This window comes from Nocardia sp. NPDC004568 (assembly GCF_040609955.1).
Taxonomy (GTDB): domain Bacteria; phylum Actinomycetota; class Actinomycetes; order Mycobacteriales; family Mycobacteriaceae; genus Nocardia.
Window position 1 is genome coordinate 1 of record NZ_JBEXLL010000019.1, and the last position, 57,671, is coordinate 57,671.

50 protein-coding genes and 5 pseudogenes (1 of these 55 running past the window's edge) are annotated in these 57,671 nt (G+C 68.6%); 32 read left to right on the forward strand and 23 right to left on the reverse strand.

Going from position 1 to position 57,671, the window contains the following annotated elements:
* Positions 1-112: 112 nt before the first annotated feature.
* The 6 genes from ABZV91_RS11670 to ABZV91_RS11695 all read right to left on the reverse strand — a co-directional run bounded on the left by ABZV91_RS11670 (position 113) and on the right by ABZV91_RS11695 (position 5,586).
* Positions 113-847, reverse strand: coding sequence for a hypothetical protein (locus ABZV91_RS11670; protein WP_355239143.1), 735 nt, complete (start codon positions 845-847; stop codon positions 113-115).
* A gap of 76 nt (positions 848-923) precedes the next feature.
* On the reverse strand, positions 924-2,177 hold the full coding sequence (locus tag ABZV91_RS11675; protein WP_355239146.1) for an ABC transporter substrate-binding protein: 1,254 nt from the start codon (positions 2,175-2,177) through the stop codon (positions 924-926).
* The gene (locus ABZV91_RS11680) at positions 2,167-3,225 is read right to left on the reverse strand and encodes a branched-chain amino acid ABC transporter permease (protein ID WP_355239149.1); all 1,059 of its coding nucleotides are present in this window, start codon (positions 3,223-3,225) and stop codon (positions 2,167-2,169) included. The genes ABZV91_RS11675 and ABZV91_RS11680 overlap by 11 nt, the downstream gene beginning before the upstream one ends.
* Complete coding sequence (locus tag ABZV91_RS11685; RefSeq protein ID WP_355239152.1) at positions 3,222-4,103, reverse strand: branched-chain amino acid ABC transporter permease; 882 nt, start codon at positions 4,101-4,103, stop codon at positions 3,222-3,224. Before ABZV91_RS11685 ends, ABZV91_RS11680 begins: the two co-directional genes overlap by 4 nt.
* Positions 4,100-4,831 carry an ABC transporter ATP-binding protein gene (locus tag ABZV91_RS11690; protein ID WP_355239155.1) on the reverse strand — a complete coding sequence of 244 codons (732 nt, stop codon included), beginning with the start codon at positions 4,829-4,831 and terminating at the stop codon, positions 4,100-4,102. The genes ABZV91_RS11685 and ABZV91_RS11690 overlap by 4 nt, the downstream gene beginning before the upstream one ends.
* On the reverse strand, positions 4,828-5,586 hold the full coding sequence (locus tag ABZV91_RS11695) for an ABC transporter ATP-binding protein (RefSeq protein WP_355239158.1): 759 nt from the start codon (positions 5,584-5,586) through the stop codon (positions 4,828-4,830). The genes ABZV91_RS11690 and ABZV91_RS11695 overlap by 4 nt, the downstream gene beginning before the upstream one ends.
* A 228-nt stretch (positions 5,587-5,814) precedes the next feature.
* On the opposite strand from ABZV91_RS11695, the gene ABZV91_RS11700 reads away from it, so the two are divergent.
* On the forward strand, positions 5,815-7,131 hold the full coding sequence (locus ABZV91_RS11700; RefSeq protein ID WP_355239161.1) for a helix-turn-helix domain-containing protein: 1,317 nt from the start codon (positions 5,815-5,817) through the stop codon (positions 7,129-7,131).
* 261 nt (positions 7,132-7,392) lie between these two features.
* Complete coding sequence (locus ABZV91_RS11705) at positions 7,393-8,649, forward strand: cytochrome P450 (protein ID WP_355239164.1); 1,257 nt, start codon at positions 7,393-7,395, stop codon at positions 8,647-8,649.
* Here ABZV91_RS11705 and ABZV91_RS11710 read toward each other — a convergent pair.
* Positions 8,597-9,838 (reverse strand): annotated as a pseudogene (locus tag ABZV91_RS11710) (alkaline phosphatase D family protein). The gene ABZV91_RS11705 and the pseudogene ABZV91_RS11710 sit on opposite strands and share 53 nt — an antisense overlap.
* A gap of 547 nt (positions 9,839-10,385) precedes the next feature.
* On the opposite strand from ABZV91_RS11710, the gene ABZV91_RS11715 reads away from it, so the two are divergent.
* The 3 genes from ABZV91_RS11715 to erm all read left to right on the forward strand — a co-directional run bounded on the left by ABZV91_RS11715 (position 10,386) and on the right by erm (position 14,765).
* Positions 10,386-11,978 carry a hypothetical protein gene (locus ABZV91_RS11715; protein ID WP_355239167.1) on the forward strand — a complete coding sequence of 531 codons (1,593 nt, stop codon included), beginning with the start codon at positions 10,386-10,388 and terminating at the stop codon, positions 11,976-11,978.
* 122 nt (positions 11,979-12,100) lie between these two features.
* Complete coding sequence (locus tag ABZV91_RS11720) at positions 12,101-13,573, forward strand: MFS transporter (RefSeq protein WP_355239170.1); 1,473 nt, start codon at positions 12,101-12,103, stop codon at positions 13,571-13,573.
* A 361-nt stretch (positions 13,574-13,934) separates the two neighbouring features.
* Entirely contained in the window at positions 13,935-14,765 is an 831-nt protein-coding gene (gene erm / locus ABZV91_RS11725; protein ID WP_355239173.1) for a 23S ribosomal RNA methyltransferase Erm, read from the forward strand.
* Positions 14,766-14,833: 68 nt separating this feature from the next.
* Here erm and thpD read toward each other — a convergent pair whose 3' ends face one another.
* The 11 genes from thpD to ABZV91_RS11780 form a co-directional block, all read right to left on the reverse strand.
* The gene (thpD, locus tag ABZV91_RS11730; RefSeq protein WP_355239325.1) at positions 14,834-15,655 is read right to left on the reverse strand and encodes an ectoine hydroxylase; all 822 of its coding nucleotides are present in this window, start codon (positions 15,653-15,655) and stop codon (positions 14,834-14,836) included.
* A 66-nt stretch (positions 15,656-15,721) separates the two neighbouring features.
* On the reverse strand, positions 15,722-16,117 hold the full coding sequence (locus ABZV91_RS11735; RefSeq protein ID WP_355239176.1) for an ectoine synthase: 396 nt from the start codon (positions 16,115-16,117) through the stop codon (positions 15,722-15,724).
* A gap of 15 nt (positions 16,118-16,132) precedes the next feature.
* A complete protein-coding gene (ectB, locus tag ABZV91_RS11740; RefSeq protein ID WP_355239179.1) occupies positions 16,133-17,392 on the reverse strand; it encodes a diaminobutyrate--2-oxoglutarate transaminase in 1,260 nt (419 codons plus the stop codon).
* The gene (gene ectA / locus ABZV91_RS11745; RefSeq protein WP_355239182.1) at positions 17,389-18,003 is read right to left on the reverse strand and encodes a diaminobutyrate acetyltransferase; all 615 of its coding nucleotides are present in this window, start codon (positions 18,001-18,003) and stop codon (positions 17,389-17,391) included. Before ectA ends, ectB begins: the two co-directional genes overlap by 4 nt.
* 582 nt (positions 18,004-18,585) lie before the next feature.
* Positions 18,586-18,843 (reverse strand): hypothetical protein, encoded by a 258-nt coding sequence (locus tag ABZV91_RS11750; RefSeq protein WP_355239184.1) that lies wholly within the window; start codon positions 18,841-18,843, stop codon positions 18,586-18,588.
* A gap of 161 nt (positions 18,844-19,004) precedes the next feature.
* Positions 19,005-19,310, reverse strand: coding sequence for a hypothetical protein (locus tag ABZV91_RS11755; protein ID WP_355239187.1), 306 nt, complete (start codon positions 19,308-19,310; stop codon positions 19,005-19,007).
* A gap of 215 nt (positions 19,311-19,525) precedes the next feature.
* Positions 19,526-20,635: a protein phosphatase 2C domain-containing protein gene (locus ABZV91_RS11760; protein WP_355239190.1), complete on the reverse strand. Its 1,110-nt coding sequence runs from the start codon at positions 20,633-20,635 to the stop codon at positions 19,526-19,528.
* Between the two features lie 142 nt (positions 20,636-20,777).
* Positions 20,778-22,151: an FAD-dependent oxidoreductase gene (locus ABZV91_RS11765; RefSeq protein ID WP_355239193.1), complete on the reverse strand. Its 1,374-nt coding sequence runs from the start codon at positions 22,149-22,151 to the stop codon at positions 20,778-20,780.
* A gap of 127 nt (positions 22,152-22,278) precedes the next feature.
* Complete coding sequence (locus ABZV91_RS11770) at positions 22,279-23,820, reverse strand: NAD(P)/FAD-dependent oxidoreductase (RefSeq protein ID WP_355239196.1); 1,542 nt, start codon at positions 23,818-23,820, stop codon at positions 22,279-22,281.
* A gap of 343 nt (positions 23,821-24,163) precedes the next feature.
* Complete coding sequence (locus tag ABZV91_RS11775; RefSeq protein ID WP_355239199.1) at positions 24,164-24,355, reverse strand: hypothetical protein; 192 nt, start codon at positions 24,353-24,355, stop codon at positions 24,164-24,166.
* 10 nt (positions 24,356-24,365) lie between these two features.
* Complete coding sequence (locus tag ABZV91_RS11780) at positions 24,366-25,439, reverse strand: NAD-dependent epimerase/dehydratase family protein (RefSeq protein WP_355239202.1); 1,074 nt, start codon at positions 25,437-25,439, stop codon at positions 24,366-24,368.
* Between the two features lie 115 nt (positions 25,440-25,554).
* Between ABZV91_RS11780 and ABZV91_RS11785 the strand changes: the two genes are divergently transcribed.
* The 3 genes from ABZV91_RS11785 (at position 25,555) to ABZV91_RS11795 (ending at position 27,383) form a co-directional block, all read left to right on the forward strand.
* Positions 25,555-26,190 (forward strand): TetR/AcrR family transcriptional regulator, encoded by a 636-nt coding sequence (locus ABZV91_RS11785; RefSeq protein ID WP_355239205.1) that lies wholly within the window; start codon positions 25,555-25,557, stop codon positions 26,188-26,190.
* 139 nt (positions 26,191-26,329) lie between these two features.
* Positions 26,330-26,638 (forward strand): hypothetical protein, encoded by a 309-nt coding sequence (locus ABZV91_RS11790; RefSeq protein ID WP_039824629.1) that lies wholly within the window; start codon positions 26,330-26,332, stop codon positions 26,636-26,638.
* 328 nt (positions 26,639-26,966) lie between these two features.
* Positions 26,967-27,383, forward strand: a complete 417-nt coding sequence (locus tag ABZV91_RS11795; RefSeq protein WP_355239209.1) for a DUF779 domain-containing protein — start codon at positions 26,967-26,969, stop codon at positions 27,381-27,383.
* Positions 27,384-27,394: 11 nt separating this feature from the next.
* Here the strand turns inward: ABZV91_RS11795 and ABZV91_RS11800 are convergent, their stop codons facing one another.
* The gene (locus ABZV91_RS11800) at positions 27,395-28,948 is read right to left on the reverse strand and encodes a succinic semialdehyde dehydrogenase (RefSeq protein ID WP_355239212.1); all 1,554 of its coding nucleotides are present in this window, start codon (positions 28,946-28,948) and stop codon (positions 27,395-27,397) included.
* A gap of 165 nt (positions 28,949-29,113) precedes the next feature.
* Here ABZV91_RS11800 and ABZV91_RS11805 point away from each other — a divergent pair, with 165 nt between their 5' ends.
* From ABZV91_RS11805 to ABZV91_RS11820, 4 genes are read left to right on the forward strand one after another with little or no spacing between them, the layout of a single operon-like run.
* Entirely contained in the window at positions 29,114-31,516 is a 2,403-nt protein-coding gene (locus ABZV91_RS11805; protein ID WP_355239215.1) for a nitrate- and nitrite sensing domain-containing protein, read from the forward strand.
* A complete protein-coding gene (locus ABZV91_RS11810; RefSeq protein ID WP_355239218.1) occupies positions 31,517-31,930 on the forward strand; it encodes a roadblock/LC7 domain-containing protein in 414 nt (137 codons plus the stop codon). It begins immediately after the preceding gene.
* 39 nt (positions 31,931-31,969) lie between these two features.
* Positions 31,970-32,344 (forward strand): DUF742 domain-containing protein, encoded by a 375-nt coding sequence (locus ABZV91_RS11815; RefSeq protein WP_355239221.1) that lies wholly within the window; start codon positions 31,970-31,972, stop codon positions 32,342-32,344.
* Positions 32,345-32,354: 10 nt separating this feature from the next.
* Positions 32,355-32,939, forward strand: coding sequence for an ATP/GTP-binding protein (locus ABZV91_RS11820; protein ID WP_036512093.1), 585 nt, complete (start codon positions 32,355-32,357; stop codon positions 32,937-32,939).
* Between the two features lie 40 nt (positions 32,940-32,979).
* Here ABZV91_RS11820 and ABZV91_RS11825 read toward each other — a convergent pair whose 3' ends face one another.
* A complete protein-coding gene (locus ABZV91_RS11825) occupies positions 32,980-33,387 on the reverse strand; it encodes an NUDIX domain-containing protein (RefSeq protein ID WP_355239225.1) in 408 nt (135 codons plus the stop codon).
* A gap of 168 nt (positions 33,388-33,555) precedes the next feature.
* Between ABZV91_RS11825 and ABZV91_RS11830 the strand changes: the two genes are divergently transcribed.
* From ABZV91_RS11830 to ABZV91_RS11920, 19 genes and pseudogenes are all read left to right on the forward strand, one after another.
* Positions 33,556-33,966: a hypothetical protein gene (locus ABZV91_RS11830; protein WP_355239228.1), complete on the forward strand. Its 411-nt coding sequence runs from the start codon at positions 33,556-33,558 to the stop codon at positions 33,964-33,966.
* A 283-nt stretch (positions 33,967-34,249) separates the two neighbouring features.
* Positions 34,250-34,630 (forward strand): NADH-quinone oxidoreductase subunit A, encoded by a 381-nt coding sequence (locus tag ABZV91_RS11835; protein ID WP_355239231.1) that lies wholly within the window; start codon positions 34,250-34,252, stop codon positions 34,628-34,630.
* 64 nt (positions 34,631-34,694) lie between these two features.
* Positions 34,695-35,249, forward strand: a complete 555-nt coding sequence (locus ABZV91_RS11840) for an NADH-quinone oxidoreductase subunit B (RefSeq protein WP_039824617.1) — start codon at positions 34,695-34,697, stop codon at positions 35,247-35,249.
* Positions 35,246-35,971, forward strand: coding sequence for an NADH-quinone oxidoreductase subunit C (locus tag ABZV91_RS11845; protein ID WP_355239234.1), 726 nt, complete (start codon positions 35,246-35,248; stop codon positions 35,969-35,971). Before ABZV91_RS11840 ends, ABZV91_RS11845 begins: the two co-directional genes overlap by 4 nt.
* Positions 35,971-37,356 carry an NADH-quinone oxidoreductase subunit D gene (locus tag ABZV91_RS11850; RefSeq protein ID WP_355239237.1) on the forward strand — a complete coding sequence of 462 codons (1,386 nt, stop codon included), beginning with the start codon at positions 35,971-35,973 and terminating at the stop codon, positions 37,354-37,356. Before ABZV91_RS11845 ends, ABZV91_RS11850 begins: the two co-directional genes overlap by 1 nt.
* 120 nt (positions 37,357-37,476) lie before the next feature.
* On the forward strand, positions 37,477-38,190 hold the full coding sequence (nuoE, locus tag ABZV91_RS11855) for an NADH-quinone oxidoreductase subunit NuoE (protein WP_355239240.1): 714 nt from the start codon (positions 37,477-37,479) through the stop codon (positions 38,188-38,190).
* A complete protein-coding gene (gene nuoF, locus ABZV91_RS11860; protein WP_355239243.1) occupies positions 38,187-39,515 on the forward strand; it encodes an NADH-quinone oxidoreductase subunit NuoF in 1,329 nt (442 codons plus the stop codon). Before nuoE ends, nuoF begins: the two co-directional genes overlap by 4 nt.
* The gene (locus ABZV91_RS11865; protein WP_355239246.1) at positions 39,512-41,968 is read left to right on the forward strand and encodes an NADH-quinone oxidoreductase subunit G; all 2,457 of its coding nucleotides are present in this window, start codon (positions 39,512-39,514) and stop codon (positions 41,966-41,968) included. Before nuoF ends, ABZV91_RS11865 begins: the two co-directional genes overlap by 4 nt.
* Positions 41,961-43,160 (forward strand): annotated as a pseudogene (gene nuoH / locus ABZV91_RS11870) (NADH-quinone oxidoreductase subunit NuoH); the annotation flags it as partial. The gene ABZV91_RS11865 and the pseudogene nuoH, both read left to right, overlap by 8 nt.
* A gap of 9 nt (positions 43,161-43,169) precedes the next feature.
* Entirely contained in the window at positions 43,170-43,778 is a 609-nt protein-coding gene (nuoI, locus tag ABZV91_RS11875) for an NADH-quinone oxidoreductase subunit NuoI (RefSeq protein WP_355239328.1), read from the forward strand.
* Positions 43,775-44,626, forward strand: a complete 852-nt coding sequence (locus ABZV91_RS11880) for an NADH-quinone oxidoreductase subunit J (protein ID WP_355239249.1) — start codon at positions 43,775-43,777, stop codon at positions 44,624-44,626. The genes nuoI and ABZV91_RS11880 overlap by 4 nt, the downstream gene beginning before the upstream one ends.
* Positions 44,623-44,922 (forward strand): NADH-quinone oxidoreductase subunit NuoK, encoded by a 300-nt coding sequence (gene nuoK / locus ABZV91_RS11885; RefSeq protein ID WP_030519458.1) that lies wholly within the window; start codon positions 44,623-44,625, stop codon positions 44,920-44,922. Before ABZV91_RS11880 ends, nuoK begins: the two co-directional genes overlap by 4 nt.
* A 77-nt stretch (positions 44,923-44,999) precedes the next feature.
* The gene (gene nuoL, locus ABZV91_RS11890) at positions 45,000-46,886 is read left to right on the forward strand and encodes an NADH-quinone oxidoreductase subunit L (protein ID WP_355239253.1); all 1,887 of its coding nucleotides are present in this window, start codon (positions 45,000-45,002) and stop codon (positions 46,884-46,886) included.
* Positions 46,883-48,505: an NADH-quinone oxidoreductase subunit M gene (locus tag ABZV91_RS11895; protein WP_355239256.1), complete on the forward strand. Its 1,623-nt coding sequence runs from the start codon at positions 46,883-46,885 to the stop codon at positions 48,503-48,505. The genes nuoL and ABZV91_RS11895 overlap by 4 nt, the downstream gene beginning before the upstream one ends.
* Positions 48,495-50,117 carry an NADH-quinone oxidoreductase subunit NuoN gene (gene nuoN, locus ABZV91_RS11900; RefSeq protein WP_355239259.1) on the forward strand — a complete coding sequence of 541 codons (1,623 nt, stop codon included), beginning with the start codon at positions 48,495-48,497 and terminating at the stop codon, positions 50,115-50,117. The genes ABZV91_RS11895 and nuoN overlap by 11 nt, the downstream gene beginning before the upstream one ends.
* Before the next feature lie 336 nt (positions 50,118-50,453).
* Entirely contained in the window at positions 50,454-51,011 is a 558-nt protein-coding gene (locus ABZV91_RS11905; protein ID WP_355239262.1) for a MarR family transcriptional regulator, read from the forward strand.
* A gap of 37 nt (positions 51,012-51,048) precedes the next feature.
* Positions 51,049-52,643, forward strand: a pseudogene (locus ABZV91_RS11910) (MDR family MFS transporter).
* A 240-nt stretch (positions 52,644-52,883) separates the two neighbouring features.
* Positions 52,884-53,174: pseudogene (locus ABZV91_RS11915) on the forward strand (copper chaperone PCu(A)C); the annotation flags it as partial.
* Positions 53,175-53,238: 64 nt separating this feature from the next.
* Positions 53,239-53,418 (forward strand): annotated as a pseudogene (locus ABZV91_RS11920) (peroxidase); the annotation flags it as partial.
* A 58-nt stretch (positions 53,419-53,476) separates the two neighbouring features.
* Here ABZV91_RS11920 and ABZV91_RS11925 read toward each other — a convergent pair.
* Complete coding sequence (locus tag ABZV91_RS11925; RefSeq protein ID WP_355239331.1) at positions 53,477-53,782, reverse strand: hypothetical protein; 306 nt, start codon at positions 53,780-53,782, stop codon at positions 53,477-53,479.
* A gap of 635 nt (positions 53,783-54,417) precedes the next feature.
* Here ABZV91_RS11925 and ABZV91_RS11930 point away from each other — a divergent pair.
* Entirely contained in the window at positions 54,418-55,134 is a 717-nt protein-coding gene (locus ABZV91_RS11930; protein ID WP_355239265.1) for a hypothetical protein, read from the forward strand.
* Positions 55,135-55,569: 435 nt separating this feature from the next.
* Here the strand turns inward: ABZV91_RS11930 and ABZV91_RS11935 are convergent, their stop codons facing one another.
* Together ABZV91_RS11935 and ABZV91_RS11940 are read right to left on the reverse strand one after the other, a co-directional pair.
* On the reverse strand, positions 55,570-55,986 hold the full coding sequence (locus ABZV91_RS11935) for a VOC family protein (protein ID WP_355239268.1): 417 nt from the start codon (positions 55,984-55,986) through the stop codon (positions 55,570-55,572).
* A 476-nt stretch (positions 55,987-56,462) separates the two neighbouring features.
* Positions 56,463-57,671, reverse strand: the 3' portion of a protein-coding gene (locus ABZV91_RS11940) for a hypothetical protein (protein WP_355239271.1). 135 nt of this gene lie beyond the right edge of the window; only the last 1,209 of its 1,344 coding nucleotides appear in the window; its start codon lies off the right edge, out of view — the gene reads right to left on this strand; the stop codon is at positions 56,463-56,465.

Below are 57,671 nucleotides of genomic sequence, written 5' to 3' on the forward strand. Positions count from 1 at the left end.
TCCGCCCTCCCTGTGCCCCTGGCGGGGGTGGGGGGGGTCCCCCACCCCCGCCCGGGCGGGGCGGCGCCCGCCCCCCGGCCCCGGCCGGCCGGCCGACGTGACGCCGGCGGACCTACGGCGTACTGGGTCTGCAGGCCGGATGCTCCGGCGGGCACGGCGACAGAATGGTCGAGAAGTACTGGAAGGCGGCGAACACGGCGACCGGGCCACCGATGAGGAAGGCACCGATGATGCCGCCCGCGGCGCCCAGCGTCGCCGCGCCCGCCACACAGCCGCCGATGGTGGCACCGACGAACGGAACCAGCAGCAGGGCTATCGGGCTGGAGACCAGCGCGCCGGTCGCGGCACCCAGGACACAGCCGAGACTGCCACCGAGCACCGCGCCGATCGCGCCGGCGATGGCGGCGCTCATGGTCGCGCGCTGGGTGAACACGCCCAGGGCCTGTAGATCGCGCGGGGTGAACTGCTCGGCGATCTCCTCCCCCGCCTGTTCGGGGGTGATCACCGGTGCGTGCACCGGCGCCACCGGGACGCCGCCGTCGCGTCGCGGGGTGAGAATCGCGGTGCCGCCGTCGATCCGGGCCTCGATCGGATAGGCGAGCTCGTCCTTGCGGTAGGTCAGCGGGACCGTGGTCAGCGGTGTGTCGTCCACGGCCTTCAGGATCAGCTGATCACCCGCCAGCTGCCATTTCCCGTTCGTGTCCACCACCGCGGAGGCACCCTCCTGGGTGATCTCGTAGGTGAGTTCCCGCGGTACGGGCGCGGGCTGCGCGTGGGCCGGGACGGCCGCCGCGCCGAGGGACGCCACCGCTATCGCGGCCGTCGCTACGCTGGTTCGGAGTTTCATGGTGTGTGTCCTCATCACTCGGGTCGAGGCGGACCGTCGGCGCGGGATCGCGCCGCGGACGTATCGGCGGGCGGGTTCACCGGCCCGCGGTGTCGACGAGATCGCCGGCGAGCACCCAGCGGTCCCCTTCGAACCGCTGGATCCGCATGGCCTCCATCGGGAATCCGTCACCGTCACCGGTGCGCAGGGTGATCCCGGGCAGCAGCAGATCGATCGCGATATCGTCGAGCGAACGCATCGCGTCGCGCAGACCCTCGCGGGTCTTGCAGGAGGCGGCGTCGAATGTCTTGTGGAAGCTCTGCGCCATGGCCCAGCCAACGAGGGTGTAGCCGTCGGCGGGATCGGCGTCGGGCCGGTACCGGGCCACCTTGTCCCGGTACAGCCGCATCCCGGGATCGCCGGCCCACTGCGGATCGGCCGGGTCCTTCACGAATACCGAGGTGACGACGTTCTGCACATTCGGGAAACCGACCGGGGCGAGCACACTCATGGTGCTGGAGACCTGGGTGAGGATGTGCAGCGGATTCCATTCGCGATCGCGCGCGTCGGCGGCCAGGGTCTGGGCGGCGAACTTCGGTGTCGCGAAGTTCAGCAGCACATCGGCCTTCGAACCGGCGAGGTTGCGCAGCTGGGGGTCGACCGTGGGATCGGTGACCTCGTAGCTCTGTTCGGCGATCACCCGCACCCCGCTGCCCGCGGTGGCCTCGGTGAAGCTGGCCAGCAGGTCCTTGCCGAAATCGTCGTTCTGGTAGAGCACGGCGACGGTCGCGTCCGGTCGCTGTTCTTTCACGTACCGGGCGAACACCTGCCCTTCCGCGCGGTAGCTGGGCTGCCAGCCGATGGTCCACGGATGCGCGTCGCCCACTCCCCATTGCGTGGCGCCGCCCGCCACGAAGATCTGCGGGACCTCGCGCTGGTTCAGGTAGTCCCAGACGGCCGCCGAGGTGGGCGTGCCGAGGGTGGACAGGACAGCGAACACCTGATCCTGCTCGACCAGGCGGCGGGTCTCCTCCACGGTCTTGGGGGGCTGATAGCCGTCGTCGCGCAGCAGGTACTCGACCCGGCGGCCGTCGATCCCGCCCTGTTCGGCGTTGACGTAGTCGAAGTAGGCCCGCATCCCCTCGGGAAGTGCGGCATAGGCCGACGCCGGACCGGACAGTGGGAACACGCCGCCCAGCTTCATGGCGGAGTCGGTGAGCCCGGTGGTCTGCTGGCCCTGGCAGTCGCCGGAGGCCACGGCACCACCGCCATCCTCGCGGCCCCCGCAGCCGGCGACCGCGACCAGTACCGCGGCCGCGACGGCCGCCACCCGTATCGCTCTAGTGCGCATGCGTTCTTCCTTTCCCCGCTCGGTGTCCGAGCCAGTGCGCCGCGCGGCCGACGAGTCCGGCCGCTCCATTCGGCGCGAGGTACATGACCGCGATGATCAGGAGTCCGAAGATCACTCCCGGCGCGGCCTGGTTGACGTCCTGGGCGAAACTCGGGACGAACATCACGAACAGTCCGCCCAGCAGCGGCCCCCAGTGCCCGCCGAGGCCGCCGACGACCAGCCCCGCGAGCAGCGTGATGGAGAGCGTGAGGGTGAACGAATCCGGTGAGACGTAACCGATCACCCAGATGTGGACACAGCCGGCGACCCCGGCGAACATCGCGCCCCAGGCGAAGGCCATGGTCTTGTAGAACGCCGGCCGGACACCCATCACCTCGGCCGCGACCTCGTTGTCCCGCACCGCGTGCAGTGCCCGGCCCACCCGGGACCGCAGGAGACCGGCGGCCAGCAGGTAGGCGACCACGGTGACCGCGAGCACCAGAAGGTACAACCACTGGTCCTCGGCCAGGCCGGTCCAGGCCGGCGGCCGGGGCTTGTGCAGGGTCATGCCCATGGACCCGCCGGTCACCGACTCGAACCGTTTGAGCAGTGGCACCAGGAAGACCGCGATCGCCAGCGTGACGAGGGCGAGGTAGAGACCGCGCAACCGCAGCGCCGGAATTCCGAGCGCGAGACCGAGCACGAACGCCACCGCCGCCGCGGCCGGCAGGGTCACCGCGTACGGAACATCCCACCGGTCCATCAGGACCGCCGCGGTGTAGGCGCCGACCGCGAAGAACGCGCCGTGTCCCAGCGATATCTGCCCGGTATGCCCCACCAGCAGGTTCAGTCCGAGCAGCGCGACCGCGTAGACCATGGCCACCGACAGCTGGAAGGTATGGAACGGGGCCAATTCGAACGGCGCCCAGCAGGCGACCGCCAGGAGCGCCGTGGCGGCGGGCCAGGACGCGCCGATCCGCCTCCACCGGATACGCTGTGCCGCCGGTTCCGCCGCCGGAACCGGGCGATCCGCTCCGGCGGTCGAGTGACGAATTCCCATATCGCTCATACCCTTTCCACCGCCGCGGAGCCGAACAGACCCTGCGGCCGCAGCAGCAGCACGCCGAGGATGATCACCAACGGGACACCGATCTTCAGTTCGGTACCGATCACGTCGAGGTAGGCGCCGGCCAGAGTTTCCGCGACTCCGACGATCAGCCCGCCGGCCACCGCCCCACCGGGACTGTCGAACCCACCCAGAGTCGCCGCCGCGAAGGCGTAGATGAGGACGCCGCCCATCATGTTGGGTTCCAGGAACAGCAGCGGGGCCGAGAGCACGCCCGAGACCGCGCCCACGGCGGCGGCCAGACCCCACCCGAGCGCAAGTACGGAGCCGACCCCGACACCCACCAGCCGCGCCGATTGCGGGTTCGCGGCGACCGCCCGCATCGCCAGGCCGATCCTGGTGTAGCGGAACAGCAGGTACAGCAGTGCCATCACCACCGCCACCACGACGAGCACACCGAGGCGGTCGTAGCCGGCGGTGACGCCGCCCACTCGCAGCGCCCCGTCCGGGAACGGGCCGGGAAAGGATTTCAGCTGATACGACCAGATCCAGCCCGCAGCGGCGTTCACGACGAAGAACAGTCCGACGGTGACGATCACCAGGGTGAGTTCCGGGGCACCTTCGACGGGCCGGATGACGATCCGCTCGACGAGCATGCCGCCGGCGAAGGATACGGCGACGGTGACCGGCAACGCCGCCCAGAACGGCATCCCGCTCTCGACCAGTTGCCAGGCCAGGAACGCCGAGAACATGGCGAGTTCCCCCTGTGCGAAGTTGACGATGCCGGTGAACCGGTAGATGAGAACGAGTGCCAGCGCCATGCCGGCGTACAGGGCACCGGCACTGAGGCCTTCCACGAGCTGCTGCGCGAATCCGGTCACGGCTCCACCCGATATCCCAGGTAGGACTGCGCGACCTGGTCGTCCGCCGCGATCTCGGCGGCGCTACCGGCCAGCACGATCCGCCCGCTCTCCAGGACGTAGGCACGGTGCGCGGCGCGCAGGGCCAGCGCGGCGTTCTGCTCGACGACGATGACGGTGGTTCCTTCCGCCGCGTTGACGGCTGCCACGATGCGGAACAGTTCCCGGGTCACCAGCGGCGCGAGGCCCAGCGAGGGTTCGTCCAGGAGTAGCAGCCGGGGTCTGGACATGAGGGCGCGACCGACGGCGAGCATCTGCTGCTGACCGCCGGACAGCCGGCCCGCCGGGTCACGCAATTTCTCCCGCAGGACCGGGAAGTAATCGAGGACCCGTCGCAGATCGGCGTCGACCCCGGCGCGGTCGCGCCGGGCGTAGCCGCCCAGGCGCAGGTTCTCCGCCACGGTGAGCGGCGCGAAGGTGCCGCGTCCTTCCGGAACGTGCGCGACGCCCATCCGCGCCAGTTTCTCCGGCGCACGCCCCGCGACCTCGGTACCGGCCAGGGTCACCGCGCCACGAACCGGGATCATCCCGCTCAGCGCGCGAAGCAGGGTGGTCTTTCCGGCGCCGTTGGGCCCGAGAACGGTACACACCTCACCCTCGGCCACCGACATGCCGATTCCGTGCAGCACCCGCGCCGCGCCGTACCCCGCGGTGAGATCGGTGACCGTGAGCAACGGTTGGGCGTTCACGCGGCTGTCCCCAGGTATGCCTCGACGACGGCGGGGTCGCGCTGGACCGCCGCCGGCGTACCGTCGGCGATCACCCGGCCGAAGTCCAGGCAGACGACGCGGTCACAGAGGCCCATCACGAACCCCATATGGTGTTCGACCACGAGCACGGTGAGCCCGAAATCGACGCGCAGGCCCGCGAGCAGATCGGCGAACGCGCCGACCTCCCCGTGGCTCAGCCCGTTGACGGGTTCGTCGAGCAGCAGCAGGCGGGGTCCGACGGCCAGCGCCCGGGCCAATTCGATGCGTTTGAGCGTGCCGAAAGGCAATCCGGCCGCCGGATGTGCGGCGACTTCCCGCAGCTCGAGCCGCTCGAGCAGACCGTCCACCTGGGCCCGTAGTCTGCGCTCCTCGGAGCGAACGCCCGGGAGGGACAGGCCCGCGCCGAGGAAGCCCGCGCGGGCACGGTGGTGCGCACCGACGAGGACGTTGTCCCGCACGGACATACGGGTGAACAGCCCCAGGTTCTGAAAGGTCCGGGCGATGCCGAGCCCGGCCAGGAGGTCGGGTCGTAGGGTCAGCAGATCGGTGCCCTGATAGTTCACGGTTCCGGACGTGGGGGCGCAACGCCTGGTCAAGCAGTTGAACAGGGTGGTCTTCCCGGCGCCGTTGGGACCGATGAGGCCCAGCATCGTTCCGGGGTCGACGGCGAATCCGACATCGTCGAGGGCTGTGATCCCGCCGAATCGGACCGTCAGACCGGATATGTCGAGCACAGTGCCTCCGGGTGATATGGATGAGCGAAAACATGTGTGGCAGAGCACAGTCCGCCGTACCGGCTATGGGTCAGGTCAGCGTAAGAGCGGCCGGAATGAAACACATCAGCCTTCGCGTCCCAATTATCGACGGCGGAGTTGTCCGCCGCGGACAAGCGATCCGCGCATAATTTGATACAAATACTGCCGCGTGTTGACTTTCGCCGCGCCGCCGTGGACCATCCCCCTATGTCAGCTGGATCACACACGGTCGACAGCCCACTTCCCGAACGAGTACGGGCCGAGCGCACTCGGATCACGGGCGGCATCTACGACCGCGCCGACGAGATCGCCGACCTGAGCCTCTCCGAGATGCTCGCGCAGCTCCCCGGATACGCCGGCCGCGACGCCGAATTCCGCGCCGATGTGCACGACCAGGTCGCCCGGCTGTGCCGTACCGGGCTGCGCGCGCTGCTGGACAGCCGCCGCGTCACCGCCGCCGATCTCGCCGGTACCCGGCGCGCGGCGGTGCGCCGGGCCCGCTCCGGGCTACCGCTGACCGACTACATCACCGCGTTCCGGCTCGGCCAGCAGGCATTCTGGAAATCGCTGGTCGCCCACGCCGGCAACGCGCCGGACGCCCGGGAGGCGACGCTGTCGATGGTCCTGCCACTGACGCGGTACTGCGACCTGGTGAGCACCCAGGCCACCCACGCGTATCTGGAATTCCAGCAGCACCACTCGGCCGACGCGGGCCGCGACAGCCGCGAATTGCTGGACTGCCTGCTCGGCGGCACATTGCCCGAACGCGGACCACTTCCGGCCGCGGCGGCCGCGTACGGAATCGGGCCGGCCCCCGACCGCCTCGTCGTCGTCACCGCGGCGGTATGCGGAATACGGGAACCCCGCGGCGACGCCACCGGCATCGAGGCCGCGCACCTCGTCTCCGCGGCGCTCGCCCGTACCGCGGTCAACGGCCACCGCACGCTGGCGGTCGTCCGCGACGCCGGCACCCGCGACCCCGAGGTCGTCGCCGTCGCCGCCCTCGGCCGCGCCGGCACCGTCGAAGAGCTGTGCGCGCGACTGAAGCACACCCACGAAGCCCTGGCCGGGAAGGGAATCGCGACCGCGCTCGGCGTGAGCACCGTCAGCGCCGGGGTGGAGCAGTTGCCCCGTGCCCGGCAGGAGGCCCGCGCCGCGCTCGAGCTGCTGCCGGACGACGGCGGCGTGATGGCACTGCCGGAGCTGAGCCCGTTCCGGTATCTGGTACTGCGCTCCGACGAAACCGCGCGTAATCTGGTGGATCCACGGATCATCAGGACACTCACCGAGGATCACGCCAAGGGCGCGGTCCTCGCGGACACCATCCGCGCGTTCGCCGACGCCGATATGAACCTACGCGAGGCGGCCGACACGCTGCGCATCCATCACAACACCGCCAAATACCGACTGCGGCGCATCCAGCAACTCACCGGCCGCAATATCCGCAGTGTCGCCGATCTGGTGGATCTGCTGGTCGCCCTGGAACTCCGGGCGGCTCCGCACCCGGCCGCCCGCGGTCTCTGAACTCCGCCGCATCCGGCCCGGAACCCGCCGCCGGGCAGCGTGATCGGTACGCATTCCGGTACGTCGCGACCCTCACCGCCGGACGGGTGATCGGGGGCGAAACGCCGGGCGGTTCGCATACGACTTGCCCGACGCCCTGGGTATCATCTCTCGCCAGACGCGAAGGGCGTACCGGCCGAGCGCTTTCGAGCAGGGGATTCCGCCGCGGCCGGCGACAGTCGCGCCCGGAGACCGGGCGCACGACCCCAGGGGGTACCTCGAGTGACAGGGCCGACCCGGCTGCAGCCGGCGCACAGACGCGGCAGACATGCCGCCGCCGAGACCAGCGGATCCCGGATACCCATCTACACTGCCGAATTCGCCGCCGATCCACACGGCTGCTACCGGCGGATGCGCGCCCGGTACGGATCGCTGGTTCCGGTGGACCTCGCGCCCGGGGTACCCGCCACCCTGGTCCTCGGCTACCGGACCGCCCAGCGCATCCTCGCCGACCCCACCCATTTCCCGGCCGATCCGCGTGCCTGGCAGCAGAAGGTACCCGCCGGCCTGCCCATCGTCGCGATGATGCGCCATCGCCCGAATACTCTGCGCACCGACGATACCGAGCACGAACGCTACCGATCGGCGACGGTCGCGGCCCTCGCCGGTGTCGATCCCCACTCGCTGCGGCCGATGATCGCCCGGGCCGCGGTGGACCTGATCAACGAATTCTGCGCCGACGGCGACGCCGATCTTCTCGACCGGTACGTCATACCGCTGGTGTTCCGGGTGCTCGGCGAATTGGCCGGTTGCCCGCCCGCCCTCGCCGAACGGCTCATTCCGGCACTCACCGCCGTATTCGATATGCGCACCGACGAGGATGCCGCGAACACGGCCGAGACCGCCCTGGCCGAGCTCGTCGCGGCCAAACGCGCCGAACCCGGTGACGACCTCACGACCCGCCTGGTGGAGCATCCGGCCCAACTGTCGGACGCCGAACTCGTCGACCAGTTGCTCGCCGTCTATCAGGCGGGGGTCGAGCCGACCCGCGATCTCGTCGCCAACACGCTGCTGCTGATACTGCTGGACCCGCGGTTCACCACCAATCAGGTGGGATTCGCCCCGCCCACCCGGGCGGCACTGGAGGAGGTGCTGGCCACCGATCCGCCGCTGGCGCACCACAGCATCGTCTATCCCCCGCTGCCGGTACTGATCGAGGAGGTGTGGCTGCCCGCCGATCAACCGGTGCTCATCAGTCCGGCGGCCTGCCACGACGATCCCGACCGCGCGGCCGCCCACCATCCCGGCCCCGACACGGATCTGGCCTGGGGCGCCGGCGCGCACGCCTGCCCGGCGCCGGCCCGGTCGATCGTCTACCTGCTCGCCGAAGAGGCCGTCGACCAGTTGCTGGACGCCCTGCCGGACCTCCGCCCGGCATTCGACCCGGACGAACCGGTCTGGCGGCCGGGACCGTTCCAGCGGGCGCTCACCGCCCTGCCGGTCGCCTTCCCGCCCATCCCGGGTCTGCCCGTCTTCTGAGCCGGCGGCCGCTGTTCATCGCGCGTCCTCCGGCTGCTCGCCGACCGCGGACCCCGACGGCTCCTGCCGTGCCGTCGACGGGGACCGCGGCCGAGGGTCCCACGCCGGACGCACCCCGGGCACCGCGTCCTCGACCACGTAGGAGGCGCGGGTCGAGGTCGGCGCGCCCGGACGAGTTCGCGAGACCCGCCACCAACCACTCCCGCTGGCGCGCACCCAGAATCGACTCGCCGCGGCGGAACTGGCGCGTGTCCAGCATCGTGAACTCGGCCAGATCGCCGAATCGGGAGCGCCGGTGCATCCGGATCCGCGGGCCGGAGGGCAGCTGCGCCAGGCGTAGCGGTTGGTGCTCGTAGAGCGCCTGGAACGCCGCCGCCCGGCGCGCCCGGAAGATCGGCGCCAGCCGATCGCGATCCACGGTTACCCGCGCCGCCTCGCCCGCCCAGTCGTCGGCCAGTTCGTGATCGTCCATGGTGATCAGTCACGGGAACGCGGCGTGCGCGCGCCGCAGCGCGGGATCCGCTTTGTACCAGGCGTAGTGCATTCGATAGCCGGCGAGGTCGCGTGGCTCGTGGCGCAGCCCGGGTTCGAGCGGGGCTCCCGGGTGGCCCCGGGCGATCGGATACTCGTAGAGGTAGTCGCCGAGGTGGACGACGAGGTCCAGATCTTCCGCGGCCATATGGTCGTAGGCCGTGTAGTACCCGTCGTTCCAGGCCTGGCAGGAGGCGAACGCGAAGCGTAACCGGCGGACCGGACGCCCGGACGCGGGCGCGGTCCGGGTGCGGCCGGTCGGGGAGATGGCCGGCCCGGCGCGGAAACGGTAGTAGTACCAGCGGGCCGGTTCGAGGCCGCGCACCTCCGGATGCGCCGACTGCCCCAGGGCGCGGTCGGCGACGACGGAGCCGCGATGCACGACCTGCCGGAACCGGTCGTCGTGGGCGACTTCGTAGTCGACCGTCACCGGATCCCGGCTCATTCCGCCCGACCCGTCCGGGGCACCGGGGTCGGGGGCCAGCCTGGTCCACAGGACCACCCCGTCCGGGTGGGGATCACCGGAGGCGACCCCCAGCGTGAACGGATCGCCCAGGAGCCGGGGTGCCCGGAACCGCGCGCTGCCCGCCGTCGTCCCGGCGAGCAGAACGGCCGCCGCGGCGCCCCCGGCCAGGAAGCGCCTGCGTGTGGTGTCCATGTTCTATGGACCCCGCACCCGGCCGACCTCCCCGTGGCGCCCGGATGACGGCCCGGTGACCATCGGGCGAGCGTTGCCGGAGCCTGTCGCGCGGTGGGCACCGGCCGACGGGACGGGACAGAGCATGGCTGGTGTACAGTGGCGCTGTTCGCCGGTTCTCGGCTCTGATCCCAGCAAGACCTTCGAAGTATCTGTAACTGCCGGTTACAGATAAATGCTCCCCGGTGCCGATTCCCGGACGATTTCGCCGGTCTCTCCGCGCGGTCGCCGACGGATTCCGGAACAGCGGGACCCGACATCCACACGGGAAATCTCGTCGCCCGCGAAATCGCCCCCCGCGCGAGGGATCCGGCTAGTACGGTATAGCCACCGCATTGCTGCGGGGTCAACGGGAGCGGTGAGAAAGGCGGGGCAGGATATGTTCGATCCGGTATCGTCGTCGACCGGAGTTGTTCCGTCGCAGGCTGATATGCCCGCTTCGGCACCGCGTGCCGGACAACTACCCAGGTACCTCCGCCGCGTGCGCCTCGATGCCACACCGTTGCTGATGAGCGACACGCTCGACACGCCGACTGTCACCGAGGCACCGGCGGAACTTTCCGCCGACGATCCGGCACTGGCGTTCCGCTACCGCAGCGCCGAACCGATCGACTGGGAGGGCACGGCGGTCCACCCGCTCTACAGCGAACAGTTGCCCACCGCGACAGCGACCCTCACCGTCACGCTGCTGTCGGCCACGCCGCCCGCGGGGCTGACCGGCGTCGGCATCGGCCTGTCCATGGTGGACGGGTACATCGATATCGACGGGCGCCGGCTGGCCGGAGTCGACATCTGGCGCGACGCGCTGGAACGGGGAACAACCTTCGACCTCACCGCCCATTCCCCCGGCGCGCTCTTCGTGCTGACCCCGGTCTGGGCCGACGCCGCCGGGGAACCACGGTCCTGGTCGGGAAACTACGGGATCGTGGTCGAACGCACGGACGACGACCGCACCGTGCTGTGGTGCAGCATGGGCGAGGGACCGCCGCATTTCGCAGACCTGGTGGTCGAGATCCGCAGCACCGCCGCGGAGCCACATCCACGCCTGTTCACTCCGGCGACCGGCGTCGTACCGTCGGTCTCCGTTCCCGCCACGTCCCACGGATCCGGTGGCGCGACGATTCCGCGCCCGCCCGCCGTCGGGACGAACGCGATCATCACCGGCGCCGCCCCGGGACGGTCCGGTATCGGTCCGGTCGCCGGTTCCACGCGGCCCACGACGGACAGCGGCGAATCGGAAGGCTACCCGTGCAGTCTCGCGGATCTGGTCCTCTGCCCTCCGCACGTCGACGGTACCGATTTTCTCGTCGAGCCCCTGAGCGGCACCGACGAATTCTTCGACTATTCGTCGCTGTTCGACGAGCCGGTGCCCGATCCGCTGCCCGCGATCACGTTTTCCGGTCCGGCGACCCTGCTCACGGGCCCCGAGCAGTGGTATACGCGGACCCCCGAGGCGGACGCCGATCCGGCCCCCGCCCACGGCTGGGCCGACGCGCCGGATCAGACCGGTCTGGTCCCGGTGATCAGCGGGGCGGACCTGCCGGATTACGGCCCGGAGCCGGTCCGGGCATCGCGTAGCCCGGGCGAGCCCTCTGTGTTCCCGTTGCCCTCCGCCTATTTCACCACGTCACGGGCTGCCCACCGGGTCCCGGACGACGAATCATCGGCCGTCGACGAGCCCTCGGCGGCCGATACCATCGCCGATGGCTCGCTCGCCCCGGTACCCGCTGCCGAGAGCACCACCGCCCCCGGCAGCCCGGACCGGCTCTACGATCTCGGCGCCGCCCGGTGCGCGGCCGGAGACGACGAGCAGGCCGCCCGGTGGTGGGCCGAAGCCGCCGACGCCGGGCATCTCGGCGCCGCCTTCGACCTGGGCGCACTGTATTACCGGCACGACGAATTGGATGCCGCGCAACGGTGGTGGCGGGTCGCGGCCGGGCGCCGGCACATCCGGGCCATGGCGAGCCTCGCCGATCTGCTTGAGGAACGCGGCGCCGTGCCCGAGGCACGGATGTGGCGCACGCAGGCCGTCGCCGAGGAGGTCATCGCCAACGCCGCGCAGACCACGGACTCCTTCGCGGTGCCGACCGCGGGCCGGTGAGCCGGCACCGAGCGCGCATTTCCACGGGTACCGATCATTTTCGGCGGCCTCGGCGGTCAGAGGTGGTGATACGTCCGGCAGGTCACCCCTTGACCTGAATCAAAGTCGAGGTTGTTGAGTACATGACTATGGAAACCCCCCGGCGCCCCGCCGCCCGTCTCGATTTCGGCGATCCCGTCGTCCGGACGTTCGCGCAATTGCTGGTGAACGTGCTGCTGGTGTCGTTCATCAACTTCACCGTATGGTTCGGCATCACGTTCTTCGTGTACCTGCAGACCCGTTCGGTCTTCGCCACCGGGATGATCGCCGGCCTCTTCCTGGTCGCCATGGCCGGTACCGGGGTGTGGTTCGGCAGCATCGTCGACCACCACCGCAAGAAGAGCGTCATGCAGGTGTCCGCGCTCGTCTCGCTGGGGATCTATGCCGTCGCGCTGGTCTACTATTCGATCACCCCGGCCGAGGAATGGCGTGATCCGGCGAGTGTCCGGCTGTGGGTCTTCGTGGTTCTCGCGATGAGCGGGGTGATCGCCGGGAGCCTGCGCACGATCGCGCTGCCCACCGTGGTCACCGCCATGTTCGACGAACGCCACCGGGATCGGGCCAACGGACTGGTCGGGACGACGACCGGTATCTCCCACCTGGTCACCTCCGTGGCCAGTGCGCTGCTGGTGGGCTGGAACGGCATGCTGGGCGTGCTGGTATCGGCCGTCGTCGTGCTCACCGTCGCGGTGCTGCACCTGCGCGGATTGATACTGCCGGAGTCGCTGACCCACGCCGCCGCCGCGGGCGAACCGCAGCGGGTCGATCTGCGCGGGACCGTGCGCGTCGTCCGCGGGATCCCCGGCATGGTCCCGCTGATCGTGTTCTCCGCGTTGAACAATCTGCTGTTCGGCGGGCTCATGGCCCTCATGGACCCGTACGCGCTGTCGATGATGTCGGTTCAGGCGTGGGGCGTCATCTGGGGGGCACTCAGCGCGGTGATGATCGTCGGCGGGTTGCTGGTGGCCCGCACCGGAACGTCGTCGAACCCGGTGCGCTTGATCCTGCTCGTCAATCTGGCCCTGTGGGGGGTCATGCTGATCTTCCCGATCCAGGATTCCGTCCTGCTGCTGATCGGCGGTATGGCCGTGTTCATGGTGCTCATGCCGTTCGCGGAGGCGGCCGAGCAGACCGTGCTGCAGAAGGTCGTGCCCTATCAGCGCCAGGGCCGGGTCTTCGGGTTCGCGCAGAGCGTCGAACAGGCCGCCTCGCCGCTCACCGCGTTCCTGGTCAGCCCGCTGACCCAGTTCTTCTTCATCCCGTTCATGACCGCCGGGCCGGGTGCCCGCTGGATCGGCGGCTGGTTCGGCACCGGCGAGGCCCGCGGTATGGCCCTGGTCTTCGTACTGCTCGGCCTGCTCGGTCTCCTCTTCACCGGCTACGCGCTGGGCAGCCGGCACTACCGGCGACTGAGCCGTAGCTTCCGCGGCGGCGCGGATACCGCACAGCTGATCGACGCGGCGGGTCCGGGCACCCCCGACCTCGACGCGGACCTGGGCGCGCGGCCGGAGCGACGGCACGACATACCCTGCGCGCAGGGCGCGGGAACCGCCTGACCTCCCGCGACGACGAGCCTGCGGGCCCGGTCGGCCGGCGGCACCGGAAATTCGGTGGACCGGCCCGCCGGGCCTGCCTAGGGTATGGCCTCATGGGATCTTCGGGCAGCAACGGAGTGTGCGCGGTCGGCGCCTACTACATCCGGCTGCGCACGGCGGCTCGGACTCTGCCGGTGCACCCACACTCCGCTGACCCCACCGGGTAGTCCCCACCTCGGGACCGCTCGGCGGTGATCGGCGCCGGTTCACTCGAACCGCCGCCGCCGCGATCGTTCGGCGCCACTGCGCGCCCCCCTCCTGCCCCGGCATGGGTCCGGGCGAATCAGCGTCAGTCGATTCGGCCCACTCTTCGGAGGATCCCATGTCCCGCCCTGCCCAGGGTCCGCGTACTCGCGCGTCCGCGACCCGCAAGCGGCTCTCGCAGAATTTTCTCACCGATCCCCGGATCGCTCGCCGTATCGTGCGGGCCTCCGGCATCGGCCCCGACGATCTCGTGCTCGAGATCGGTCCCGGCGACGGTATGCTCACCCGCCATCTCCTCCCCGCCGCGGCCCGGGTGGTCGCCTACGAGAAGGACCCGCACTATGCTCGCCGGCTCGCCGTGCGGTATCGCGGTGACCGCCGTATCCAGGTGTGGAACCAGGATTTCCGCACCGTCGTCGCGCCGCGTGAACCGTTCGCCGTGGTCGCCAACATTCCATTCGCGGTGAGCACCGATATCGTGCGCTGGTGCCTGGCCGCGCCGCGGCTGACCTCGGCGACACTGCTCACCCAGTACGAGTTCGCACGCAAGCACAGCGGTGACTACGGCCGGTGGACCAAACTGACCGTCACCCACTGGCCGGAGTCGGAACCGAGGCTGGGCGACCGAATCGACCGCCGGGAGTTCTTCCCGGTCCCGCGGGTCGACGGCGCGGTACTGCACATCGCTCGGCGCCCCACTCCGCTGTTGCCCGCAGGGTCCCGCGGGCGGTACCGGCGCATGGTCGAACTCGGCTTCTCCGGTGTCGGCGGATCACTCGCCGCCTCCTTGTGCCGCGTCCACCCCGCGCGCGCGGTCGCCGCGGCCTGTGCCGCCGCCGCGATACCGACCGACGCGCCGGTGGGCCTGGTGCCGCCGGACGCGTGGCTCACGCTCTACCGGCGGCTGTACGAGACGCACGGTCCCGGCCCGGGTACCGCGCACGGTTGACCCGGATACGACGACGGGGACGAACCCGCAGTGGATTCGTCCCCGTCGCCCTGGGCAACTGTCCCGGTCTACACCGGCGTGAACTCACGGTCGGCGATGTACGTCGGCCGCCGGGCCGGTGCGGCGAACGGTTCCTCCAGCGTGTTCTCGACACTGTTGAACACCAGGAAGATATTCGACCGCGGGAACGGTGTGATGTTGTTGCCCGACGCGTGCATGATGTTCGAGTCGAACAGCAGCGCCGAACCCGCCGCGCCGGTGAACTGGGTGATCCCGTACTTGTGGGCCAGGTCGGTGATATCGGCCTTGCTCGGTACTCCGATCTCCTGCTCCCGCAACGATTCCCGATAGTGGTCGGCCGGTGTCGCCCCCTGGCAGGGGACGAACGTCCGATGCGACCCCGGCATCACCATCAGGCTGCCGTTGTACGGGTAGTTGTCGGTCAACGCGATGGACAGGCTCACCGCCCGAGGCGCGGGCATGCCGTCCTCGGCGTGCCAGGTCTCGAAATCGGAATGCCAATAGAAGCCGGTACCGAACCCGGGCAGATAGTTGACCCGGCTCTGGTGGATGTACACATCCGATCCCAATACCTGCCGGGCCAGGTCCACGACCCGTGATTCCCGCACCAGTTCCGCCACCACCGAACTCAGTGTGTGCACCTCGAATACCGAGCGCACCTGCTGCGACGATTTCTCCACGATGAGCCGGTCGTCACCTCGCAGATCGGGATCGCTTGCCAGCCGGTCGATCTCGGCGGCGTACTCGGCCACCTCCTCAGGGGCCAGCAAACGATCCATGATCGCGAACCCGTCGGTATCGAACGCAGCCAGCTCCGCGTTGCCGATCCGGCCCCACACAGTCGCGTCATGCCGTTCCTGCAGCGGCAGACGCTTTGCGGTTCTGGTCGGATAGCGATCGATCCGATTGTCTACCAACGTCGTTCGTCCTTCCTCTCAGTCGGCCGGAACGGCGATCAACGGATAAACGCCGTTCTCGTCGTGCACCTCCTGCCCGGTGACAGGAGGATTGAACACGCACAGCATCCGCATCCGTGTCCGGGTCCGCACCTCATGCTTCTCGTGCCCGTCGAGCAGATACATGGTGCCCGGGGCGAGGTCGTAGGTGCGGTCGTTGGTCAGGTCGGTGAGGGTGCCTTCCCCCTCGACCAGCCAGACCGCTTCCACATGGTTCTGATAGTGGAAGACGTGGGTGGTACCGGCCTCGATGGTCGTCTCGTGGAACGAGAACCCGACTCGATCACCGCCCAGCACGATCCGCTTGCTGCGCCAGTTCTCGGCGCCGACATCGCGGTGGGTGCCGGTGATCTCCTCGGTGGTGCGAACGATCATCGGTTGTTCTTCCTTTCAGCTGCAAACGGTTTCGACGGCGTCGCTCAGAATGTGCAGGCCCTGGTCGAGTTCGTCCTCGGCGATGGTCAGCGGCGGCAGCAGCTTGACGACTTCGTCGGACGCACCCGAGGTCTCGGCCAGCAGGCCACGCTCGAACGCGACCTGGCAGACCTTCCCAGCCTGCGAGGCGTCGTCGAAGACCAGCCCGTGCACCAGGCCACGGCCCCGAGTGGACACCCCCGGAACGGCCCCGGCGATCTCGTCGAGCGCCGAGGCCACCCGCTTGCCCTTGGCGAGGGTGGACTTCTCCAATACATCATCGGACCAGAAGTGCTCGAGCGCCACCTGCGCGGTCACGAAAGACGGATTGTTACCACGGAAGGTGCCGTTGTGCTCACCGGGTGACCACACGTCGTGCTCGGGCTTGAAGAGCACCAGCGCCATCGGCAGGCCGTACCCGCCGACCGACTTGGACAGCGTCACGATATCGGGGGTGATACCGGCCGATTCGAAGGAGAAGAACGGGCCGGTCCGGCCGCATCCCATCTGGACATCGTCGACGATCAGCAGGATGCCGCGCGCGGCGCACAACGAGGCAAGGTGGCGCAGCCATTCGTCGCGGGCCAGGTTGACGCCCCCTTCACCCTGCACGGTCTCCACGATGACGGCGGCCGGACGATCCATACCCGACGACGAATCGTCGAGCACCCGTTCCATCCACAGGAAGTCGGCGGTGGCGCCGTCGAAGTAGCCGTCGTACGGCATCGGGGTGGCGTGGTTGAGCGGAACGCCGGCACCCGCGCGTTTCATGGCGTTACCGGTCACCGACAGTGCGCCCAGCGTCATCCCGTGGAACGCGTTGGTGAAGCTCATGATGGTCTGGCGACCGGTCACCTTACGAGCCAGTTTGAGCGCGGCCTCGACAGCGTTCGCGCCCGTCGGCCCGGGGAACTGGACCTTGTAGTCCAGGCCGCGGGGCGCCAGTAGGGTATCGCGCACGGTTTCGAGTAGTTTGCGCTTGGCGATCGTCGACATATCGAGACCGTGCGTGATTCCGTCGCCGGCGATGTAGTCGACCAGCGCCGATTTCAGCACCGGGTTGTTGTGCCCGTAGTTGAGCGCGCCCGCGCCCGCGAAGAAATCGAGAAAATCTTTACCGGACTCATCACGCAGCCAGGCGCCCTGCGCGGTCTCGAAAACCGTCGGCCAGGAACGGCAGTAACCTCGGACATTCGATTCGATTTCGTCGAAGATCGTCGTTTCGGCGGCAATCATGAGTGATCCCTTTCGGTTTTACGGGCGATCGGGGAAATGTGGTAGAGGTCCTCGGCAGCATGGCTGTCCGGGAAAACATCCGGCTCGAACAGTTCGCTGCGCACCATTTCGGCACCGCGCCGGCGGGCCAGTGACGCGAACATGGCGATCGAGGCGGGATTGTCGGGGGATACGGTGGTCTCCAGCGCCTCGACGGCGCCGCCGACCGGATGGCCGGGCGCGGTGACGGTGGATACCAGCCAGTCCAGCATGGCGACCCCCAGGCCGCGGCCACGCTGGTCGGCGTCCACGGCGACCTGCCATACGAACAGGGTGCCGGGCGCTTCGGGTCGCACATAGCCGGTCACGAATCCGACGACTCGGCCTTCGCTCTCGACGACTACCGAGCTGGCGGCGAAATCGCGACACCACAGCAGGTAGGCGTAGCTCGAATTGACATCCAATACTCGCGACTCGTCGGCGATCTGCCACAGTCGCGCGGCGTCGGTGATCCGCGGTGCCCGCAGGACCACGCCGGTACTGGCGGGCTCCGCATCGGTGGCGGCGGACGAAGTGGCCGAGCCGTTGCCGGCGGCGCCGGCGGTCTGCGTGGACTCAGTTTGTAAAGACATACAACTCCGATGTCTGCGTGCAGTACTTTCCCAGGCTCACGAATCAACTCCGCGGCAACTGGTCGAGCTCTTTACGGTCGTGTTACAGGCGTGTTAACGGTCCCTCTCGTTGAATAGCCGGAATTCGGGAAACGAAACGCGAGATATGGAAGGACGCTCCTCACATGCCACCCTTCCGTGGCATGCGGCCGGTGTTCCGGCGCCCCGCACCGGGCCGCCGTCCGCCCCTGCGGGGCGGCCACAACGGCGACCGGCGCACACGGCCGCGGCCCCGGCAGGCACCGGCGAATCCGCGAACGACCGGCCACGATCGCCGACCTCCGCATTCACCGGGCGCGCCGCCGGACGCGCCCGCCGCGACTCGTCTTCGCGGTACCCAGCCAGTAGATCCACCGCCCTTACCGATGCGGCCAGGGGGGTGGGCGGTTCGTGACCCAGGTCACCGGACGACGGCCCTCCCGGGTCGACGCGGTCCGGGGCCGGTCCCATCGGACCGGAGCTCGCCGAGCGGCCCCCGCCGCGCAGCCTCCAGCGACCCGTACCGAGGCCGATACGGGTTGCGCTCGTCGCGCTGCCCATGATCTACCGCTGGACGTCCAGGCGGTCACCGGGACCCCGGACGGCGGCCACGATCAGCGGATCGGCCGGAATCCGTCCGGCTCTGTCGCCGGGTCCGGGAGCGACGATCGGCGTGCCGGAAGCGCTGCTCGTGCACGGATGGGTGAGCGCGGCCTCGGCTTCCCCGGCCACTGCGACGTCGTAGCCCTCGTTCTGCGTGGCGGGGCGCACCGCACCCCGGACCCGCTCGTCGTCTTCCACGATCATCAGGTTCGCGCTCAATATTCAATCCCTTGCAGACGCACGTGGCGTGCCGCGGCGCGGGTTTTCGCATCCCCGTACCGACGCGACAGCCCGCTTCTCAGCTTACTCGAGCAACCTTTCGGTTATACGAATAGCCAGGAGGCCTGCCGGGTAAACCCCCTAAGTGAAATGCCTCACGTTCAGATGTCGCCGACGCGTTCCAAGCGGAAGAAGTTGCTGGGCGTGCCGTCGGGACGCATCTCCTGATACCGGAAGTTCAGCTTCCGGGCGTCGAAGGTTGCGAACCAGTCGGCCCAGCTGACCGGCTGGAGTACGGCCCCGCCGTAATGCGGGAAATCCAACCGCAGGACCCCCACCTCGCCGCCGTACTGACTGCCGGGCGTCGTCGCCGGGTTCGCACCGCGCCGCTGGGCCCACTGGCGGATGACCTCATGATTCGTGGTGACCATGGTTGTTCCGGGAGCGGCGGACAGGCCACCCTTCATGACGAACCTCCTTGCGGTAGGTGCGTACCTGCTCTCCCGGTGCGACCTCGGTAGCCGCACCGGCTTTCCCGTCTTGTACCCGACTTCGCACTCTTGCAAACACAGCGGACACCGAGATGTCCACTGTGTCCGCCGCTCCGCACCTCGGGCCGGAGCCGCCGCCGCAGCGGCCGTTTCGTTGCGTTGCCCGAGATTTGCCGGGACCGGCTACCGCATCATCCGGCGACGGGAATCGGGGTCAGCGCGACTGTGATGTTATCGCTGCCACCACAGACGACGGCGTAGTCCACGAGCGCCCGCGCGCCCTCGGTGATCGGCACGCCGAGAACGCGCCGGGCCAGGTCGGCCGCGCCGGGCAGATAGTTCCACAGCCCGTCGGTGCACAGCAGCAGCGAGCCGGGCGTATCCGCGTAGTAGGTACGGATACTGTCCGCGGACCACGGCTGTTGACCGGCGTCGGCTCCCAGCCAGCGCATCAGGGTGTGCGCCCGGGGATCGGCCATGGCGGCCTTCTCGTCCATGGCGCCCGCTTCCACCAATGTCTGCGCCCACGAGTCGTCCAGGGTGAGCTTCTGCGCCCCGGCCAGCACCTCCGGATGCCCGGGGCGGGCCGGCTGGTGCGCCGCGGGCTCGCCGGCCGCCAGCCAGTAGGCACGGCTGTCGCCGATATTCGAGACGGTGATCGAGATACGACCCCCTGCCTCGGTGCGCACGATCGCCGAGACATAGGTGCACGACGGTGCGTCGCCGTCGGGACCGACCAGATTGCGTACCGCCTCCGAAGCCGCCGCCATCCCCGCGGCAGTGGCCTCCTCGGCCGTACGATCACCGGCCAGCGCGGCCAGGCACGCATCGACCCCGGTGCGCGCGGCCGTGCCCGAGGCGGCCTGGGGATCCGGGGAGGAGGAGACTCCGTCACAGACCACCAGCACGATGGTCTGCGGCTCACCGTTGTCGCCAGGAACCACCGCGGCGGCCACGGCGTCCTCGTTGCGCGCGTGCAGGATTCCGCGATCGGTGACGAGACCCGCGACCCCCAGATCGGCCTCGAAACGATCCTGGACACGATGCGGATGCTCACAGGTGGGACAGCGGGGTCCCCGGCTCTGCGTCCCGCAGTTCACACACACCACTTCGGCGAATTCGTCGTCCGGGAGCGCGACCCGGTGGACACCCGAGGCCAGCGACTGCCGCGGCACGGTCGCTTCCGCGGCGGCGGCGCGGCGACGGGTATCGAACGTTTCCCGCACCCGCGGTACCGGCTCGGTCACCGCGTCGAGAATTTCCGCCGGGTCGGCGCCTCCGGCATTCGCGTCGGGGTTCATCCGGCCGCCACATTCATGAGTAGTTTCCGGTGCTCGCCGATCCGGATATTCCGGATATCTCGGGTCCGCACACCGTCCCCCTTCGCTCGACCCGTTCCGTACTGACGATCGACGATAGTACGCGGTACATCCACGAGAGAGTTCACCCGCGCTCCCGCACCGCGCGCACCGCCTTGCGCGCCGCGACCAGCACCGGATCCCATACCGGCGAGAAAGGGGGCGCGTAGCCGAGGTCGAGTGTGGTCATCTGCGCCACCGTCATTCCCGCGGTCAGCGCCACGGCCGCGATATCGACCCGCTTGCCCGCGCCTTCCCGGCCCACGATCTGCACACCGAGTAGTCGGCCGCTGAGCCGTTCCGCCAGCATCTTCACCGTCATCGCGGGCGCATCCGGTAGATACCCGGCACGACTGGTGGATTCGATGGTCGCGGTGACGTACTGCAGTCCCACGGCACGAGCATCTTTCTCCCGCAGGCCCGTTCGGGCCACCTCGAGGTCGCACACCTTGCTGACGGCGGTGCCGACGACACCGGGGAAGGTCGCGTACCCGCCGCCGATATTCGCGCCGATGATCTGGCCGTGTTTGTTCGCGTGCGTCCCGAGCGCGATATGCCTGCGCATGCCCGACACCAGATCCAGCACTTCGACACAGTCCCCGCCGGCCCAGATGTTGCCGTAACCGGTCACTCGCATGGCCGAATCGGTGAGCAGCCCGCCGTGATCCCCGATCGGCAGCCCGGCCGCGGCGGCCAGGGTCGTCTCGGGCACCACCCCGATTCCGAGGACCACCACATCCGCCGGATGCTCGCGACCGGCGGCGAACACCGCGCGGACACGGCCGTCGTCCCCGGTGCGGATCTCGGTGACCTCGCTGTCCCCGACCACATTCACGTCCAGGCCCCGGAGTGCCTCGTGTATCAGCACCCCCATATCAGGGTCCAGAGTGGACATCGGCTGGGCGCCGCTGTGCACGATGGTGACTTCGTAACCGCGCCGGATCAGCGCCTCGGCCATCTCGACGCCGATGTATCCGGCCCCGACCACCACGGCCCGCCGGCCGGTACCGGCGGCCAGCGCCGCGATGAGCGCCTCACCGTCGTCCAGCGTCTGCACACCGTGGACTCCGGGTGCGTCGATCCCGGGCAGCGCCGGCCGGATCGGCCGTGCCCCGGTCGCCAGGACGAGGTGGTCGTATCCGGTCCAGGTCTCGATGCCGGTGGCCAGCTCCCTGCTGCGCAACCGGCCCCCGGCCACATCCAGTTCGACGACTTCGTGGCGCAGGCGCACATCGATTCCGCGCGCCCGGTGTTCCTCCGGGGTCCGGGCGATGAGCTGATCGCGCTCCCGCACATGGCCGCCCACCCAGTACGGGATACCGCAGGCGGAGTAGGAGGTGAAGTGGCCGCGTTCGAACACCACGATCTCAAGATCCGCCGCGTCCCGCTCACGCCGGGCCTGGGCGGCCGCCGACATTCCGGTCGCATCCCCGCCGACGACCACCAACCGCTCTGTCATGAGATCAAACTACCCAGCCGGCGACCTGTACCACCCCAACCGCCGTCCGGCCGGGACCCCGCCCGAACGGTCGCGGGGCCCGGTCTGCGCCCTCCGGCCGGATGAACCTCGGTCGCGGCGGGCCCGCTCAGGCGGACCGTGCGCCGATACGCGGCAGGCGGCTCGCCGTGCCGCGTGCCGGGCCCCCGGATCCGGTCGTCTCGGACCCGTCGCGGCCGGTGAAGGTCAGGATGCCGTCCTCGATCGGGCTCTTACGCAGGTAGGCCCGATCGCGGAAGTAGCTGTTGACCACCTTCCACGGGCCCCCTGTCCCCTGCCGGGGCATGACCGCGTCCCCGCGCTGGATGTACCCGGAACTCAGCGCACCGCCCATCACCGAGACCTCCGATCGATCGGAATCCTGTGCCCGGACGACGAACCGGGTGTACCCCTTGTCGCGCATCCGGTTCAGCACCCGGCAGAAGTACTCGGCGGCCAGATCGGCTTTCAGGGTCCAGGAGGCATTCGTGTACCCGAGCACCATCAGGGCGTTCGGCACGCCGTCCAGCAGCGACCCCTTGTACATGACCCGGTCCCGGGTGATCACCGGTTCACCGTCCACCTCGAGCGCTACACCACCCAGGATCTGGATGGTCAGCCCGGTGGCGGTCACGACGATATCGGCCTCGATCTCCTCGCCCGAGGACACCCGGATACCCGTTTCGGTGAACGTTTCGATGGTGTCGGTGACCACCGAGGCGTCGCCCCGGCGCAGGGCCTTGAACAGGTCACCGTCGGGTACCACGCACAGGCGCTGATCCCACGGCGCGTACTCGGGGGTGAAATGGCGCATGTCCACCCCGGGCCCGACCGCCATCCGGACCCATTTCAGGAACATCTGCCGGGCCAGCGTCGGCTGCCGCCGCGACAGCTGGTAGCTGGCCTGCTGTACCGCGATATTGCGCGCGCGCCCCACCCGATAGGTGAGCCCGGCGGGAGACCCGACCTTCGTCAGCCCCACCGCCACCGGGTCCTCACCCGGGATGGAGGCGATATAGGTGGGCGATCGCTGCAGCATGGTCACATGGGCGGCCTCGCCCACCATGGACGGCACCAGCGTGATCGCGGTGGCGCCGCTGCCGATCACGACCACCTTCTTGTCCCGGTAGTCCAGGTCTTCGGGCCAGTGCTGCGGGTGCACGATCCGGCCGGTGAACGTGTCCTCTCCGGGGAACGCCGGCCGGTGGCCGTTGTCGTAGTCGTAGTAGCCGGTGGCCCCCACCAGGAAGGTACTGGTCCAGACCTCCTCGGCGCCGGTCTCTTCCTCGACGGCGCGCACCGTCCACCGGGTGTCCGCGCTGGACCAGCTCGCGGAGACGACCTTGCGGCCGAACCGGATCTTCGGCGAGACACCGTATTCGTCGGCGGTTTCGGCGATATAGCGCCGGATCCCGGCGCCGTCGGCGAGCATGCGGGTTCCGCGCCACGGCCGGAAGCCGTAGCCGAAGGAGTACATATCGGAGTCCGAGCGGATGCCCGGATAGCGGAAGAGGTCCCACGTACCGCCGACCGCGGTGCGGCGCTCCAGGATCGCGTAGCTGCGCCCGGTGTTCTCCTTCTCCAGGTGACAGGCCACATCGATACCGGACAGACCGGCTCCGATGATCAGTACGTCGACATGCCGCGTCATTGCGTTCCTCGTCTGCTCGTGCCCGGGTCGTCGCCAATCATGACAGACACCCCTTTTACCTGTAACCGAGAGTACTCGATACATACCGGTCGCACGTCGCGATGCGGACACCGCGGCAGCGAGCCGCCGGCCGCCCGGCGGATCCCGCACAACCCTCCCCCGACTCGTCACCCATGCCCACCCGGGCCGACCGCCTGTGATCTAAAACATAATTTTTCCACACCCGGCATGACCGCACGATCGGTGCGGGGTTCCGCGCACCCGCACGGTTCGGACCCACACACCCCGTACGGCCGAGCGGTGCCGGCACCCACACCCGACCGAGCCCCGACAGCGGAATCCCTCAACAGCAGACCACTGCCACGGTGGCCGTGAGACCACCCAGTGAGGCGAACGCGATCGGCACCGCGACCGGCACACCTCGCCGCGGGATCTCCCGCGCGGGCCGGGTCGCGGCGTCCTGCCGCGACACTCGGCCGGCACACCACCGGCGCCCCATCGCACCCAAAGTGATCAGCAATGTCGCGATCAGCATCCCGGCCCCCTCACACCTCGGCCGTCCGACGGGCACTCGGATCGGAGCCGGTACGCCCGGGTGATGGCACCACCCCCGCACGGAGCAGACTCTCCGCGGTATCCCGCACCGTCTCGCCCACCGGCCGCATCGTCCAACCCAGATCGCGCCGGGCCCGGGCGGCGCTCACCCTCTCGACCCGGCCCAGCGCCGGCACCGTGAGCCGCAGTCCACGGTCGAACAGCGCCACCAGGCGTACCAGCGGATCGGGCAGCCCACGTGTGGCGATCCGGAACCCGCGCGGCCTGTACGCCGCCGCCAGGATCTCCGCCATATCCCGCATCCACACATGATCACCGGCGCAGATGTAGCGGTTTCCGGCCGCGTGCGCGGTCTCCATGGCCAACCGGTGCGCCACCGCCAGATCGCGCACGTCGACCACCGACCACCCCACTCGCGGCACGCCCGGGACGGCACCTGCCAGCAGCCGGCGGACCGGTTCGTGCGAGGTACTCGTCTCCGGCGACAGCACCGGCCCGAGAACCATTCCCGGATTCATCACGACCAGTTCGAGACCACGCGCGGCGGGCAGGGACTCGACGAATTCCCACGCCGCACGCTCGGCCAGCGTCTTGCTGCGCTGATACGCCGGGCTGCGCTCCACCACGGTCCAATCCGCCTCGGTGCGCATCGCGTCGTCGCGATGCCCGTGCGCGATCGCGGCGATCGAGGAGGTCAGCACCACGCGCCGGACCTCGGGTGCGGCGGCCGCGGCCCGCAGCACCCGCAGCGTTCCGTCCACCGCCGTACGGATCAGCTCGGTGTCGTCCGCGGGAGGCGTCGCCGGGAAGGGCGAGGCCACGTGCAGCACCTGCGCGCAGTCCGCCACGGCTTCGGCCCAGCCGGTGTCGCGATCGAGATCGGCCCCGACGAATTCCAGGTCGCCACCCACCCGGGCGGCGTGGTCGACCAGATGCGCCCGCCTGCCGGTACCGGCGAGATCGCGGACCGTGCCGCGAACGGCGTAGCCGTGCTCGAGTAGTTCCACGATGACGTGCCCGGCGACGAACCCCGTGGCGCCGGTGACGAGTACCCGTGTGCTCATTTCCATCCATCCTCGATCGATTGATCTGAACGCTGCTCAGATAATCTAAACACTGCATAGATTAGCTGTCCAGACCCTGTCGAGCCCCGGCCCGCCCGGCGCCTACGCTCGGAAGGTGACCCGGACCTCCTACCACCACGGCGCCCTGCGTGATGCCCTGCTGGCCGCCTGTCTGCGCCTCATCGAAACCGAAGGCATCGCGGCGGTGAGCCTGCGCCGGGTCGCCCGTGAAGCCGGTGTCAGCTCCGGCGCCCCCTACCACCATTTCGCCGACCGCGCGGCGCTGCTGGCCGATCTCGCCACCCAGGGCTTCCGATTGCTCACCGACCAGCTGTCGGCCGCCCGCGCCACCGCCGACTCCCCCACGGCGGCACTCCTCGCACTGGAACAGTGCTATGTCCGGTTCGCCCGGGAGCAGCCCGGATACTTCCGGCTGATGTTCCGCCCGGAACTGTCACAGCCGGAGAAACACCCCGATACCCGCGCGGCCGGCGAGGCCGCCTTCGGCGTACTGGCCGACGCCGTCACGGCCTGTGTGACCGCCGGTGCACTGGCGCCGGAGCGCGCCGAACCGACCACACTCACACTCTGGGCGCTCGGACACGGCCTGGCGTCGTTGTGGCTCGACGGCCAGCTGGACAAGCGCGGCACCCTGTTCGGCACGACAGCGACAGCCCTGGTCGATTCGGTGGTCGACGGCATTCCCGGGTTCCTCGGCCCCGGCCCCTCGGCCACTCCCCCGCCGCGGTGACCGGGCCGGTCGACCACAAAGCCCCCAGCAGAACCGTCCTCGCCCGCTTGCCCGCCGCCTCGACGGGTATGCCCGGCATAGAGTGAACTGGACTCGGGTCCGCGCCGCCGACTCGAGCCGACCAGGAGGAATGTTGTCGATGAATGCCACGAAGGCCCGCGCGGGCCTGCTGATCGCGGCCGCCGTGCTCACACTGACCGGCTGTACGGAAATCGAACGGGCCATGAACAAGGGCGGCGATACCCCGTGCCGCGAATACGTGGAACAGGACCAGAAGACCCAGCGCGTCACCATCACCAAGTTCCTGGAGGAACAGCAGGGCGCGGAACCGAGCGGCACGAACGTGGATCTGTCCATCGCGGCGGTGAACGCGCTGTGCAGTGTGCAGGCCAACGCCGACACCCCGATCGAGCGGGCCGACGTCGCGGGTATCTTCATCCGCAAATAGGCTGGCGCGCAATGGTTCCGGAAGCTCCGTAGCGCTCGTTCGAGGCGGCCCGGCCGCGTATTCGTGCCCGGCCGGCGAGCACAGAGTTATATACCACAAGCGTTTTCGGACGATCGCGGGCACCCGCTCGCTCCGGCGACCGCAATACGCAAGAATGTGTTCGCAATAGTGCCGGTCGCCGAGAACCGGTATCTCGGACGGCGGGTGAGGCGAGTCCCCCGGTTCCGTCCGATACGGGGGCCGGACAGGACGCACAAGGGAGCGATATGTTTCATCGGATCGATTCGCCGACGCCACCGCCGTGCCACGGCGCGACACGGAGTCGCTGATGGCCTATCGCAGCGACCGAGTCGCGGTAACCGATCGAGCCCGCAACGCGTTACGCGAGTTGATCGAGCAGCACGGGCCCATCCTGCTGTACCTCCCGCACCGGGATTCCGCCGATCCGCAACCGCACTGGTTACCGATCCGCGATTTCCGTGCGGCCGAGGGAGACACGCTGTTCGGCCGCCTCGCCTGGCACACCGAACTGTGGATGAGCGCGCAGGCCTACACCCGGTTCGAGCGTGAACACCTCACCGTGGATGTTCCCGCCGACACCGGGCCGGCAGCCGGTGCCGATTCGAACGACGGCTCACCTCCCGAGGAGGCCGCGGTCTTCCTGCTCCGCACTCGCCGCCTCAGCGCCGCGGAAGCTGCCGCGCTCGACAGCCGCAGGCGCGGTGGCCAGGGCATCGCGCCCTGACCCGGCCGGCCTCAGCGGCCGGGCAGCCACCGCAACGACCGGGCGATCGTCATCAGTACCCGCTGCCACAGGTCGCGGGGAACCAGTGGTGGCGGATCCAGGTTCAGGAAGCGGATCGACACCACCGATTGCGGTTCGGTGTATTTGAGCAGCCCCTCGGGCCCGTGCCGGCGACCCACACCGGAGATCCCGGTCCCGCCCATCGGCGCCGCGGTCGTACCCCAGGCCGGCGCGTATCCCTCGTTCACGCAGACGGTGCCCGTCTTCAGCAGGCGGGCGATCCGTTCGCCTTCGGCGAGACTGCCCGCCCAGACACTCGCGTTCAACCCGTACTCGGTGTCGTTGGCCGCTGCCACCGCCTCGGCCACGGAATCGACCGGATAGATCGAGACCAGCGGGCCGAAGGTCTCCTCACGCGCGCAGACCATCTCCTCGGTGACACCGGTGAGCACTGTCGGTTCGAAGAACAGCGGGCCGATATCGGGCCGGGCCTCGCCCCCGACCCGCACTTCGGCGCCCTTGGCGACGGCATCGGCGAGATGGTCGGTGACGGTGCGCAGCTGGTCCGCGGAGATCAGCGACCCGATATCGACCGAGTTGTCGTATGCGGCACCGATTTTCGCGGCCGGTACGGCCGCCGTGAACTTCTCGGTGAACTCCGCGGCCACCGCGCGGTGCACATAGATCCGCTCGATGGAGATGCACAGCTGGCCGGCGTTGGAGAAACACGCCCGGACCGCCGCCCGCGCCGCACGCCCGATATCGGCACCTTCGGTGACGATCATCGGATTCTTGCCGCCCAGCTCGGCGGAGAAGCCGATGAGCCGCGAGCCGCACCGCTGGGCGAGCGTCCGCCCGGTGGCCGAGGAACCGGTGAACATCAGATAATCGCAGCAGTCCACCATCGCCTCGCCGACCACCGGGCCGGGACCGGTGACCACCGCCAGCAGATCGCGGGGCAGCCCGGCGCGGTAGAGCAACTCGGCGCCGGCGAGCGCGGAGAACGGCGTCGAGCTGTCCGGCTTGAGGACCACCGCGTTACCCGCCAGCAGCGCCGGGATCGCATCGCCCAGCGACAGCACCAGTGGATAGTTCCAGGGCGCGATCACCGCCACGACCCCCTTGGGCCGGACATCGACGAACGCGCGGTTCAGCACCGGGAAGGCACCGGGCACGCGCCGCTCGTCCAGCAGCGCGGGCGCCACGCGCGCGAAATACCGCGCGGCGAACATCAGCCCCATGATCTCCTCCTGGGCCGCCCAGCGCGCCTTTCCCGTCTCCGCCTGGATCACATCCATCAGCGCCGCGCGCTGCGCCACGACCAAGGCCCGGTAGCGATGAAACACCCGGGCGCGTTCCCCCGCCGGGCGTCCCGCCCAGTGGGATTGCGCCGCGCGGGCGCGGGCGACCGCCACGGCGACGTCCTCGGCCGTGCCGACCGGCACCGAACCCAGCGGTTTGCCGGTGAAGACCTCGTCGATGACATGAGAGGGGCGCGCCGCGGCAGCGTCGATAGCGACCAGGGTGCGCAACCGGTCGAAGACTTCGGTTTCCGGTACGGGCATCACGCCTCCTACCTGTAGGTATTCGCGAGGTGAGGACAATCTACCCACCGTGTACAGCCCGGCGGCGGCGGCGCCACGCCGCATATGCCGGTTTCGGTGTCAAAGTGAGTCCTGTTCAATGGGATTCGATGTGCAGGAAACCGGCCCAACGGTTAACTTGTGGCGATGTTCAGAGCGAGGCTCGGTGTCCGCGCCCGGATCCTGGCCATCGCACTCATCCCGAGTCTGACCCTGTTGGTGGTCGGCGTGGGTGCGACGGGCTACCTGATCGACCAGGGACAACACAACCGGCAGGTGACCGAGGCGTTACGCGAGGTCTCGGGGCCCACTCGCGATGTGTACGAGGTGATCCAGAACGAGCGGCGGCTCACACTCGCGCATCTGGCCGGTGACCCCACCGCGGCCGCCGCGCTCACCGCGGTCCGGCCCAACACCGACCAGGCCCTCCGCGACCTGGTCGCGGGCGCACAGCGCATCCGGGAACTACAGCCTGCGGAGATCACCGACGACGTCGGCTCGTTCACCACCCTCACCCAGCAGCTCGGCAATATCCGTACGGCGGTCGACACCAGGGTGGTGCCGACCGGAGACGCCTACACCTTCTACGTCCGGGTCCTCGACGCGTTCAGCACCGGCGCCCAGTTGTCCCACACATTCGAGCAGGACCCGCAGGCGGTCGGCCAGCTCGGCCTGGTGTCGCGCATCATGCACGCACTGGAAGCCGCGTCGCGCAGTCACGCCCTGGCCGGCGCGGCGCTGCGCACCGGCAACCCGGTCGCACTGCCCGACGAGTTCATCCAGCAGACCGGCTTCTACCACACCGAAACCGCCCTGCTGGCCACCCAGCTCGATCCGGGGATCGGCGAGCGGCTGCGCGCCCTGACCGACAGCCCGGAATGGCGGCTGCTGACCCGCACCGAGAACACGCTCATCGCGCGCAGCGTCGGAGGAGCCGACGCCGGGAGCGCCGCGACCGCGCTCTCGCCGGGGCAGCTGACGGCCTGGCAGGCGGCCGCCGACCACGTCAACCAGGAGATGCTGAATCTCTGGGACGACCAGAACAGCCTGATGCAGGAGTTGTCGCTGGACGCGGCGGCCCGCACCACCAATCAGTCGCTGCTGATCGGTCTCGCGGTCCTGGTGGTCTCCGCGGCCGCGTTCGGGGTCTCGCTGGTACTGGCCAATCGCTTCATCCATCGCCTGGTGCGGTTGCGCGACCATACGCTCGCCCTCGCCGACGAGCGCCTGCCCGATATGCTCGGACGCCTACGCGCCGGGGAGGATGTCGACGAAAGCGCCGCCGCCGCGAAACTCGACTTCGGCCGGGACGAGCTCGGGGCGGTGGCCACCGCCTTCGAACACGCGCACGCCGTGGCGGTCAATGCCGCGATCACCGAGGCCCGCACCCAGGAGGGTGTGAAGGCGATCTTCCTCAATATCGCCCACCGCAGCCAGATCGTCGTCCACAAACAACTGGAGATCCTCGACGACGCCGAGCGGCGCGAAGAGGATCCGGCCATGCTGGACATCCTGTTCAAACTCGACCATCTGGCCACCCGCGAACGCCGCAACGCCGAGAACCTCACCATCCTCGGCGGCGGTAAGCCGGGGCGGCAGTGGCGAGCCCCCGTACCGCTGGTCGATGTGGTGCGCAGCGCGGTGGGAGAAACCCAGGACTACACCCGGGTGCGGCTGGCCCGCCTTCCCGAACTGCGCATCGCCGGCAACGCCGTGGGCGACCTCATCCATCTGCTCGCCGAACTCGTCGACAACGCCACCTCCTTCTCCCCGCCGCAGTCGCGGGTCCAGGTCACCGGTTCCGTGATCGGTAAGGGCGTGGCCGTGGAGATCACCGATCAGGGCATGGGCATGTCGGAGGCGGATCGCGAACGCTTCAACGAGCTACTGGAGAACCCGCCGAACTTCGAGGTCGCGTCCCTGCAGAAGGATTCCCGGCTGGGCATCTTCGTCGTCGCGCAGCTGGCGGCCCGGCACGGTGTCGCGGTGCGGCTGTGGGAATCCGAATACGGCGGGGTCCGGGCGGTGGTCATCGTGCCGGCGACCCTGCTGACCGATCCCGCGGAGGAGACCACACCGCTGACCGGGCTGCCGCGGACCCCGGGCCCGGAGAGCGGTGCGGAGAACCACACCGAGCCGCTCCCGGACAGTTCCGCCATCGCGACACTGCTCGCCGACCGGCCCCGCGCCGTCGAACCCGCCGACGACCGGGCCGAGCAGGCCGGCGCCGCGGCGACCGGCACCCGCGACACCGTGCGGGTCGCCCGTCCGGACGCGACGGAGACCACCGCGGAACCGGCCGTACTGGCCGACGGTCGTCCGGCTTTACCCCGCCGTAGCAGGCAGGCTAAAGTCGCACCGCGACCGGAAGTTTCGGACGCCGACCGGACCGCCGCAACGGCGCGGCCACGCTCGGCCGAACAGGCGAGGGATCTGATGTCGGCGATCGAGAACGGCACCCGGCAGGGCCGCAAGCCATTGCCCGCCGCAGAAGCCGGCGCCGGGAACCCGGCGTCGGACGGCGCATCCCCGGATGAACAGGAAGGCTAAGTGTCCACTTCCACACAAGGTGACCTGAACTGGCTGCTCGACGACCTGGTCGAGCGACTCGCGGGGGTCCGCCTCGCGGTCGTACTGTCCACCGACGGAATGCTGCTCGGCCACTCCTCGAAAATGGATCGCACCGAGGCCGAGCATTTCGCCGCGATGTCGTCCACGCTGCACGGCCTGGCCCGCAGCGCGGGCGCGCGGTTCGAAGGCGGTGCTGTGCGGCAGGCGGTGATCGAACTCGACCACGCCGTCCTGTTCGTCACCTCGGCCGGTGACAACGCCTGCATCGCCGTACAGGCCGCCGCGGACGCCAATCTCGGCATGGTGGCCTACGAGATGAACCTCACCGTCCAGCGGGTCGGCAGCCATCTGTCGACCGGCTCCCGCGGCGGGGCCGGGACCGACGCCCAGTAACCGCGGAAACAGCAACGGCGCCATGACGGGTATGCGGGTATGACCGGCCAACGGGAACCCTGGTTCGATGACGACGCCGGACCTCTGGTGCGGCCGTACGCCATCACCAAGGGTCGAACTGTGGGCGCGGGACACGATCTGGATATGCTCACTGTCGTGGTCGAAGCTCGTGGTGCCCCGCCGTTGCGCCGGATCGAACCCGAGTACACCGATATCGTGCACCTGTGCACGGAAGCACAAACCGTGGCGGAGGTGGCAGCCGCCTTGAAACTGCCGCTGGCGGTGACCAAGATTCTCGTCGGAGATCTGATCGGTGACGGCCATCTGATCTTCCGGGCTCCCGTACAGATGGAGTCCGGTCCCGGCGACTTCAACATATTGCGAGCGGTACTGGATGGAATCCGAAAAATTTGACCCTGCCCGGATGGACCCCGGGGCTCCGGCTCTTGCTGCGTCGGTGAAGGTCCTCATCGCCGGTGGCTTCGGCGTCGGCAAGACCACGATGGTGGCCTCGATCAGCGAGATCCCGCCGCTACGCACCGAGGAGATGATCACCGAACTCAGTACCGGCATCGATGATCTGTCCGGTGTCGAGTCCAAGACCACCACCACGGTGGCGCTGGACTTCGGCCGGATCACCATCGACAAGGACCTGGTGCTGTACCTGTTCGGTACACCCGGGCAGGACCGCTTCTGGTTCCTGTGGGACGAACTCGCCCGAGGTGCGCTCGGCGCGGTGGTGCTGGCCGATACCCGTCGGTTGGGGAATTCCTTCGCCGCCATCGACTATTTCGAGCGCCGCGGCCTGCCCTTCCTGATCGCGGTGAACTGCTTCGACGGGGCGCCGCGGTACACGATCGACGAGGTCCGGGACGCGCTCGACCTCGACCCGTCCATCCCGGTGATGCTGTGCGACGCACGCGATCGGGTCTCGGCCAAGAACGTGCTGCTCAGTCTGATCGAGCATCTCATCGAGCGGGCCACCCGCCCGAATCTGACCACCAAGTAGGCCGGCACGGCGGAGCCGCACCGGCTCCGCCCGCCGGGGGTCAGCGTGCCAGGTGGCCGGCCGCGTGCAGCTCGTCGAACAGCAACTGGTCCACCGGCGGCACCCGCGGCCGATCGCCGAAACCGAACCACGCGAGTTCGGCGATCTCACTGCTGGCGGCCAGCGTTCCGCGGTAATCCGCGCGATAGCAACTCATCCGGACCCGCGCGCCGCCGTCGACCGCCTCGTAGACCCCCACCGGCTCGACCGTCTCCCGTACCAGCGCGACGGTCAGTTCCTCGGTGACCTCGCGCAGCAGCGTCTGCTCGTCGGATTCACCGGTTTCCCGTTTGCCGCCCGGGATATAGAAGACATCCTTGCCGCGCGGACGCGCACACAGGATCCGTCCGTCCACGACGAGAACCCAGGCGACCGTATCGATGAGTTCCCCGACCAGCTCGTCCGTCACGCCGTCAGCTTAGGCCCCGCCGCGCGCCCGTCCCGATCGCCCCGGAGTCTTCCTTCCGGTCCTCGCGCCACCTACCGGCCCGTCCCCGTCGCCGCTCCCCGATCGGCTCGCACACCGATCTCGGCCAAGCTGCCACGAATCGCGCGGCCGCGGACGTACCATGCGGACGTGGCCGATGCGAATACTCCCGCCGCGCTGCGGGTCCTGGTCTACAGCAACGACGCCGACACCCGGAGTCAGGTGATGCTGGCGCTCGGCCGCCGGCCGCATCCGGATCTACCGCCGCTGGAGTACCTCGAGGTCGCCACGGCCCCGGTGGTATTGGAGCGGATGGACGCCGGCGCGGCCGACCTGGCCGTACTGGACGGTGAATCCGCGCCGGTGGGCGGGCTGGGCCTGGCCAAACAGCTCAAGGACGAGATCCGCCGCTGCCCGCCGCTGGTCGTGCTCACCGGCCGCGCCGACGATGCCTGGCTGGCGAACTGGTCGCGGGCCGAAGCCGTGGCCGCCCATCCGATCGACCCGCTGCGACTCACCGAGATCGTGGTCGATCTGCTGCGTCGGCGCCCGGCCGCCTGAGCCCGCGATTAGGTTCATTCGCTCATAAATCTCAGTCGCGAATTCGATCAAAGCGCTCCACCAATCCGCGTTCGTCCTGCCACGACAGTTGTAGGCTGTGCTTTAGCTCACATGAGCGCGGGCGATGACATATAACCCGCGTCGACTGATCCTCCCCCAGCCCTGTGTCGAATCCGGGGACGATCCGGCGGCGCGGGGCATACCCATCGACCGCCCGACCCCGTTCGCGGGACCCGGTGGCACAACCGCCGGGTTCCAGTTCGCAAGGAGGGGAAGCGCAGTCGTGAACACCGAACTGCCGATACTGGTCCTCGGCGCGGTCGCCGCCGCCTTCGCGGTGATCTCGATCCTGATCGCCGGGCTCATCGGCCCCAAACGCTACAACCGCGCCAAGCTACAGGCCTACGAATGCGGTATCGAACCCACACCGCACGCGACGGCCGGAGGCGCGGGGAACATTACCGGCCAACGGTTTCCGGTGAAGTACTACCTCACCGCGATGCTGTTCATCATCTTCGATATCGAGATCGTGTTCCTCTACCCGTGGGCGGTCCATATCGATGCGCTCGGGGTGTTCGGACTGGCCGCGATGGCACTGTTCATCGTCAATGTCTCGGTCGCCTACGCCTACGAATGGCGGCGCGGCGGCCTCGGCTGGGACTGAGCCGCGAACCTCCGATCAGCCGCACCGCGCCCGGCGCGGACCGATATACAGGGAGTAGTCGGACATGGGTTTGGAAGAAAAACTGCCCAGTGGCTTCGTGCTCAGCACGGTCGAGGCCATGGCGGGGTACATGCGCAAGGGGTCGGTGTGGCCGGCCACCTTCGGCCTCGCCTGCTGCGCGATCGAGATGATGGCCACCGGCGGGGGCAGATTCGATTCGGCGCGTTTCGGCATGGAGGTCTTCCGCGCCTCGCCGCGGCAGGCCGATCTGATGATCGTGGCCGGCCGGGTCAGCCAGAAGATGGCGCCGGTGCTCCGGCAGGTCTACGACCAGATGACCGAGCCGAAATGGGTACTGGCGATGGGCGTGTGCGCCTCCTCCGGTGGCATGTTCAACAACTACGCCATCGTGCAGGGCGTGGATCACGTGGTCCCCGTCGACATCTACCTACCGGGTTGTCCGCCGCGCCCGGAGATGCTGCTCAACGCCATCCTCGCGCTGCACGAGAAGATCCAGGCCACCCCGATGGGAGTGAATCGGGACGAGGCGATCCGCGCCGCCGAAGCGGCGGCGCTGGCGGCCACCCCGACCATCCGGATGGAAGGGCTGCTGCGATGAGCACCGAGGGCCCCGGTTCCACCGACAGCCGCGCCGTGGAGCCCGAACAGCCGATCGGTCCCGAGGACGAGGTCATCGGAGTGCGCCGGGGGATGTTCGGTATCTCCGGCAGCGGTGACACCTCCGGCTACGGCCGCCTGGTCCACCGGGTCGCGCTCCCGGGCGGTAGCGCGCCACCCTACGGGGGCTATTTCGACACCGTGATCGACCTGCTGCGCGCGGCCCTGGCGTCCGATCCCGGGTTCGATCGCGCGATCGAGAAGGTCGTGGTGGACCGCGGCGAACTCACCCTGCACGTCCACCGCGACCATCTGGTCGCGGTGGCGCGGGCACTACGCGACGATCCGGCGCTGCGATTCGAACTGTGTCTCGGCGTGAGCGGCGTGCACTACCCGGACGAATCCGGCCGGGAACTACGCGCGGTCTACCACCTGAACTCGATCACACACGGCCGCCGGCTGCGGCTCGAGGTGTCCGCCCCGGACAGCGACCCGCACATCCCGTCGCTGTACCGCGTGTATCCGACCTGCGACTGGCACGAGCGGGAGACCTACGACTTCTTCGGAATCCTGTTCGACGGGCATCCCTCGCTGACCCGCATCACCATGCCCGACGACTGGCGCGGTCACCCGCAGCGCAAGGACTACCCGCTGGGCGGGATACCGGTCGAGTACAAGGGCGCGCGGATACCGCCGCCCGATGAGCGGAGGGCGTACAGCTGATGAGCGAGATCGATTACCGGCCCGGAGTCTCCGGCGGGCCGGACAGCGACGACTCCGGCACCACTCCCCCGGCTCCCGGCCGCGGCGCCGCGAATCCCACCGAACATGTGCTGACGGTCGCGGGCCAGGACTGGGACGAGGTCGCCGACGCCCTGCGCGGCGCGGGCGAGGAACGCATCGTCGTCAATATGGGCCCGCAGCATCCGTCCACACACGGGGTGCTGCGGCTCATCCTGGAGATCGAGGGCGAAACCGTGGTCGAGGCTCGGTGCGGTATCGGCTATCTGCACACCGGTATCGAGAAGAACCTCGAATTCCGCGCCTGGGCCCAGGGCGTCACCTTCGTCACCCGGATGGACTACCTGTCCCCGTTCTTCAACGAGACCGCCTTCTGCCTCGGGGTGGAGCGGCTGCTGGGCATCACCGACGACATTCCCGAGCGCGCCACCGTGATCCGGGTGCTGCTGATGGAGCTCAACCGCATCTCCTCGCATCTGGTGGCGCTGGCGACCGGGGGTATGGAACTGGGCGCGCTGACCCCGATGCTGTTCGGCTTCCGGGAACGGGAGCTGATCCTCGACGTCTTCGAGAACATCACCGGCCTGCGGATGAACCACGCGTTCATCCGGCCCGGCGGTATCGCCCAGGACCTGCCCGGCGACGCGGTCGGCAAGGTGCGCGACCTGCTGGCGCTCATGCCCAAACGTCTGCGGGACATGGAGCATCTGCTCACCCACAATCCGATCTTCAAGGCACGTACCCAGAACATCGGCTATCTCGACCTGACCGGTTGTATCGCGCTCGGCGTGACCGGCCCGGTGCTGCGCTCCACCGGTCTCCCGCACGATCTGCGCAAGGCCATGCCCTACTGCGGGTACGACACCTACGAATTCACCGTCCCCACCACCGACACCTGCGACTGCTACGGCCGCTACCTCATCCGGATCGAGGAGATGAAGCAGTCCCTGGCGATCGTCGAACAGTGCCTGGACCGATTGCGGCCGGGACCGGTGATGGTGGCGGACAAGAAGATCGCCTGGCCCGCGGATCTGAAGCTGGGCGCCGACGGACTGGGCAACTCGCCACAGCACATCGGCAAGATCATGGGGACCTCGATGGAAGGGCTCATCCACCATTTCAAACTGGTCACCGAGGGTATCCGGGTGCCGCCGGGACAGGTCTACGAGGCGGTGGAGTCGCCCCGCGGCGAACTCGGCGTCCATATGGTCAGCGACGGCGGGACCCGGCCCTACCGCGTGCACTATCGCGATCCCTCCTTCACCAACCTGCAGGCCGTGGCGGCGATGTGCGAGGGCGGCATGGTCGCCGATGTGATCGCGGCCGTCGCCAGTATCGATCCCGTGATGGGCGGGGTGGACCGATGAGCCGCGATACCGCCCCGGCCGAGCGGCCTCTGCCGGTTCCGAGGGAGGTCCCATGAGGCGAGACCTCCGCCCACGCCGCGGCCGCCGCGGACCGCACGCACCGGCTTCGAAGGAGAAGCGATGAGCGAGATCCTGTTGCGCCTGAGTGTTCGGCCGCAGCCCTACCCCGACGATGTCCGTGCCCGGCTCGAACCGGACGCGAAGGAGATCATCGCCCGGTACCCGCAGCCCCGCTCGGCGCTGCTACCGCTACTCCACCTGGTGCAGTCGGAAGAGGGCTATGTCAGCAGTACCGGGATCGAGTTCTGCGCGGAGTTGCTCGGCCTCACCGGCGCCGAGGTGACCGCGGTCGCGACCTTCTACTCCATGTACCGGCGCACCCCCACCGGCGACTACCACGTGGGCGTCTGCACCAACACCTTGTGCGCGGTCCTCGGCGGCGATGCCATCCTCGCGGAACTACGCGAACACCTGGGGATCGCGCACGGCGAGACCACCGACGACGGCACGATCACCCTCGAGCACATCGAATGCAACGCGGCCTGTGACTACGCGCCGGTGATCATGGTGAACTGGGAGTTCTTCGACAACCAGACCCCGGAATCGGCCCGCGAACTGGTGGACGCGCTCCGCGCGGGCCGTACCGTCACCCCGACCCGCGGCGCACCGCTGTGTACCTTCCGGGACACCGCGCGGGTACTCGCCGGGTTCCCGGACACGCGGCCCGGCGTGCTCGACGGAGAGCCGGGCGCTCCGACGCTGACCGGTCTGGAGACCGCGCGCGAACTGGGCATGCGGGCCCCCGAGGTACCGGACGAGGACGGTGCCCGATGACCCTGACGCCCGTCCTCAGCAAGTACTGGAACCTGCCGAACTCCTGGACACTCGACACCTACCGGGCCCATCAGGGATACGAAGCCCTGCCGCTCGCGCTCGGTATGACACCGGATCAGGTGATCACCACGGTCAAGGACGCCGGGCTGCGCGGCCGCGGCGGAGCCGGATTCCCGACCGGTATGAAATGGGGTTTCATCCCGCAGGGCCCCGAACCCGACGGCTCGACGAAACCTCACTACCTGGTGGTGAACGCGGACGAGTCCGAACCGGGGACCTGCAAGGACATCCCGCTCATGCTCGCGGCGCCGCATTCGCTCATCGAAGGCGTGATCATCGCCGCCTATGCCATCCGCGCCGCGCACGCCTTCATCTATCTGCGCGGTGAGGTGGTGCCGGTACTGCGCCGGCTGCAGGCCGCGGTCGCCGACGCGTACGCCGCCGGGCTGCTGGGCCGCGATATCCTCGGCTCCGGCTACGACCTGGAGCTCACCGTGCACGCCGGCGCCGGCGCCTATATCTGCGGTGAGGAGACCGCTCTGCTGGATTCGCTGGAGGGCCGGCGCGGGCAGCCCCGGTTACGCCCGCCGTTCCCGGCGGTCGCGGGTCTGTACGCCAGTCCCACCGTGGTGAACAATGTGGAATCCATCGCCAGTGTGCCGCCGATCATCCGCAACGGCCCCGCCTGGTTCCGCTCCATGGGCAGCGAGAAGTCCCCGGGTTTCACGCTGTACTCGCTGTCCGGACATATCGCCCGGCCCGGCCAGTACGAGGCGCCGCTCGGTATCACCCTGCGCGAACTGCTCGGTTACGCGGGCGGGGTCCGTGCGGGCCGCTCCCTGAAGTTCTGGACGCCCGGCGGTTCCTCGACACCGCTGTTCACCGCCGAACACCTCGATGTGCCATTGGATTACGAGAATGTGATGGCGCAGGGATCGATGCTGGGCACCAAGGCACTGCAGATCTTCGACGACACCACCTGCGTGGTGCGCGCGGTGCTGCGCTGGACCGAGTTCTACGCCCACGAGTCCTGCGGCAAGTGCACCCCGTGCCGGGAGGGTACGTACTGGCTGGTCCAACTGCTCACCCGCCTCGAATCGGGCGCGGGCACACCAGCCGACCTCGACAAACTCCTCGATATCGCCGACAACATCAACGGCAAGTCCTTCTGCGCGCTCGGCGACGGCGCGGCCAGCCCCATCGTGTCCTCGCTCGAGTACTTCCGCGACGAATACCTCGCGCATATGACGCACGGCGGCTGCCCGTTCGATCCGGCCCGCGCGACCGCCTGGGCCGGATCCGCGGCCGGAGAGGGGATCCGATGACCGCCACCGTCCGTACCGATTCCGCCGATCTACAGCCGGCCGACCTGGTCACCGTCACGATCGACGGCACCACGGTCAGTGTCCCGGCCGGCACCCTGCTCATCCGCGCCGCCGAACTGATCGGTATCCAGATCCCCCGGTTCTGCGATCACCCGCTGCTCGCCCCGGTCGGCGCCTGCCGGCAGTGCCTGGTGGAGGTGGAGGGCCAGCGTAAACCCGTGGCGTCCTGCACCATGACGGTTACCGAGGGCATGGTGGCGCACACCCAGCTCGATTCCGCGGTCGCGGAGAAAGCGCAGCAGGGTGTGATGGAACTGCTGCTGATCAACCATCCGCTGGACTGCCCGGTGTGCGACAAGGGCGGGGAGTGCCCGCTGCAGAACCAGGCCATGTCCACCGGGCGGTCGGAGAGCCGCTTCGAGGGGGAGAAACGCAAGTATCCCAAGCCCATTCCGCTGTCGACCGCCGTCCTGCTCGATCGCGAACGGTGCGTGCTGTGCGCACGCTGCACTCGTTTCTCGCAGCAGATCGCCGGGGACCCCTTCATCGAACTACTCGACCGCGGCGCGCTCCAGCAGGTCGGCACCGCCGCGCACGAACCCCTCGATTCGTACTTCTCCGGTAATACCGTGCAGATCTGCCCGGTCGGCGCGCTCACCGGTACCGGCTACCGGTTCCGGGCCCGCCCGTTCGACCTGGTCTCCAGTCCGAACGTGTGTGAGCACTGTGCCTCCGGCTGCGCCCAGCGCACCGACCACCGGCGTGGGAAGGTGCTGCGCCGCCTCGCCGGCGACGATCCCGAGGTCAACGAGGAATGGAACTGCGACAAAGGGCGTTGGGCATTCGCCTACACGGGGGAACGGGACCGGATCACCGGCCCGCTGCTGCGCGGCGCCGACGGGGCGCTGGCGCCGTGCTCGTGGTCCGAGGCACTCGCGGCCGCCGCGCGCGGTCTGCGCGCCGGCGTGGGTAACGCGGCGGTGCTACCCGGCGGCCGGATCACCGAGGAGGAGGCGTACGCGTACGCCAAATTCGCGCGCACGGTGCTCGGTACCAACGATATCGACTTCCGGGCCCGGGCCCAGACGGCGGAGGAGGCGGATTTCCTGGGCGCCTGGGTCGCCGGGCACACCGGCACCGTCACCTACGACAGTCTGGAGACGGCCCCGGTCGTGCTCCTGGCCGGCTTCGAGCCGGAGGAGGAATCGCCCATCGTCTACCTGCGGCTGCGCAAGGCGGCCCGGACCCGAGGGCTACCGGTGTTCTCGATCGCGGCCTACGCGTCCCGCGGCCTGGAACGGATGTCGGGAACCCTCGTCCCGGCGGTCCCCGGCAGCGAGGCGAGGATCCTCACCGAACTCGGCGACCCCGGCCCCGAATCCGGACCGGCCCGGCTGCTGCGGGAACCCGGGGCGGTGATCCTGGTCGGTGAACGCCTGGCGACCGCTCCCGGTGCGCTGTCGGCGGCGATCCGGCTCGCCGCCGATACCGGCGCGGCGCTCGCGTGGGTGCCGCGGCGGGCCGGCGAGCGCGGCGCGGTGGAGGCCGGCGCTCTGCCCGGACTGCTCCCGGGTGGCCGGCCCGTCACCGACCCCGAGGCGCGGCGGCAGGTTGCCGAGGTCTGGGCAGTCACCGACCTTCCCGACCGCCCCGGCCGCGATACCGCATCGGTTCTCGACGGCACCCCCACGGTGGGCACGCTGGTGGTCGGCGGTATCGAACTCGCCGACCTGCCCGATCCCGCCGCGGCGCGGGCCACCCTGCGGGCCGCGGATTTCGTCATTTCGCTGGAGCAGCGGCACAGTGAGGTCACCGCGTACGCCGACGTCGTGTTCCCGGTGGCCACGGCGATGGAGAAATCCGGCACCTTCCGCACCTGGGAGGGTCGCCCTCGTCAGTTCGCTGCGGCACTCACCGACAGCACGGTGCGCCGTACCGCCGCGCCGCTGTCCGATCTGCGGGTGCTGCACAGTCTGGCGGCGGAAGTGGGTGTGGCTCTCGGTCTCCCCGACACCATCGCCGCCCGAGCCGAACTGGACCGTCTCGGTCCCTGGACCGGCGCCACGGTCGCGCCGCCCGCCCGCCCGGCCGCGTCTCCCGTCCACCCCGGACCGGGCACCGCGGTACTGGCGAGCTGGCGGATGCTGCTGGACCGGGGCCGGATGCAGGACGGTGAAGCGAATCTGGCCGGTATCGCGCGGCCGCCGGTGGCCAGGTTGTCGGCGGCGACCGCGGCGGAGGTGGGGGTCGCCGAGGGGGAACCGATCATCGTGACCACCCCCCGCGGCGCCGCAACCCTGCCGCTGGCCGTCACCGAGATGCCGGACCGGGTGGTATGGCTGCCCATGAACTCACCCGGGTGCTCGATCCACACCGATCTCGGCGCCCGACCGGGCGACGTCGTGACCCTACGGCGCGCCGACCAACGGACGGAGGCATCCGACCATGACTGATCTGTCCCTCTTCGGTCACGACCCGCTGTGGCTGGTCGCCGCCAAAGCCGTCGCCATTTTCGTGTTCCTGCTGCTGACCGTGCTGCTCGGGGTGCTGATCGAACGCAAGGTCGTGGCCTGGATGCAGATGCGGGTCGGACCCAACCGGGTCGGACCCAAGGGGCTGCTGCAGACGGCCGCCGACGGGGTGAAGATGGCGCTCAAGGAGGATATCGTCCCCGCGATCGTGGACAAACCCATCTTCGTGCTCGCGCCGGTCATCTCGCTTGTCTCGGCCGTCCTAGCTTTCGCCGTCATCCCGTTCGGGCCGCAGGTCTCCGTTCTCGGACACCGGACCGCCTTGCAGCTCACCGACCTGCACGTCGGGGTCCTCTACATCCTGGCGATCACCTCCATCGGCGTGTACGGGATCGTGCTGGCCGGCTGGGCCTCGGGTTCCACCTATCCGCTGCTGGGCGGCCTGCGCTCCACCGCGCAGGTGATCTCTTACGAGATCGCCATGGCGCTCTGCTTCGCCGCTGTGTTCCTGCTCGGGGGCACCATGGCGACCTCCGGCATCGTCGCCGCCCAGCAGCCCACCTGGTATGTGTTCCTCCTCCTGCCGTCGTTCCTCATCTACTGCATCTCCATGGTCGGCGAGACCAATCGGGCGCCGTTCGACCTGCCCGAGGCCGAGGGCGAACTCGTCGGCGGGTTCCACACCGAGTACTCCTCGCTGAAGTTCGCGATGTTCATGCTCGCCGAATACGTGAACATGGCGACGGTCTCGGCGCTGGCGACCACCATGTTCCTCGGCGGCTGGCGGGCCCCGTTCCCCGTCAACCTCTGGGAGGGCGCGAATTCGGGCTGGTGGCCGCTGCTGTGGTTCACCGCCAAGGTCTGGATGTTCCTGTTCGTGTTCATCTGGCTGCGCGGGACCCTGCCGCGGCTGCGCTACGACCAGTTCATGAGCCTGGGCTGGAAACTGCTCATCCCGACCTCGTTGGCCTGGGTGATGGTGGTGGCCACCGCCCGGGTTCTCGATCTCGAGGGGTACCCCGTGCGCACCCCGGTTCTGGTGATCGGTGGCCTGCTGCTCACCGGGCTCCTGATCGGCCTGTTCCTCCGGGCCGGGAACGCCCCGGCCCGCGCACCGGAGTTCGGTCCCGAAGACGATCTACCGGTGGGCAATGCCCTGCCGGGCGCGCCGGGCGGAAGCCAGGTGTTTCTGGGGTTCCCGACCCCGCCGCTGCCGGAGCGGACCTCCACCATCACCTCCTCCCCCGGGCTTTTCGAACCACTGGCGGGTTTCGCGGTCACCGCGCTCACCATGTTCAAGAAACCCAATACCGAGTTCTATCCCGAGGAGAAGGTCCCGACCGCACCGCGCTATCACGGACGCCACCAGCTCAACCGGTACCCCGACGGCCTGGAGAAGTGCATCGGTTGCGAGCTGTGCGCCTGGGCCTGCCCGGCCGACGCGATCTACGTCGAGGGCGCAGACAACACCGACGAGGAGCGTTTCTCTCCCGGTGAGCGCTACGGGCGGGTGTACCAGATCAACTATCTGCGCTGTATAGGCTGCGGCCTGTGCATCGAGGCGTGCCCGACCCGCGCGCTGACGATGACCAACGAGTACGAACTCACCGACGACAACCGCGCCGATCTCATCTACGAGAAGGACCGGTTGCTCGCCCCGCTGGCCCCGGAGATGCAGGCCCCGCCACACGAGATGCGGCCGGGCAGCACCGAGGCCGACTACTACCTCGGCCGGGTGGGCCCCGCGGCACAGCGGCCCACCGCCGATACCACGCCGGGAGGTCACCGATGATCGGCACCGAATCGGCCCTGCTGGCCGCGGCCCCGCTGACCGACGCCGGAACCGGTGAGACGGTGCAGTTCTGGATCCTCGCACCGCTGGCGGTGCTCGGTGCGCTCGGTATGGTCTTCGCGGCCAAGGCCGTGCACTCGGCGATCTGCCTGGCGGCCACCATGATCACGCTCGCGGTGTTCTATATCGCCCAGGACGCGCTGTTCCTCGGAGTCGTGCAGATCGTGGTGTACACCGGCGCGGTCATGATGCTGTTCCTGTTCGTCCTGATGCTGGTCGGCGTCGATTCGGCGGAATCGCTGCGGGAGACGCTGCGCGGGCAGCGGATCGCCGCCGGGGTGGTCGGCGTCGGTTTCGGAGCGCTGCTGTGCACGGGCATCGCGCACGGTATCCGCAATTCCGGAATCGAATTCCCGGCTACCGGTTTCCCAGGTCGTGACGTGATCGGCGCCCTGGCCGAACTGATCTTCGTACGCTACGTCTGGGCGTTCGAACTCACCGGCGCGCTGTTGATCGCCGCCACCATCGGTGCCATGTTGCTGGCCCACCGAGAGACCTTCGGCCCGAAGCTCGGCCAGCGGGAACTGTCGCGCCGGCGCTTCCGCGACGCCGGGCACCGGCCCACTCCGCTACCCACCCCCGGCGTCTACGCCCGGCACAACGCCGTGGACATCCCGGCGCGGCTACCGGACGGATCCTTCGAGGAGCTCTCGGTCTCGACCATTCTGCGGCACCGCCGCACGCAGGCGCTCACCGATGCCGCGGTGCTCTCGGTCGGTGCCGCGCCGGTCACCGGATCCGACGACGCCCGCACCGCCCGCCCGGCCGACGAGGAAGGTACCCGGTGAATCCCGAGAACTATCTGTTCCTTTCCGCGCTACTGTTCACCATCGGCGCGGCGGGCGTGCTGCTGAGGCGTAACGCGATCATCGTCTTCATGTGCATCGAGCTCATGCTCAATGCGGTCAATCTCGCATTCGTCACCTTCGCGCGGATGCACGCGAATCTCGACGGCCAGGTCTTCGCCTTCTTCACCATGGTGGTCGCCGCGGCCGAGGTCGTCGTCGGTCTGGCCATCATCGTCACCATCTTCCGCGCCCGCCGCTCGACCTCGGTCGACGACGCCAACCTGCTGAAGTTCTGACGTGCGCGGGTCACGCGCCGAGGCGGTAGCGCAGTGTGATCACGCAGCGCTCCCGAGCATGTCGAAAGGACACTGACGTGGATACCGCAACGCTGTGGCTGCTGCCCGCCCTGCCCCTGGCTGGTGCCGCCGTACTGCTGCTCACCGGGCGTCGCTCCGACGCATGGGGTCATCTGCTCGCCACCGTGACCGCACTCGCCTCCTTCGTGGTGGCGGTGATCGCCTTCGCCGCGATGCTCGGCCGTTCCGGCGCCGAGCGCGCGGTGGCGCTGGATCTGTTCAGCTGGGTCCCGATAGCCGGGCTCCAGGTCGACTTCGGGCTCGCGCTGGACCAGCTGTCCATCTGTTTCGCCCTGCTCATCACCGGCGTCGGCTCGCTCATCCATATCTACTCCGTCGGATACATGAGCCACGATCCCGGCCGCCGCCGGTTCTTCGCCTACTTGAACCTCTTCCTCGCGGCCATGCTGCTGCTGGTGCTGGCGAACAACTACCTGGTGCTGTATCTGGGCTGGGAGGGCGTCGGGCTGGCCTCGTATCTGCTGATCGGGTTCTGGTACCACAAACCGACGGCGGCCACGGCAGCCAAGAAGGCGTTCGTGGTCAACCGGGTCGGCGATATGGGCCTGGCGATCGCCATGATGATCATGTTCGCCACCTTCGGGTCCCTCGATTTCGGTGCGGTGTTCACCGCCGCCCCCGGGGCGAGCGACGCCACACTGACCGCCGTCGGTCTGTTCCTGCTGCTGGCCGCCTGCGGTAAATCCGCCCAGGTACCACTGCAATCGTGGCTCGGGGACGCGATGGAGGGCCCCACCCCGGTGTCGGCGCTCATCCATGCCGCCACCATGGTCACCGCGGGCGTGTACCTGATCGCCCGCTCGAATCCGCTCTACGATCTCGCGCCCACCGCCCGGGCCGCGGTGGTGGTGGTCGGCGCCGTGACCCTGCTGTTCGGCGCGATCATCGGTTGCGCCAAGGACGACATCAAGAAGGCGCTGGCCGCCTCCACCATGAGTCAGATCGGCTACATGGTGCTGGCGGTCGGCCTCGGTCCGGCGGGTTACGCGGTGGCCATCATGCATCTGCTGACCCACGGTTTCTTCAAGGCGGGCCTGTTCCTCGGGGCGGGTTCGGTCATGCACGCCATGGACGACGAAACCGATATGCGGCGCTACGGCGGGTTGCGGACCCTGCTGCCGATCACCTACATCACCTTCGGTCTCGGATATCTCGCCATCATCGGTGTGCCGCCGTTCGCCGGGTTTTTCTCGAAGGACCGCATCATCGAAGCGGCCTTCGCCGCCGAGGGAGCCGCCGCCCCGATCCTCGGCACCGTCACCCTGCTCGGCGTGGGACTCACCGCCTTCTACATGACGCGGGTGATGCTGCTGACCTTCTTCGGCGAACGCCGTTGGAAACCCGATACCCACCCGCACGAAGCCCCGGCCGTGATGACGGGCCCGATGATTCTGCTGGCACTCGGATCCCTCGGCGCCGGAGCGGTGTTCGTCTGGGGGTCCTCGTTGCAGAACTGGCTGGCACCGGTCGTCGGCGAGCACCACGGGGAACCGATCCTGCCGGTCCCGGTGATCACCGGGCTCGCCCTCGCGGTGGTCGCGGTGGGTGTCGGGGTCGCCTACCGGCAGTACGGGCGCGGCGCGGTACCCGACAGCGCACCGCAGGAGGTGACCGCGCTGACCGTCGCCGCGCGGCGCGACCTCTACGGCGACGCCGTCAACGAGGCCGCCTTCATGCGGCCCGGCCGGCACCTCACCCGCGCCCTGGTCTTCCTCGACAACCGCGGGATCGACGGTCTCGTCAACGGCACCGCCGCGGTCATCGGCGGTCTGTCCGCGCGGGCCCGCCGGATCCAGACCGGTTTCGTCCGTTCGTATGCCCTGTCCATGTTCACCGGCGCGGCCCTGGTGGCCGCCGCCCTGCTGGCCGTGAGGATCTGGTGAGCGCCGTGCCCTGGTTGTCCGTGCTCTGGCTGTTGCCCCTGGTGGGCGCGGCGGTCGTACTCCTGCTGCCGGCCGCGCAGCGACTACTGGCCCGCTGGGTCGGCCTGTTGTTCACCGTGGCCACCTTCGGTGTGGCGCTGGGGGTGGCAGCGGCCTTCCAACCCGGCGGCGAGCAGTTCCAGTTCGTCGAATCCCACACCTGGATACCGGCGTTCGGCGCCGGCTATACCCTCGGCGTGGACGGGATCGCGCTGGTCCTGGTGCTGCTCACCGCGGGGCTGGTCCCACTGCTCGTCATCGCCGGCTGGCACGACGACCGCGAGGTCGGCACCGGGAAGCGGGTCGCGCACACCTATATCGCGCTCACTCTCCTGGTGGAAGCGATGGTGCTGGTGTCCTTCCTGTCCCTGGACATCCTGCTGTTCTATGTGTTCTTCGAGGCCATGCTGATCCCGATGTACTTCCTCATCGGCGGTTTCGGGCCACGCACCGACGACGCCCAGGTCCGGCAGCAGCGCTCCCGCGCCGCGGTGAAGTTCCTGCTCTACAACCTCTTCGGCGGCCTGATCATGCTCGCCGCGGTGATCGGCCTCTACGTGCTCACCGTCCAGCAGGATCTCGGCTCCGGCGGCGCCGGCACCTTCGACCTGCGCACGGTGGTCGCGGCCGCCAATTCCGGACAGCTCGGCGCCGGGCCGGCGGTGCTCAACGCCCTGTTCCTCGGTTTCATGTTCGCGTTCGCCGTCAAGGCGCCGCTGTGGCCGTTGCACACCTGGCTGCCGGACGCGGCCGTCTCCGCGACCCCGGCGAGCGCGGTGCTCATGATGGCGGTGGTCGACAAGGTCGGCACCTTCGGCATGCTGCGCTACTGCCTGCTGCTGTTCCCCGCCGCGGTGGACACGTACGCGCCCCTGGTGATCACGCTGGCCGTGATCGGCATCCTCTACGGCGCGCTGCTGGCCATCGGCCAGACCGATGTCATGCGCCTGATCGCCTACACCTCCATCTCGCACTTCGGTTTCATCGTGCTCGGTATCTTCGCCATGACCAGTCAGGCCCAGACCGGCGCGACCCTGTACATGGTGAATCACGGCCTGTCCACGGCGGCACTGTTCCTGGTGGCCGGTTTCCTGGTGTCGCGGCGCGGCAGCCGGCTCATCGCCGACTACGGAGGCGTACAGAAGGTGGCGCCGGTGCTGGCCGGCACGTTCTTCATCGCCGGGCTGGCCACCCTCTCCCTACCCGGACTCGCCCCGTTCATCAGCGAATTCCTCGTCTTGATCGGCACATTCAGCAGGTACCAGGTGGCCGCCGTGATCGCGGCCGCGGCACTGGTCCTGGCGGCGATCTATGTGCTGTGGCTGTACCAGCGGATGATGACGGGCCCGGTTCGCGAGGGCAGTGAACGGATCCGCGATCTGGTGCCGCGCGAACTCGTGGTCGTGGTGCCGCTGCTCGGTGCCCTGATCTTCTTCGGCGTCTATCCGAAGCCGGTACTGGATTTCATCGACCCGGCGGTGAACCGGACCCTCACCACGGTCGGCAGTGTCGATCCCGCACCGCCGGTCCCGGCCCGGCCGGAGGCGGCGAACCCCGGAGGTGTGCATCATGAGCGCTGAGTTGTCCGCCGGCGCGGTCCTGGCCGCGACCGTACCGGCGCCGAGTATCGAATACCACGTGCTGGCGCCGATCCTCATCGTGTTCGGCGCGGCCGTCCTGGGCGTGCTGGTGGACGCGTTCTTCCCGCGCCCGTGGCGGTATCCCGCGCAGCTGGTACTGACCCTGGCGGCCCTGGTGGCCGCGCTGATCGCCGTCCTGCTGCTGTCGGGGACCGCGACGACGGCCGCAATCGGCGCGGTCGCGGTCGACGGGGTCACCCTGTTCCTCCAGGGCACGCTGCTGATCGTGGGCATTCTGTCGGTGCTGTTCGTCGCCGAACGCGGGCCGCTGCCCCGGCCGCGCTCCGGTCCGGGGACCTGGAGCCGCGCTGCCGCGACCGCCGACTACGGCATGGACGCGTTCACTCCGCAGGCCTCCGCCGTCCCGGGCAGCGGAGCCGAACGGTCGGCCGCGACCGCGGGTATCACGCCCACCGAGGTCTTCCCGCTCCTGCTCCTGGCCCTGGGCGGCCTGCTGCTGTTCCCCGCGGCCAACGATCTGCTCACCATGTTCGTCGCGCTGGAGGTTCTCTCCCTGCCGCTGTACCTGCTGTGCGGTCTGGCCCGGCGGCGCCGACTGCTCTCCCAGGAGGCGGCGCTGAAGTACTTCCTGCTGGGCGCGTTCTCCTCGGCGTTCTTCCTGTACGGGGTCGCCCTGCTCTACGGCCAGACCGGCACGGTTCGCCTCGCCGGAATCGCCGACGCGCTCGCCGCCGAGACCGGCACGCCCACTCTGGCGCTGCTGGGCGTCGCCATGCTGGCCGTGGGTTTGCTCTTCAAGGTCGGTGCGGTGCCGTTCCAGGCCTGGGTGCCCGATGTGTACCAGGGCGCCCCCACGCCGATCACCGCGTTCATGGCGGCGGCGACCAAGATCGCCGCGCTGGGTGCCCTGCTGCGTGTGCTGTCGGTGGGTGTCGCCGATATGGCCGACGACTGGCGGCCGGTGCTGGCCGCCGTCGCGGTGGCCACCATGGTGGTCGGCGCGATCCTGGCGATCACGCAGACCGATATGAAACGGATGCTCGCCTATTCGTCCATCGCCCATACGGGGTTTCTGCTCACCGCCCTGGTCGCCGCCGACGACCGCGGGATCGCCGCGACCCTGTTCTATCTGTTCGTCTACGGGCTGGGCACCCTGGGCGCCTTCGCGATCGTGAGCATGGTGCGCGAAACCGACGGGACGGAGGCGACGGCGTTGTCGCGCTGGGCCGGGCTCGGTCGCCGCGCCCCGTGGCTCGCCACCATGTTCGCGCTCCTGCTGCTGTCGTTCGCCGGTATCCCGATCACCGCGGGATTCGTCGCGAAATTCGCGGTCTTCCAGGCCGCGGCCGGTAGCGACGCCGGTCTACTGGTGATCGTCGGCGTGCTGGCCAGCGCGGTCGCCGCGTTCTTCTACATCCGGGTGATCGTGTTGATGTTCTTCACCGATCCGCCGGCCGACCCGCCCGAGGTCGTCGGCCCGCCCGCCGCGACCACGGTGGCGGGCGTCGCGGCCCTCACCACGTTGATCTTCGGCATCGTTCCGCAACCACTGCTGGATCTCGCCGACCGTGCCGGTGAATTCGTGCGATAGATCGAAGCGTCGGCTCCTTAGGGTGCCGGACCACACAGTTTCCGGAACGCCGCGTGCTCGGCCGGGGGCAACCCCGCCGACCACGCGGTGATCTGCGTTTTGGGCGGAGTCGCTTCGGCATCCGGTGCCTCCCCCGCCGACCCCTGATCACCGAGCGCCGACGGTGGTGGTCGACCGTGCGGCGAATCTCGGCGGAACCGGATACGGCGCGCTGCCCGGCCGCGCGTGCTTTCCCGGCCCGATGTGGTCATACGCACACGTCACATTTGTTGATCAGCGCAAGCAACAAACTTATAGTTGATTAGCGCAAGCAACTAATCAGGGCATGGAGTACGCATGGGAGTTCCCCCCGACACCGCACAGGGCATCCTCGACGAACTGTTTCTCATCAGTCGAGCGCTGCGCCGGTCCCTCGCCCAACCCGAGGAGGGCCGGCTGCTGCCGGGTGGGATCAGCGTCCTGGTCAATCTGGAGTCGGCCGGTCCGTGCCGGCAGGTCGACCTGGCCACGCATATCGGTATCAGCGCCTCGGCCATGAGCCGCCACATCACCGAACTGGTCGCCGACGGTTATGTCCTGCGCAATACCGATCCCAGCGACGGGCGCGCCATCCGCGTCGAGGCCTCCCCCGCGGGCCACGAACTCCTCGCCCGGATCCGCGAATCGCGGGTCCGGGGGCTGCAGGAGGTCCTGGCCGACTGGACCGTGGACGACGCCGAACACGCCCACCAGACCTTGCACGCACTCCGGAGCCGACTCATCGCCCGGGACAGTCGCCACGCGGCGACCGACAACCGGAAACATCCGCACCGCTCATCGTCCGCGGACATGCAGCGCAGCGTCACCGAAGAACACGAGCCGGAATCGAAAGAAAGTCAGGAGATAGATGTCTAGTCCAGTCGAGGCGGTGACGCGGCGAGACCCCCACGCGATGAGCCACCGTGAGGTTCTCGAATCGCTCACCGGGTTCTGGCCGCACTCTTCACCGCGCTGCTCAGCACCACGATCGTGGCGACCGCACTGCCCACGATCATCGGCGATCTACAGGCCTCACAGACCGCTTACACATGGGTGATCACCACCGCGCTGCTGGCCAACGCGGCCTCCACCCCCATCTGGGGCAAACTCGCCGACCTCTTCAACAAGAAGATCCTGGTCCAGACGGCCATCGTCATCTTCGTGGCGGGTTCGGTCCTCGCGGGTTTCGCTCACGATGTGACACTGTTGCTGACCGCACGCGTCGTCCAGGGCATCGGCATGGGCGGTCTGACCGCACTCGTCGTCGCCATCATCGGCAGTATCGTCGCACCGCGTGAACGCGGCCGGTACTCCGGTTATATGGGCGCGGTGATGGCCGTGTCCATGTCGGGCGGACCCATCCTCGGCGGCGTCATCGTGGACAGCCCGCTCGGCTGGCGCTGGTGCTTCTTCGTCTGCGTACCGCTCGCACTGGTCGCGTTGTTCCTGCTACAGCGCACGCTGCGGCTGCCCACCGAGCGCAAGGCGGACGTGTCCATCGACTGGCTCGGTGCCGTGCTGATGACCGCCGGCGTCTCGGTCCTGCTGATCTGGGTCTCCTTCGCGGGGAAGGCCGGCTACTACGAATGGTTCTCCCGGGAATCCCTGCTGTACGTGGTGGCGGGGGTGGCACTGCTCGCGGCGACCGTCTGGGTGGAGGCACGCGCCGAGTCGCCGATCGTGCCGCTGCGGATCGTCACCGAACGCACCACCGGCCTGGCCATAATCGCGTCCGTCGCGGTGGGTATCGGCATGTTCGGCGCGACCACCTTCCTCGGCCAGTACTTCCAGACCTCGCGCGGCTACTCGCCGACGATCGCCGGCATCCTGACCATTCCGATGGTCGCGGGTATGCTCGTCGCCTCGGTGGTCTCGGGTCAGCTGATCACCCGGTTCGGTAAGTGGAAGGGGTTCGTCGTCGGCGGCGCCACCCTCTTGGTGTTCGGTTTCGCCCTGCTCTCCTCACTCGACCACGAAACCAACCTCTGGCTGGTCGGCATGTTCATCGCGGTGGTGGGTCTGGGCGTCGGCATGATGATGCAGAACCTGGTGCTGGCCGTGCAGAACACGGTGAGCGTGCACGATATCGGCGCGGCCTCCGGCAACGTCGCCTTCTTCCGCACCTTCGGCGGCGCCATCGGGGTCTCGGTGCTGGGCTCGGTGCTGGCGACCCGCGTCGGCGAGCTGTCGGCCCAGGGGTTCGCCCGGCTGGGTATCCAGACTTTCTCGGGTGGCGGCAGCAACCTGGATCTGGACAGCCTGCCCGCACCCATCGCCGCTGTCGTGCGCGCCTCCTACGGCGACGCGACCGGCCGGATCTTCCTGATCGCCGCGATCGCCGCGGCGGTCGCCCTCCTGGCGACCACGCTGTTGCCGAACCGCGCGCTGCGCCGCACGATCGATATCAATTCCGACCTCGACCCGATGGGCTCCGGAGACGAGCCGGAGCGCGTCGGTGAGTCGGAGTCCGGCGCATCCGCCCGCCGGGAACCCGCGCTGCAGAGCTGAGCGGTTGGAGCTCGGCCGGACCCCGGGTATCGCGGTGATACCCGGGGTCCTCCGTATACTCCGGGCGTCGGCGGCCGGATTCCGCACCGGCACTGCGCTTCTCCCCGGCCGAGGATCTACGACCAGGTGTAGTATCGACGCGTGCCAGCCTCCGGACCGACCCCCGGACACCTGCGCGGAGCGTTCGTGGGCGTCCTGGCGTGGGCGGTGAGTATCGCCGCCCACGCCGCCGGTGGCGGGATGGGCGCTCTCGGATGTTCATCGACCGCCCTGCTGTTCGCCGGATGCGCGCTCGCCGCGGGCCCGGGGCACCAGCGCTCCTCCGCGAGCGACGACCCGATCACCGCCGCGGAGTCGGTGACGATCAGCGACCAAGGGGCCAAGGCCGCCGACGGCGGAATGTCGGCCGCCTTCGGTAAACTGCACAATGCCGGCGACCGGGAGATCACCGTCGTCGCGGCGAGCAGCCCGGTTTCCGCCACCGGCGAATTGCACGAAGTCGCCACCGACAGGGGCGGAACAACGTTCATGCGACCCAAGGCAGGCGAATCCGGTACCGAAGCCCCCGCGACCGAACCGTTCCACGGCACCCACCTCGAACTCGGGCCTGCTCTTCACCGCCTACCAGCGCGATGTGTCGGCCCAGTTCCTGCCGGTCCAGTAGCGGCTGGCCGAGTCCGACGCACTGAACGTCTGGACCACGCCGATCGGCTCGGCGGTTTTCGCCGTGCCGCCCGGAGACCGCGATGCCGACGAGTACATCGGCCAGACGCTGTTCGAATCGCGACCGCGCGGCCGATGCCGGTACCCGGCATCGGCATCGGCCGCCCGGATCAGGTCCAGAGCACAGCGATCAGCACATTGACGATCGCCAGGCCACCCGCCGCATCCGGCATCCACGCGGGATCCTTACCGCGTTTGGCGTCGGCCCGGCCCATTTCGGCGAAGGCGGCCACCAGCACGGAGATCACGAGCTTCACGGCGATCTTCACCATGTTCAGCTCTTTGTCCAGAGTGGTCAGTGATTCCGCCAAACCGACCAGCACCACACCGGTGATGATCTGCGCCCGGGCACCCCAGACCATCACGGCGTTCACAGTGGGCCGACCGGCGGCATATCCGCCGACCACCGCCGCCATTCCGAGCAGGTGGGTGACGACTACGACGTCGTAGACAATTTCCGACACGTTCACGGTGCAAGATCCTGCCAAATACGATGTGCGTAGGGCATCCGGCCACCGATGCGGCCCACGCGGCTCGGTAACCGCGGTGGTCTCGGTGGCACCGCGGTCGCTCGACGGGATTCGACTCGGTCGACGATCCGAGCCCGGGGCGGCTCTCCGCCGGTACGGCGGCCCTTCGGCGACCGGTTGGTCACGACCCCTGAAAGGCAACTACGGCACCGGCCACATCGCCGGCCTCGACGACACCGATCGGTGGGCCGGATCGCACAAGGTCGCGTCGGGTATCCGGTTGACCGAACACCGGAAGGCCACCGCCGGCATGGAGACCAGCCCCGCACACCGCGTTACCCATCCACGCGGCGCTTTCAGCAGCTCAACGCGATATCGCAATGCCACTTCTGATCACGGCGGTCGCGATGGACCAGGCCGCTCGGTAATATTGTCGAACGGCTCGATGTTGTCGATATCCTGCTCGTCAGCGGAGGTGACTGTGGTGAGAACGCTCTGCGGGCCGGTGCGGCTGCGGGGTGTGGTGTCGAAGAAGTCTCGGGCCGCATCCGGTCGACAGTACGAAACTTCACCATCGCGACATGCGTAATGACATCGCGGACCTGAATCACCTGCTGCGTTTGCTCGCCGGGCGGCTCCCCGACGGACAGCTCGATCATCGACGGCACGATCTTGCCGCGACTGAGCTGTGGGAGCTGGAAATCAACCTTCTCGGCTACTGTGCCGCGCACGCGATCCCGTTGCGGGAAGAGGAAATCGCGTTGCTACCGGAGGCGCGGGCGTGCCCGGGTGGCTCCCGGATCCGCAAGCTCACACGGTGGCGGGAGACCGATCGGATGCCGGAGTACCGATTCGAGCCTCTCGACGCCGAGGACTCCATGGCGGAGCGGCTGCTGCTCGATATGGTTCGCCGCGACCACCTGGCGGTGATCAGACTGCGTAAAGCGTGGCGGACACCGGCGAACGCGGCAGCGAAAAACCCGCCGACCGTCGTCTACATCGCAGAGTGCGCTCCGGGCAGCGACGTATCCCGCAGGTACGGCGCTTTCGATGTCGGGAGCCACGGCGATCAGATCGAAGTGGTCGCCGAAGGTGAGGACCTGCCGCCGTACCAGGCCGGCGCGCTCGCCGCGGGGCAACTCATCTGGACCTCACCCACAGTGATCACTCATCCGGACTCCACCGCGGCCGCTACTCCGGAGTCTCCCGATGATCACAGGCACCGGACGGGCGGCGGGGCGACACAGCTTGCTCTGGATGATCTGTGGGATTCGCGGCAGCAGATCGAATCCGAGTAGCCGGTGATGCCGGACCGGTTGAGAGCTGCCAGCGGCAGTCGATCTGCGCTGTCGGTGCATTCGTACGCTCTGGGGCTCGACGTCCTGTACTCGCCGCGTTCTCGATATCGCGACGACCGTGCTGAGCGCTGCTGCTACAGAGGCGACTCGGAGGCTTTGAGCGACAGGAACCGGCCGCTGCCGAAGGGGCGGTGGCACTCCCGCCACGTCATCAAAACACGGATCGGCTGCGCCGACGCCGACGGCGGGATCGCAGAACGCCTCGCGTAGGCCACCCCGTCGATGTCGCCCTCCAGCGATAGGGGAAAGATAATGCATAGGTGGCTGGACGAGTCATCGGAGTATCGGTCGCAGTCGATCTGTCGGCCTCTTACGCCGTACTTCGCTGCCCATCGTGGTGCGCGGACTGACTTCATCCGCGCTCGAACGACCCGCTCACGATTCACGCTCGCACCCCGGCTCTGCGGGCCCCAGCAGATCCCACCGATTGCCGGCAATGTCCAAGAAGACCGCGACCCAGCCATACGGCTCACACCGCGGTTGCGTCACGAACTCGACGCCTGCTGCCCTCAGCCGAGAATATTCCGACCGAAAGTCATCGACCCGCAGAAAGAACCCCACGCGACCAGCAAACTGATCACCGACTACGCCTGCTTGCCGCTCACCGTCCGCGCGCGCCAGTAGGAAACCGGTTTGCGCACCTGGCGGACGAACAATTACCCACCGCTTGGGCCTACCGTCGTTGGTCAGTGACGGCACGTCCTCTACCAGCTCGAAGCCCACTACCGCGACAAAGAAATCGATCGCCGGGTCGTACTCCTCGACCACGATCGCCACCAGCTCCAGATGCATCGTCCAAGCATAGAAGGATTCCACACGATCAGCCGACCGGTCCCGGCCCACCGGCAAACCGGCACCTTCCGCAGCCCACCGGTGGCTCGCTGCCCAACTACGGGGCGCTCCCTGGGTCATCCTCGATCTCGGCCCCGCCAATGAACACAGCGCCACGGACCGACCGCGGCGCTCACGCGCCACAGCCCGACCAGGCGTCAGGAACGCTACGTCGACCAGGGCGAGCATGAAGTACCGAAAAGACGAGACCCGCCACGAACAGACAAAAGGCCCGGGCGCTCGGCGCCCCGGCAAAGCGTCCGCGAAGGAATGCGAAGCCGTCCCACCACAGCGGATGGTCGACTCGGCAGTGGCCTCGTTGCTTGTCTACCAATGGACTTCGCCGAGCGGAACCGCGGGCACAATGATGATCGAATAGCCATCAGCCGCCGTTCAGTGAGGGTGTTCGCCGTGCAATGCCGGTCGAGCGCGCGGCGTCACCGGTCGAGCTGCTCCAGCAGTTGATCGTAACGGTTCGCGTCGTAGACCTCACCCGGAGTGAAAGGCGCAGTCTCACCGCCAATTCCGATATAACGCTGCCTCAGGGCTTCCAGCCCGAACGCCGTCACCGGATCAGCGCTCGGGTTTGATCGAACCCGGATCTCCCACTCCCCGTATCGGTGACTGCCTTCACGGACACATCTCGTGTAGTCGGGAAGAGAGCTGTAGAGGTCCTTGTTGAATTCCGCGAGTGCAGCAGGTTTCAGGCCGTCTCGCTCCAGTGACCAATTCATGAGTTGCCGAGACCATCGGCCGCTGTCCCCCATCAGCCATGGATGGATGGTGACGACACGTCGCTGCAATTCTGCGGCGACGCTGTAGGAGTCGTAACCCGGCATGCTCGTTGCGTCGTTGTACCAGTCGGCGACCGACTGTAGCTCAGCGCGAAAGTCATGGAATCTCGGATAAAGCAGAACACCGTGTTCCTGCATTATCGGGCCGGGCACGAACCACGACAGTGGATCACGGTCGATTGCCGCCTTCTCCGAGTCAGTCAGAGGTCGATCCAGTTCACGGTACCAACGGGCTCCCTCACGACCCGCATGCTTCGGTTCCATCACGAGTCCGAATTCCCCTGCCTTGAAGGGGGGTGGAACGTAGGAGAGTAACGGATTGCCATCGATCGCAGCGATCTCGTCCGCGGCGAGCGGCCTGGCCAGCCCGCCCCAACCCCGGCCGCGCCCGTCGGTGAGTACACCACCTGATTCCGGGTTGTCGGTATGCAACTGGAATCGTTTGTGCAGGTCTTGCATGAATTCGACGGTCAATGGTCGGCGGCCGTGCTCCCGAGCGGCACGCCGAGCTTCGAGGTGTCCCGCCCACTCGGCCTTTCCGAACAGGGTTTCGGGTCGTGGCTGGCCGGAGACGAAGGCGATGTCCAGAAACTTGCGGTCGATGAACAGTTTGGCCTCCAAAGCCCGCTCAGCATCGGTGTGTATGCCGAGCGCTGATTCGAGCCTGTGGATTGTGGTGTCGATCGGGCCGTCGGCCACGCCGTCATGATGAGCGGTCGCAACCAGCCGAGGACCGAAAAGCCCACGACCTGCCTGTTGGGATGTATCCGGCAGCACGGTCGACCAGGTCTTTCGGCCCGAATCCGCCTGCTCTATGTCGCGCCGGCATTGCTTGTCCACACCGATTTCGTG

What these genes read in the sequence shown, in the direction of transcription:
- erm (WP_355239173.1), top strand. Translation starts at nt 13,935, where the DNA reads ATGTCCCGCCCTGCCCAGGGTCCGCGTACTCGCGCGTCCGCGACCCGC.
- ABZV91_RS11735 (WP_355239176.1), bottom strand. Translation starts at nt 16,117, where the DNA reads ATGATCGTTCGCACCACCGAGGAGATCACCGGCACCCACCGCGATGTC.
- ABZV91_RS11790 (WP_039824629.1), top strand. Translation starts at nt 26,330, where the DNA reads ATGAATGCCACGAAGGCCCGCGCGGGCCTGCTGATCGCGGCCGCCGTG.
- ABZV91_RS11675 (WP_355239146.1), bottom strand. Translation starts at nt 2,177, where the DNA reads ATGCGCACTAGAGCGATACGGGTGGCGGCCGTCGCGGCCGCGGTACTG.
- ABZV91_RS11755 (WP_355239187.1), bottom strand. Translation starts at nt 19,310, where the DNA reads ATGAAGGGTGGCCTGTCCGCCGCTCCCGGAACAACCATGGTCACCACG.
- nuoN (WP_355239259.1), top strand. Translation starts at nt 48,495, where the DNA reads ATGAGCGCTGAGTTGTCCGCCGGCGCGGTCCTGGCCGCGACCGTACCG.
- ABZV91_RS11935 (WP_355239268.1), bottom strand. Translation starts at nt 55,986, where the DNA reads ATGCATCTGGAGCTGGTGGCGATCGTGGTCGAGGAGTACGACCCGGCG.
- ABZV91_RS11720 (WP_355239170.1), top strand. Translation starts at nt 12,101, where the DNA reads ATGACTATGGAAACCCCCCGGCGCCCCGCCGCCCGTCTCGATTTCGGC.
- ABZV91_RS11760 (WP_355239190.1), bottom strand. Translation starts at nt 20,635, where the DNA reads ATGAACCCCGACGCGAATGCCGGAGGCGCCGACCCGGCGGAAATTCTC.
- ABZV91_RS11800 (WP_355239212.1), bottom strand. Translation starts at nt 28,948, where the DNA reads ATGCCCGTACCGGAAACCGAAGTCTTCGACCGGTTGCGCACCCTGGTC.
- ABZV91_RS11925 (WP_355239331.1), bottom strand. Translation starts at nt 53,782, where the DNA reads ATGGCGGCGGTGGTCGGCGGATATGCCGCCGGTCGGCCCACTGTGAAC.
- ABZV91_RS11820 (WP_036512093.1), top strand. Translation starts at nt 32,355, where the DNA reads ATGGACCCCGGGGCTCCGGCTCTTGCTGCGTCGGTGAAGGTCCTCATC.
- ABZV91_RS11795 (WP_355239209.1), top strand. Translation starts at nt 26,967, where the DNA reads ATGGCCTATCGCAGCGACCGAGTCGCGGTAACCGATCGAGCCCGCAAC.
- nuoF (WP_355239243.1), top strand. Translation starts at nt 38,187, where the DNA reads ATGACCCTGACGCCCGTCCTCAGCAAGTACTGGAACCTGCCGAACTCC.
- nuoE (WP_355239240.1), top strand. Translation starts at nt 37,477, where the DNA reads ATGAGCGAGATCCTGTTGCGCCTGAGTGTTCGGCCGCAGCCCTACCCC.
- ABZV91_RS11700 (WP_355239161.1), top strand. Translation starts at nt 5,815, where the DNA reads ATGTCAGCTGGATCACACACGGTCGACAGCCCACTTCCCGAACGAGTA.
- ABZV91_RS11775 (WP_355239199.1), bottom strand. Translation starts at nt 24,355, where the DNA reads ATGCTGATCGCGACATTGCTGATCACTTTGGGTGCGATGGGGCGCCGG.
- ABZV91_RS11840 (WP_039824617.1), top strand. Translation starts at nt 34,695, where the DNA reads ATGGGTTTGGAAGAAAAACTGCCCAGTGGCTTCGTGCTCAGCACGGTC.
- ABZV91_RS11905 (WP_355239262.1), top strand. Translation starts at nt 50,454, where the DNA reads ATGGGAGTTCCCCCCGACACCGCACAGGGCATCCTCGACGAACTGTTT.
- ABZV91_RS11845 (WP_355239234.1), top strand. Translation starts at nt 35,246, where the DNA reads ATGAGCACCGAGGGCCCCGGTTCCACCGACAGCCGCGCCGTGGAGCCC.
- ectB (WP_355239179.1), bottom strand. Translation starts at nt 17,392, where the DNA reads ATGATTGCCGCCGAAACGACGATCTTCGACGAAATCGAATCGAATGTC.
- ABZV91_RS11715 (WP_355239167.1), top strand. Translation starts at nt 10,386, where the DNA reads ATGAGCGACACGCTCGACACGCCGACTGTCACCGAGGCACCGGCGGAA.
- ABZV91_RS11805 (WP_355239215.1), top strand. Translation starts at nt 29,114, where the DNA reads ATGTTCAGAGCGAGGCTCGGTGTCCGCGCCCGGATCCTGGCCATCGCA.
- ABZV91_RS11815 (WP_355239221.1), top strand. Translation starts at nt 31,970, where the DNA reads ATGACCGGCCAACGGGAACCCTGGTTCGATGACGACGCCGGACCTCTG.
- ABZV91_RS11865 (WP_355239246.1), top strand. Translation starts at nt 39,512, where the DNA reads ATGACCGCCACCGTCCGTACCGATTCCGCCGATCTACAGCCGGCCGAC.
- ABZV91_RS11850 (WP_355239237.1), top strand. Translation starts at nt 35,971, where the DNA reads ATGAGCGAGATCGATTACCGGCCCGGAGTCTCCGGCGGGCCGGACAGC.
- ABZV91_RS11930 (WP_355239265.1), top strand. Translation starts at nt 54,418, where the DNA reads ATGCGTAATGACATCGCGGACCTGAATCACCTGCTGCGTTTGCTCGCC.
- ABZV91_RS11670 (WP_355239143.1), bottom strand. Translation starts at nt 847, where the DNA reads ATGAAACTCCGAACCAGCGTAGCGACGGCCGCGATAGCGGTGGCGTCC.
- ABZV91_RS11780 (WP_355239202.1), bottom strand. Translation starts at nt 25,439, where the DNA reads ATGAGCACACGGGTACTCGTCACCGGCGCCACGGGGTTCGTCGCCGGG.
- ectA (WP_355239182.1), bottom strand. Translation starts at nt 18,003, where the DNA reads ATGTCTTTACAAACTGAGTCCACGCAGACCGCCGGCGCCGCCGGCAAC.
- ABZV91_RS11680 (WP_355239149.1), bottom strand. Translation starts at nt 3,225, where the DNA reads ATGAGCGATATGGGAATTCGTCACTCGACCGCCGGAGCGGATCGCCCG.
- ABZV91_RS11770 (WP_355239196.1), bottom strand. Translation starts at nt 23,820, where the DNA reads ATGACGCGGCATGTCGACGTACTGATCATCGGAGCCGGTCTGTCCGGT.
- ABZV91_RS11765 (WP_355239193.1), bottom strand. Translation starts at nt 22,151, where the DNA reads ATGACAGAGCGGTTGGTGGTCGTCGGCGGGGATGCGACCGGAATGTCG.
- ABZV91_RS11880 (WP_355239249.1), top strand. Translation starts at nt 43,775, where the DNA reads ATGATCGGCACCGAATCGGCCCTGCTGGCCGCGGCCCCGCTGACCGAC.